This is a genomic window from Agrobacterium sp. GD03872 (genome assembly GCF_029840625.1).
In the GTDB taxonomy this organism is placed as follows: domain Bacteria; phylum Pseudomonadota; class Alphaproteobacteria; order Rhizobiales; family Rhizobiaceae; genus Agrobacterium; species Agrobacterium fabrum_A.
Genome location: NZ_JAOCCY010000025.1, coordinates 1 through 56,390, shown reverse-complemented (window position 1 = coordinate 56,390; position 56,390 = coordinate 1). Strand labels below are relative to the sequence as shown.

Below are 56,390 nucleotides of genomic sequence, written 5' to 3'. Positions count from 1 at the left end.
TGTGGTGCTGTTCACGCGCGATGTGCGCTGCGTCAACCTGACGCCCGCCGGTCGTCTGGCGCTGCAGCATGCCGAAAAGATCGTCAACCTCACCGGCGAGTTCCGGCAGATCGTCAGTAACCGGGAGGCGTTGCGGGGCACCGTGCGCATCGGTGCCGCCGATACGATCGTTTATGCCTGGCTGCCGCTGCTCATCCGCCGCATGAACGAACAATATCCCGGTGTCAGCCTGGATCTGACCATCGATACCAGCCTGAAACTCTCCCAGCGCATTCAGAACGGCGAGGTGGATGTCGGTTTCATCATGGGGCCGATCATGGCCGCGGATATCTACAACTCACCGCTCTGCACATTTGAGTCCTGCTGGGTCGGCGCAGTCGAACTGCCGTTGCCTGAAACGGGTGTCACACTGGAAGATATCGCGCATTTTCCGCTGCTTACCTTCTCGACCGGGTCACAGCCGCACCAGGCGTTACGCGCGCTCCTCGATTCCCACGGCCTGTCCGATAGCCGCATTTATAATTCCAATTCGCTGTCGATCATGACCCGCCTTGTGGCCACGGCGGTTGGCGTGGGCGCGTTGCCGCGCGTATTGGTGGACGGCATCATCAAGTCGGGCGAAGCGCGTATTCTCGACATCACGCCGCCGGTGCCGCCTCTTACCTTCCACACGGTTTACCAGGAGCGTGGCGACAACGCACTTGCCCGTGCCATCGCCGACATGGCGACCGAAATCGTCAGTGAAACCACCACGCAATGGATGACCGCCGCAGCTTAAATTTTATGCTGCATCGCAAGATGATTAATCCATAAGCTTATCTTATGGGTTTCGATAGAGTTTTTCCGTTTGTCATGAAAACAGTTCCCGTTCTTAATTCTCCTCGCAACATGAGAGGAGAGCAACGTGAAAGTCTCACTTGTTCAAATGAATACCCAGAATGACAAGGCAGAAAATCTGAAAGTTGCTGCCGATCTGATTGAGAAGGCAGTCAAGGCGGACAATCCTGACCTTGTTGTGCTTCCAGAATACTTCGCATTTCTTGGAGATAATCCTCAGGAGATGCATGAGAGCGGCGAGGAATTTCCCGGTGGCGAGATTTATACGCTGCTTTCGGGGCTCGCAAAGAAGCATGCGGTTACGCTGCATGCCGGCTCCATCGTCGAGAAGGAAGGCAACCGATTTTACAATTCGACGCTGGTTTTCGGTCCCGATGGCCAGCAGATTGCCCGGTACCGCAAAATTCACCTGTTCGACGTCGATACGCCGAACGGCATCAGCTATCGCGAATCCGATTCCGTTGCCCGTGGCGAAGAGGTCGTGACCTACAAGGTTGGCGACAGGACGGTGGGTTGCGGCATCTGCTACGATATCCGTTTCCCGGAACTGTTCCGCGCCCTGCGGGACAAGGGCGCGGATGTAATCGTTCTGCCTGCCGCCTTCACGCTGATGACAGGTAAGGACCATTGGGAAGTGCTGGCCCGCGCCCGCGCCGTCGAAACCCAGACCTATTTCCTCGCCGTCGGCCAGATCGGCGCCCATGCGGGCGGCAAGAAGGCCTGCTGGGGCCATTCCATGGTCATCGACCCTTGGGGCCACATCATCGCGCAATGCTCCGACACTGTCGGAACGGCGGGAGCCGCCCTCGATTTCGACTATTCGGCCAAGGTGCGAGCCAACGTGCCGGTGGCGAACCACCACGTTCTCTGATCGGAGAAAGACCTAATGTTTATCGTCAACCCCATGCCGGAACAGATCGACGCTGATATCATCGAGCTTCTTGAGAAGGTCGAAGTCGCAACGATCGGTCATGTGCTTCACTCCGGCTTTGTCGATCCTGAAATCCGCGCCGTTCTTCCGGGCAAGCGCGTGGCCGGCACCGCCGTCACGCTGCGTATCCCGAATGCGGATTCGACCATGCTCCACTACCTGACGCAACTCGTGCGTCCGGGCGATATCGTCCTCATCGACCGTTGCGGTGATACCCGCCATGCCTGCTGGGGCGGCGTCATCACCAACACCATGAAGATGGCGGGCGTCAAAGCCGGTGTCGTCGACGGTCCGGCGACCGATTTCTCGGAGTTCACCAAGGTCGACATGCCCATGTGGTGCCGCGGCCCGTCGCCGATCACCACCAAGATCCTTGGTCTGGAAGGCGCGATCAACGTTCCGATCAGCGTCGGCGGCCAGGTGATCAACCCGGGCGATGCGATCCTGTGCGACGAAAGCGGCGTCGTAGCCCTTCATCCGAGCCAGGCCCGCGCCATGGCGGAACGGGCCATCGGCATGCAGGAAGCCGAGATCGTGCTTCTGGAACGCCTGCGCAACGGCGAGAAGCTGCCGGATATTTCCGGCGCCAACAAATTCGTCCAGGCCAAGCTGAGCGCCTGACGCTGCATTCCGGATGGCGGGCCAGGCCCGCCACCCAATAACAATAGAGGAGAACAGGACAATGAAGAAAACGATACTTCTGAGTGGGATTCTCATGCTTGGCGCGGCCGCCCTGCCGGCGCACGCCCAGCAGACCGTGACGTTCCTTGGCTATAGCGGCCTTTTCCAGGAGCGTTACACCAAGGCCGTCATCGAGCCTTTCATGGCCGCCAACCCTGACATCAAGGTCGACTATTTCCCTCAGCAGGGTTCTGCCGCCATGCTCGGCTCGCTGCGCGCGCAGAAAGCTGCACCGCAGGCCGATATTGCGCTGATGGATGTTTCCGTCGCCAAGACCGGCACGGATGAAGGCCTGTTCGACAAGGTCGATGAAAGCGTGACCAAGAACGTTGCCGACCTCTATCCAAACGCCCGCTTCGAAGGTGTGGCCGGTGTCGGCGTGACTTTCGACAACCTCGTTCTCATCTACAACACCGATGCGATCAAGACCGCGCCGGATAGCTGGAACGCCCTCAAAGACAGCGCCCTCAAGGGCAAGATCGCCATGCTGAGCGCCCCTGACATCGTCGGCATCGGCACGACGATCATCATGGACCACATGAATGGCGGCACCGACTTCATCAAGAATATCGACGCCGGCATCAATGCCATGGCGGAAGTCGCACCGAACGTCCAGACCTGGGAACCGAAGCCGGAAGTCTATCCGAATGTCGTCAACGGCCAGGTGTCGCTGGGCGTGGGCTGGAATGCCCGCAGCCAGGTGAACGCCGATGGTTCCAAGGGCAAGATGAAGGTCGTTCTTCCGAAGGAAGGCACGATCCTGCAGATCAATACGCTTAACCTCGTCAAGGGCGGCCCGTCGTCCGAGGCGGCCCGAAAGTTCGTCGATTATGCGCTGAGCCCGGAAGCCCAGGCAGCCTTCACCGCCGCCATGTATTATGCGCCGACCAACACCAAGGCCACGGTCGCTGCCGATGTGAGTGACCGCACGGTCGTCAAGGCGATGGACAAGGTTATCCCGGTCGACTGGATCGGCCTCTCGAAGGTTCGTGACCAGATCACCCAGGACTGGCGCCGCAAGGTCATTCCGCTCAGCCGCTAAGGCTTTCGCGCCCGGTGCGAAAAATGGCAAGACTTCCGCATCGGCCTCGGTGGATGCGGAGACGGCATAAGCCCAGGTTCATTTCCTCTGCCGGCGTTGGGGCCGGTGGAGGGATGAGGTAAAGCGGACATGCGGTCCGGGTGGCCAGATTGCCTGCATTGCGGGAAGCGCCGTGCAACGGTGCAGCAAGTTTCCGCCCCGACTGCATAGATCAAGGGACAGGGCATGTCCGAGACCCCTGCGGGTTGGGCATGTTCTGGGGAAAGGCAAAAAGCCAGAATGGGAACTTCAGATATCATGCAGCCAGGATTTCTCTCTATTCGATCACTGACCAAGCGTTACGAGACCATGGTCGCCGTGGATAATCTCAATCTCGAGATACCCAAGGGCGAGCTGGTTGCCTTCCTCGGTCCATCCGGCTGCGGCAAGTCGACATCGCTGCGCATGATTGCCGGCCTCGCGCCCGTGACGTCAGGTTCGATCCTGATCGATGGCAAGGATGTGACCCAGCTTGCGCCCTACAAGCGCGACATTGGCCTCGTTTTTCAGAGCTATGCGCTTTTCCCGCATATGACGGTCCTCAAGAACGTCATGTTCGGTCTCGAAATGCGCAAGGTGCCGGCTGCGGAAGCGGAACGGCGTGCACGCGAAGCGATTGCCATGGTGCGTCTGGAAGGGCGGGAGGACCGCCGCCCCGCCCAGCTTTCCGGTGGCCAGCAGCAGCGCGTCGCGCTGGCGCGTGCGCTCGTTATCCAGCCCTCCATCCTCCTGTTCGACGAGCCTCTTTCCAATCTCGACGCCAAGCTTCGCGACGAGATGCGTTCCGAAATTCGCCGTATCCAGAAACAGCTCGGCATCACCTCCATCTTCGTCACGCATGATCAGGTCGAGGCGCTCAGCATGTGCGACAAGGTCGCCGTACTCAATGGCGGGCGACTGGAACAGCTCGGCACGCCCCATGATCTCTACGAGCGCCCGGCGACGGCTTTCGTCGCCTCTTTCGTCGGTCGCACCAACAGGCTGGTTGGAAACGCGGCCGGCGACCACATCACGGTCGGCGATGCGGTGTTGCGCGCGCCCGGTTCGCACAACGGTACCATCGACCTTATGGTACGGCCGCACCGCATGGCCATGACGGTTGCCGGCGACGCCGCACCCGATTTCGACGGAGCACCCGTCAATCGCATCGCCGGTGAGGTTCGCGATGTCTATTATGCAGGCGATATCCTTCACTACGAGATCGCCGCGGGCGGACAGACATTGTCGGTGGAGCGCGCGACTTCCGGCGGGGAAACACCTGTGGCGGCGGGCAGCGCGGTCAGCCTCGTGTGGCGGGTGGAGGACACGCTGGTCTTCGGAGCAGGCCAATGACAGCGGCGGTCATGATCACGGCTCCCGGCAGCCGCACATCCTCCATGGTGTTTCTCGCAACGCTTCTTCTCGGGCCGATCATCGCCGTCAATGGCCTCGCCTTCGTCATGCCCGTCTTCAACCTGCTCCTGCTTTCCTTCCGTGAAAGCCTTGGCGGCGGCGGTCTCGGCGAAGCCCACACGCTGGACAACTGGTCGTCCACGCTGACCGACGGTTTTTACATCGAACTGATCGGCCAGAGCATCCTGACCAGTCTCCTGATCACGATTCTCACACTCATCGCCTCCTATCCCATCGCGCTTTATCTTCACCGGGCGCAGGGCCGCTGGAAGACGCTGCTGCTGGTGCTGGTCATTTCGCCGCTTTTGACCTCGGCCGTGGTGCGCACCTATGGATGGATCGCGATCCTTGCCGATGACGGCCTCATCAACAACATCCTCTTCGCGCTCGGCGCTGAAAGCGGCGTGCGGCTGCTGTTCAACAAGGTCGGCGTCGTCATCGGGCTCACGGAAATCCTGATGCCCTATATGATCCTGGCGTTGCTCGCCGGTTTCGGCAGGCTCGATCCGCGTGTCGAGGAGGCGGCCGAAACACTCGGCGCATCGCCGTGGAAGGTATTCTGGCGGATCATCGTGCCGCTCACCATGCCCGGCGTCGCGCTCGGTTGCCTGCTTTCCTTCGTTCTCGCCGTCAGTTCGTTCATCACCCCCAAGCTGCTCGGCGGCGGGCGCGTCTTCCTTCTGGCGACGGAAATCTACGACCAGGCCATCGTGACGCTCAACTGGCCGCTTGCTGCGACGCTGTCGATGATCATCCTCGTGATCTTCGGTGCCGCGCTGGTGCTTTATTCCCGGCTTCTGCGGGCCATTCTTTAAAAGGAGATCGAAGATGGAAGAACGTCCCGCTCCGCTGGCGCTGAAAATCGTCGCCTTCATCATGTTCCTTTTCCTGCTGGCGCCCGTGGTGCTCGTCGTGCCGATCTCGTTTTCGGCCGACAGCTACATGACCTTTCCGCCCTCCGGCTGGAGCCTGCGCTGGTATGTCGATCTCATGCACAATTCCAAGATGATGGCGGCGCTCGGCACCAGCACCCTTCTCGCCGTCATCGTCACCGTGCTGTCCATGCTGATCGCGCTGCCCGCATCCTACGCGATCGTACGCATGCGGGTGATCGGTGCGGATGCGCTTCTCGCCTTCTTCACCGCGCCGCTGTTGCTGCCCACCATCGTCCTCGGCCTCGCGATCCTGATCGTCTTCGCCGGCGCTGGCCTGCTCGGCACCTTCACCGGTCTGGTGATTGCGCATCTCATCATCGTACTGCCCTATGCGCTGCGTGTCCTTACCACGTCGCTTTCGGGCCTGCCGCTGATCTTCGAGGAGGCGGCCTCCACGCTCGGGGCGTCGCCGTTCACGGTCTTCCGCCGCATCACCATGCCGATGATCGCGCCGGGTGTGGTGGCGACCGCGGCGTTATCCTTTCTTGTCTCGTTTGATGAAGCCGTGATTTCGCTGTTCCTCACCGGCCCGCGCATCACCACGCTTCCGGTCGCCATGTATCAGCATGTGGAAACCCAGGCGGACCCGCTCGTTGCGGCCATTTCCGTTCTTCTGATCGTGCTGACCCTTGGCGTCGTCCTCATCGTCGACCGCACGGCGGGCCTGACCAAGACTTTCGTGAAGTAAAGGCGGAGGGGCTGCTGCCGGTTCGCCGTCTCGAAATGGCTAGAGATTGAGACCCGGAAGAACGGCGCGGATGTGATCGCCCAGCGCCTTGGCTGCGGAAGATATCTGCGGATCGGCAAACTCGATCGCAATACCGATGGTCGGCAGGGGCGGCAGTCCGGTTTTGATGATATGCAGGTCCGCTGGAACAGCCGTCCTTGTCAACACGCTGATGGCGTGGCCGGAGCGGGCAATTGCGATGAGGCCGGCAAGGCTGTTGCTGGCAAAGGCGATGCGGTAGCGGCGATTGGCCGCTTCCATGGCGCTGCATGCGGCGCGATGATCGAGGGTCACCGGCGCGGAGAGAGCCAGCGGCAGCACGTCCTTGGTGATGAGATCCGGCTCCGGCCTGTCCGCCACCCAGACGAAGCTCTCGTGGCGAAGCACATCGCCGTGGTCCGGATCGGATTGCGAGACCAGCGCCATGTCGATCTGGCGACGTTGGAGGAGGGGGCGCAATTCCGTGGTCGGCGCGCAGACCATGCGCAGGTCAACTTTCGGATAGGTGCTGCAGAAGCCTCTCAGCAGTTCCGGCAGGAAGGCGATGGAGTAATCGTCAGGGCAGCCAAGGCTGACGGTTCCCTGCAGCGTCGCCTCGCCCATATCAGCAAGGATTTCATCATGCCGGGCAAGCAGGGCGCCGGCATGGGCGAGCAGCTTCTCGCCCGCTGCCGTTACCCGCACGCCCGAGCCGGTTCGCTGCAGCAGGGTGTGGCCGACTAATTCTTCCAGCCGCTGCATCTGGGTGCTGAGTGCGGATTGAGTGCGCCCGATCTGCGCGGCGGCGACGCTGATGGAGCCAGCGCGAGCGACAATGATAAAGTTCTTCAGCAGCGTAAGGTCGAGCATGGCGATATCAAAATTATCGATATCGGAGTAAAATACTATCAATTGGACTGAGGTGGCAATGGGTTGTTATGTTTCGGCAAGATAAACTCTTGGGGAATGCGCCATGGACAATCTCGCCAAAAATCTTGCTTCGCTCAATGACGAACCCGTCTTCTGGGCCGCTGCCAATAAACACCTGACCCGCTACGGGCCGGCCTTTGAGGAGATCATTGTCGAACGGGCCGAGGGAAGTTTCGTCTATGACGCGGATGGGCGCGCCATTCTCGATTTCACCTCCGGCCAGATGAGCGCTTTGCTCGGGCATACCCATCCGGATATCGTCGCCACCGTCAACCGGCAGATGGCGTCGGTCGCGCATCTCTTCTCCGGCATGTTGTCCCGCCCGGTCGTTGAACTGGCGGCGCGCCTGGCGGCTCTGGCCCCCGGTCTCGATCGGGTGCAATTGCTGACCACCGGGGCGGAATCCAACGAGGCGGCGATCCGCATGGCGAAGCTCGTCACCGGCGGGCACGAGATCGTCGCCTTCGCGCAGAGCTGGCACGGCATGACAGGCGCTGCGGCATCCGCGACCTATAGCGCCGGTCGCAGGGGTTATGGTCCGGCCACCGCCGGCTCGCTCGTTATTCCCGCACCGAATGCCTATCGTCCGCGCTTCAAGAACCCCGATGGATCGAATGACTGGCAGGCGGAACTCGACGATGCCTTCGAACTGATCGATCGCCAGTCGACCGGCAATCTGGCCGCCTTCATTGCCGAACCGATCCTGTCGAGCGGCGGTATCCTCGAATTGCCCCTCGGTTATCTCGCTGCCCTGAAGAAAAAGTGCGAGGAGCGCGGCATGTTGCTCATCCTCGATGAAGCCCAGACCGGTGTCGGCCGGACCGGGCATATGTTCGCCTTCCAGCGCGATGGCGTGACGCCGGATATCATGACGCTCTCGAAGACGCTCGGCGCCGGCCTGCCGCTCGCGGCGGTGATGACGAGCGCGGAGGTCGAGCAGAAGGCCTTCGAGAGGGGTTTCCTGTTCTACACGACCCATGTTTCCGACCCGCTGCCGGCGGCTGTCGGCGTGACGGTTCTCGATGTGGTGGCGCGTGACGGTCTGGTGGAACAGGCGATTGCCCGAGGAAACCGTTTGAAGGAGGGGCTGCTCTCGCTGCAGCAGCGGTTCGAATGCGTTGGCGACGTGCGCGGGCGCGGGCTTTTGCTCGGACTTGAAGTCGTCGCCGACCGGCATACGAAAGCCCCCGGTTTCGAACTCGGTGCGCGCATCATGCAGGAGGCGATGTTGCGTGGCCTCAGCATGAATATCGTCAAGCTGCCCGGCATGGGCGGCGTCTTCCGCATTGCGCCGGCGCTGACGGTATCGGATTCGGAAATCGACCTTGGGCTGGAGATACTGGCGGATTCGATCGAATCCGCACAGCTTGCCCGTTAAGTGTGGTCGGTATTTGCCGGGAAGGTCAGCTGCACTCTCGCGCCTTCGCCGGGTCTGGAGCTGATATGCGCTTCGCCGCCGCTCTGGCGGACGAAACCGTAGACCATGGCGAGGCCGAGACCGGCGCCGCCATGCTCTCCCCGCGTGGTGAAATAGGGCTCGAATGCCTTGTCCACAGCCTCCGGTGTCATGCCGACACCCTCATCGGTGACGGCGACCATCAGCGCATCCTTTTCGGCCGTGGCCGCAATGGAAATCAGGCCGCCATCGGGCATGGCGGCTGCGGCATTGAGGCAGAGATTGAGGATGGACTGCTCGAAAAGGGCCGGGTCCAGCGGTATCGAAGGGAGATCGTCATCGATATCGAGCGCGATCCGGCATTTGGGGCCGACGGCGATTTCCAGAATATCGGCCATGCCGCGCAACAGGCTGGCGACATTGATGACGCTTGGATGGATCGGCTGCTGGCTGCCGATGGTCAACATGCTGCTGGCCAGAGACCGGCCGCGATCCGCCGCCTTGCGGATGCGGGCGATATGCCGGTTCTGGCGATCGTTGAAGCCGGCTTCGCGTTCCAGGAGGCCAAGGCTGCCGGTGATGATGCCGATCATATTGCCCACCTCGTGGCTGACCTGATGGGTCATGCGCATGATGCCATCAAGCCTCTGGGCTTTTACCGCTTCCGCTTCCTGCCGGTCCAGCGCTGTCACATCGCGGGCAAGCAGCACGATGCCGCCATCGGGCTGGCGTGACATCGATATTTCGATCACCCGCTGATCGTCGGTGCGATGGCGTACGACGGCGCGGTCGGGCAATTCCCCCGGCTCTGCATCGAAGGGCAGCAGCGCCGGATCGATTTCCGGGATCGCTTCGACAAACCGTCGCAGCGGCAGTTTTCGCGACGAACCGGAGCGTCCGACAAGTTCGATGATGCGGCGGTTCATGGTGATCGGCCGCCCGGCCGGATCGAACAGTGCAATGCCCTCATTCATGTTGCGGAAGGTCGAGCGGATGGTTCGGGCCGCGGCTTCCGCCGTGCGCCGGAGGCGCGAGACGCGGTCGACACTCTCATGAAAGGCGCGGAAGGCGTCGAGCAGGCGGATCAGCTCCGTCTCGGAGCCGCTATAGGATGGCGGACCGACATCCTTCTCCCCCTTGGCAAGTGCATTCATGCCGTTGGAAAGCGAGGCGATCCCGCGTGAGACCCGCATCACCGAGCGGATCGAGAAGATCGCCACCACCAGAACCAGAAGGGACGCCACGGCGACGATGATAAGTAGCCGGCTAAGCGCGTCCGATGTGGAAATCAGATCCTCGTTGAGGCTGCGGGCAACCGCATCTCCCTGGGTTTCCGTGACATGGGAGAGATCGCGCGACACGGTGTGAAGCCGGGAGACCGAGGCGCGGATGGCAAACATTTCCAGGAGATAACGGCTCTGGGCTTCAAAGACCCGCTCATAGGGCTGCATCTCCGCCACCGGCAGCCGCTCGCCGGGGTAACCCTGCTGGCGGGCCGCGGTTTCGGCCACATAACGGCGGCGCAGTTCGCCAAGCTGGAAGAGGCTGTCGGATGCGGATGCGGCCTGCACGATGCCGTTCATGCGCCTGCGCAGTTCTGGATCGGCGATGCCGCGACCGGTGGCGATTTCGCCGAGCGCCGCCGCCGCTTCCGCCTTGTGGGCCTGCGCCGCGTCGGCATCCCTGGCGAGATCGAGCGTCTGCGTCCGGATGAGCTGCAGCAGTTCCACGATGCGTTCGCTCGAAAAGCCGCGTGCCGCCCGCTCGCCGCTGCCCGGCGCCGTCATCTGCAGCAGCAGGTCGACCTGCTGGACCACGGAGCGGCTTTCGCTGGAAACGCGATAGGGTGAGGCGGCGTTCATCAGGAACGGTGCGCTGGAGACGAGATCGGAAACCTGTCGCGAAACAAGCGAGGCCTTGGCAAGACTGGAAAAGGCCTGCAGGCCATAGGCCGCCATTTCATCGCGGGCGCGCTGCAGCCCGTAAATGGCGATGGCCGACAGGCTGAAGACGAGGATGCAGGTAAAGACGATCGCAAAGGGCAGCCGAAAGGCGATGGATGAGAGGAAGGAGCGGCTGATCACGGCGAGAGTTCACCCTCGCCGGTATGAAGCACGTAACCCTTGCCGCGCCGTGTCTTGATATGGCGCGGCAGATCGGGATTTATCTCGATCTTGCGCCGCAGCCGCAGCACCAGCACATCGACGTTCCTGTCGATATAACGGTCGCTTTCCGCGCCCAGCCGGTCGAGAATCTGCGAGCGGCTGACGGGTTGGTTGGGCGTTTCGGCGAGAATCTCCAGAAGTGCGAATTCGGCGCTGGTCAGCGTTCGGCTGCGGTCGGCAAGGCAGACGGCGCGGCGGGCATCGAGATCGATCGCCCAGTCGCCGAGGCGCAGCGCCGTGCGGCCATGGTCCTTTTCGTTGTCCTTCTCCTGTTTCAGCGAAGGGATGGTCCGGCGCAGAACGGCTTTGATCCGCGCCGTGAGTTCGATGGATTCGAAGGGTTTGACCACATAATCGTCGGCGGCCGTCTCCAGGCCGAGCACCCGGTCGGCGGCGCTGCCGGCCGCGGTGACCATGACGATGCCGATATCGATCTGGCTGCGCAGCCGCTGGGCGAAGGTGCGCCCGGATGTGCCGGGCAGGTTGTGATCGACAAGCACAAGCTGCATCCTGTCCCGCGCCAATATTTCCTCCGCCTCCTCGGCCGAGCGGGCGCAGGTGGGCAGCCAGCCCTCGGCCTCGACGAGGTCCGAGATAAGCTCGGCCATATCAGGATCGTCCTCGACGATCAGAATGTGAACCTTCTGATTAAGCACTGAATCTTCCTCCCGCCTTCATCATAGGCGCGGCTGCGGCGATCTTCAAAGGCTCGCTGGTTATCTCTCCTGTCATAATTGTAATATCTGTAATCTTGTTCGGCGGTGCGGTGAAAGATTGGTAACCATTCTTCGATTGCGATGCGGGCAGGATATGACATGCTGTTGGTGGAGACTGGAACGGGGAGGTTCCAGGCAGGGAGGCTTTAAGTGAAACGATTGACCGCACTTGCGGCGAGCATGGTCCTATGGCTGTGCGGCGCAGGGCATGGCATGGCCGAGCCGAAGTTGAACGTCCTGTGCGGCGTCGACGAGGCCTGGTGCGTGGCCATGCAGCGGGCGTTCGAGGCAAAGACGGGTCTTGAGATTTCGATGGTTCGCAAGAGCACCGGTGAAATCCTCGATCAGATCCGCGCAGAGCGGTCGCATCCCACCGTCGATGTCTGGTGGGGCGGTACTGGCGACACCCATCTGCAGGCGGGTTCGGAAGGGTTGCTGGATGAATACCGGCCCGCCCACCAGCAGGATTTGTTGCCCTGGGCGCAGAATTTCTCCGTGATGTCGGGATCACGGTCTGCGGGAATTTATGCCGGCGCGCTGGGTTTTGCCTATAATTCGGAGCTGCTCGCGAAGAACAACCTGCCCGCACCCACCTGCTGGAAGGACCTCGCGAAGGATGTCTATCGCGGCCATATCCTGACCGGAAACCCGAACTATTCCGGCACGGCCTTCACCATGCTGGCCACCCTCGTTCAGCTCTTCGGCGAGGAGGAGGCTTTCGGTTTCATGACGAAGCTCAATCAGAACGTCGTGGGCTACACCAAGGTGGGTGCAGCGCCCGTCAAGGCGGCGGCGCGGGGCGAGGTCCTGATCGGAATTTCCTTCATGCATGATGCGGTGACGCAGAAGACCGAAGGGTTTCCGCTTGTTATCGTCGCCCCCTGCGAGGGCACCGGTTACGAGATCGGGGCTGTCAGCATCGTCAAGGGCAACCGCAACGCTGCCCTTGCGCAAAGCTTCGTGGAATTTGCGCTGAGCCCGGAAGGGCAGGCGACCGGGGCTGCGGCGGGCCAGAACCAGGTGCCCTCCAATGCCCGGGCGACATTGCCGCTGACGGCGCCTGACATATCGATGATCAAGATGGTGGATTACGACTTCGCCACCTTTGGGCAGCCGGAAGAGCGAAGTCGGTTATTGAGCCGCTTCGACAGCGAGATCCACCCGAGCCAGACCCAGTAGGGCCAAAACCAGAATCCCGAAAAGACAGCGTGCGCGCCGCAAGGTGCGACGACCGGCCGCGCCATGTCTGCGCGCGGCCCAAGAATTCAGACGCAAGCTACAGGAGGATAACCATGCGACTGACGATACTTTCCACCCTGCTTTTTGCCGGCACGGCGCTCAGCGCCGTTTCCGCGCAGGCGGCAGGCGAACTCAACCTGATCTGCTCGGCCGATGTCGTCATCTGCGAGCAGATGAAGGGCGATTTCGAAAAGTCGCATGACATCAAGGTCAATATGGTGCGCCTGTCTTCGGGCGAGACCTATGCCAAGGTGCGTGCGGAAGCCCGCAACCCGAAGACCGATATCTGGTGGGCCGGCACCGGCGATCCGCACATGCAGGCGGCATCCGAAAACCTGACGCTCGAATACAAGTCGCCGATGCTGGACCAATTGCAGGACTGGGCCGTAAAGCAGGCTGAAAGCACCGGTTACAGGACTGTCGGCGTCTATGCCGGGGCGCTGGGCTGGGGCTACAACACCGAAATCTTCAAGTCCAAGGGTTACAAGGAGCCGAAGTGCTGGGCTGATCTGCTGGCGCCGGAACTGAAGGGCGAAATCCAGATCGCCAATCCGAATTCGTCCGGCACCGCCTATACGGCGCTGGCGTCGCTGGTGCAGATCATGGGCGAGGATCAGGCGATCGACTATCTGAAGAAGCTCAACGCCAATATCTCGCAATATACCAAGTCCGGCTCGGCGCCGGTCAAGGCGGCGGCGCGCGGCGAAACGGCGCTCGGCATCGTCTTCATGCATGATGCGGTAGCGCAGACGGCGGAAGGTTTCCCGGTCAAGTCCATCGCGCCCTGCGAAGGTACCGGCTATGAAATCGGCTCCATGTCGATCATCAAGGGCGCCCGCAACCTCGATAATGCGAAGACCTGGTACGACTGGGCGCTCACGCCGGAAGTGCAGTCGCGCATGAAGGACGCCAAGTCCTTCCAGCTTCCCTCCAACAAGACGGCGGAAGTGCCGAAGGAAGCGCCGAAGTTCGAGGACATCAAGCTCATCGACTACGACTTCAAGACCTATGGCGATCCGGCCAAGCGCAAGGCGCTGCTGGAACGCTGGGACCGCGAGGTCGGTGCGGTCGCAAACTGATCTGAACCGCTGATCTTAACTCCGGCGACAGGCATCCCGGCTTTTTAAGCCGGGGTGTCCGCCACTCTTTCATCGGCATGAAACAAGCGAGGTCGGCCATGACACGTGGCAATCGCAGGCTGGACATCGTCCTGGCGCTCGGGGCTTTTGCCCTCATTCTTCTCCCCTGGTATCGCATCGAAGGTGGCTTTTTCAGCCTCCGCTGGCTTTCCGGATTTTTCTCTTCCGCCAGCAGCGCGTCTGGTCTGCTGCAGATCCTGTCCTATGGAAAACCATGGCTGGTCGGCGTCGTTGTCTTTTTCCTCGCCGCGTGTCTTGTCCGGCCGATCCGTGATCCGATGCGGCGCGGCGGGCTGCTTGCCGTCATCGGCGCTGCCGGGCTCGTTTTCCTCGCCTTGCAGGGGCTGGCCATCGGCTTTACCGGCTGGAGCTGGACGGTGAGCGAAAACCTTTTCGGCATGCTTGCCGACGGTCAGCCGTCCATGGGGGCCGGCGCGGTCGTCATGTCGTTCGTCTTCGTGCTGCTTTTTGCCTTCGGGCTTGCCGAACGCGGCGTCATGAAAGGCGACGCCTTCGTCGTCGGCGCCATTTCCGTTCTGGTTTTCCTCGTCACGGTCTTTGTCTTCTATCCAATCGGCAGCATGCTGGTCGCCTCCGTTCAGGATTTCGACGGCTCCTTCAATGCCGATGGCTTTATCCGCAATATCAAGGATCCCGGCATATGGAGCCTTGGCTGCGTGATGGGCGAAGAGCGTTGCGGCGTTGCGTGGCGCACGCTGTTCCTCGCTTTGATGACGGCCTTCGGTTCGACCGTGCTCGGTCTCGGCTTTGCCCTGATCGCCACCCGCACGCGCTTTCCCTTCAAGAAGGGCCTGCGGCTTCTGACGGTTCTGCCGATCATCACACCGCCTTTCGTCATCGGTCTTGCCCTGACGCTGCTTTTCGGCCGCGCCGGTGTCGTCACTGAGTGGCTTTCCTATCTCTTCGGCATAGAACCGGGTCGCTGGCTTTATGGCATGACGGGCATCTGGATCGCGCAGGTTTTGTCCTTCACGCCCATCTCGTTTCTGGTGCTGATCGGCGTGGTCGAAGGTGTCAGCCCGTCGATGGAAGAAGCGTCGCAGACGCTGCGCGCCGACCGCTGGCGCACCTTCTGGCGGGTGTCGCTGCCGCTGATGAAACCCGGTCTCGCCAATGCCTTCCTGATCGGCTTTATCGAAAGCATGGCGGATTTCGGCAATCCGCTGGTGCTTGGCGGCACCCATGGCGTGCTGTCGACGGAAATCTTCTTCGCCGTCGTCGGTTCGCAGAACGATCCGTCGCGTGCTGCGGTTCTGGCGATCATCCTGCTGTGCTTTACGCTTTCTGCCTTCCTTGCCCAGCGCTTCTGGCTGGCAGGCAAGAATTTTGCGACGGTGACGGGCAAGGGTGACAGCGGCGCGCATATAGCGCTGCCGCGTGGCCTGTCCATCGGCGTTCACGCCGTCGTCGTGCCGTGGATGGTCTTCACCATCGTCGTTTATGGCATGATCCTTGTGGGCGGTTTCGTGAAGACATGGGGTCTCGACAATTCCCTGACCCTAGACCACTACGTCCGCGCCTTTTCCATCAGCTTCTCCAATGGCTCGATTGCCTGGACCGGCGTGGCCTGGAACTCGTTCTGGACGACCATGAAGATCGCGCTGGTCTCCGCGCCGCTGACCGCTGCCGTCGGTCTTTTGACCGCCTATATCATCGTGCGGCAGAAATTCGCCGGGCGGAACCTCTTCGAATTCGCGCTGATGATGAGCTTTGCCATTCCCGGCACGGTCATCGGCGTCAGCTACATCATGGCCTTCAACCTGCCGCCGGTGGAAATGACCGGCTCGGCGCTGATCCTGATCGCCTGCTTCGTCTTCCGCAACATGCCGGTCGGCGTGCGCGGCGGCATCGCGGCGATGAGCCAGCTGGACAAGAGCCTCGACGAGGCCTCGCTGACGCTCAGGGCCAATAGTTTCCGCACCATCCGCAAGGTTATCCTGCCGCTCCTGAGGCCCGCGATCACGGCCGCACTGGTCTATTCCTTCGTGCGCGCCATCACTTCCATCAGCGCCGTCATCTTCCTCGTCAGCGCCGAATACAACATGGCGACCTCCTATATCGTCGGCCTTGTCGAGAACGGTGAATATGGGGTGGCGATCGCCTATTCCTCCATGCTGATCGTGGTGATGATCACCGTCATCACAGGCTTCCAGCTCATTGTCGGCGAGCGTCGCCTGCGGCGCGAAAACCGCGTCGCCGGCCTGCCCTCCGCTTCCTCCGTTCCTCTCGCTCAGGAGAAAACCGCATGATTTCCGTAAAACCCGGCTCCGTCACCTTTCAGAATGTCTGCAAGACTTTCGGTGCTTTCACCGCCATTCCCGACCTGTCGCTCACCATCGAGCCCGGCACGCTGGTCACCCTGCTCGGTCCCTCCGGCTGCGGCAAGACGACGACGCTGCGCATGCTGGCGGGCCTTGAGCATCCGACCTCGGGCCGCATCCTGATCGGCGACAAGGATGTGACCATGCTGCCCGCCAATGAGCGCGATGTCTCGATGGTCTTCCAGTCCTATGCGCTTTTCCCGCATATGACGGCGCTGGACAATGTCGCCTACGGCCTGCAATCCTCCGGGCTGCGCAAGGCGGAAGCGCGGGAAAAGGCGGAAGAGGGGCTGAAGCTCGTCGGTCTTGCCGGCATGGGCCATCGCCTGCCCGCCGAACTTTCCGGCGGTCAGCAGCAGCGCGTCGCGGTCGCGCGTGCGCTGGTGCTTGAGCCGCAGGTGCTGTTGCTCGATGAGCCGCTTTCCAACCTCGATGCCCGCCTTCGTCGCCGGGTCCGCACCGAAATCCGCGAATTGCAGCAGAGGCTGGGTTTCACGGCGGTTTATGTGACGCATGATCAGGATGAGGCGCTGGCCGTTTCCGACCGGATCATCGTGATGAAGGATGGCGAGATCGCCCAGTCGGGTGCGCCACGCGATCTTTACGAAGCGCCGGCCTCCGCCTTCATCGCCGATTTCATGGGCGAGGCGAATGTTGTCGGTTGCGAGGTGGTTGGCATCGAAGGAGCCGATGCGGTGATCCGTGTCGGCGGCATCGATCATCGGGTCGCGGCCCGCAACGCCCGGCCGGGTCCCGCAAAGCTTGCGGTTCGTCCCGGTTCGATTTCCATCGGTCGGCCGGGCGGGCAGGGACTTACCGGCCGGGTGCTGCACAGCGCCTATCTCGGCGGCCACGTCGAATATGAGGTGGAGACCGATATCGGGACGCTTTTCATTGTCGACCATGCCGTGGAGACCAGTCTGCCGGCGGCGAGCGATGTGACGCTGGGGTTCAAGAGCCGGGGCATTGCCTTGATTCAGGCCTGAAACCGCTGCCGGCCCTGCATCCCTATCGCGGCGGAGGCAGATTTGTTCCGCCTCTGCCTGTCACGTCGTGGCGCTGACTGTCCGGTCCGATGGTGCGATCCGGCATGCAGTATCAGATGTCCTTTGCCAGACGCAGCGCATCGTAGATCGCTGCATGGGTGTTGCGCGCGGCGACCGCATCCCCGATCCGGAAGAGCTGGTAGGCGCTTTCCGGGTTGCGTTCCACACTCTGGGTCGCTCCGGCAAGCAGGGCGTCATAGGAGATTTCGCCGAGGTTCTTCGAGCCGGGTTTGAGTTCGAAATACAGCTCGTCCAGCGGCACTGTGCCGTGATTGACGACGATCTGGTCCACGGTCCTCGATTTCGCCACGCCGCCATAATCGCTGCCGACATGGGCGATGAGCTGATTGCCGTTTTTCTCCGCCGCCTCCAGCCGGTAGGTGACGGTGAAAGTGACGTCGAGTTTCTGTAGGGAGCGCATATAGGGGACGAGATTCATGGCCATGACTTCCGGGGCGAAAGCGCGGTCAGGCGTCATGATCTCTACTTTCGCCCCGGCCTTTGCGAGAAACTCGGCGGCCTGCAGGCCCGCATGATCGCCGGCATCGTCGAACACCAGCACATTCGTGCCGGCTTTGACGTCTCCGGAAATGATATCCCATGCCGAGACGACGAGATCGTTGCCCTCGGACAATATATCGGTATGCGGCAGACCGCCGGTGGCAATGATGACGACATCGGGCTTTTCCGAAAGAACCTTGTCCGCCTCCGCCCAGCTGTTGAAATGAAACGTGACGCCGAGCCTTTCGCACTGGCTCATGCGCCAGTCGACGATGCTGATCATTTCGCGGCGGCGTTCGCTCTGGGCGGTCAGGCGGACCTGGCCGCCCGGATCGTTGGCTGCCTCGAAGACGACCACCTCATGGCCGCGTTCGGCGCAGACGCGTGCGGCCTCTAGCCCGGCCGGACCGGCGCCGACGACGATCACCTTCCGGCGCTCGGCCGCTCTGGCAATTTCGTGCGGCATGGTTTCCTCGCGGCCGGTTGCCGCATTGTGAATGCAGAAGGCGAGACCGCCCTGATAGATACGGTCGAGACAATAATTGGCGCCGACGCAGGGGCGAATATCGTCCTCCCGCTTTTCCATGATCTTGCGCACGATATGCGGGTCGGTCATATGGGCGCGTGTCATGCCGACCATGTCGACCTTGCCGGAGGATATCGCGTATCGGGCGGTTGCGACATCCTGGATCCTCGCGGCGTGGAAGGTTGGAAAGCTGGTCGCAGCGCGGATTTCACCGGCGAAATCGAGATGCGGCGCATTGGCCATGCCCTGAATGGGAATGACGTCGGTCAGGCCGGGATCGGTGTCGATATGGCCCCTGATGACATTGAGGTAGTCGATCAGGCCGCTCTCCTTCAGCCGTCTGGAAATCTCGAGACCTTCCGCCTTTCCAGTTCCGCCTTCAAGACATTCATCGGCCGTATAGCGGACTCCGAGGATGAAATCGTCGCCGACGCGTTCGCGCATCGCCCTGAAGACGTCAAGACAGAAACGCATGCGGTTTTCCAGCGGGCCGCCATAGGGGCCGTCCAGTTCGTTGGTCAGCGGTGAAACGAACTGGTCGATGAGATGGCCATAGGCTTCCAGCTCCACCCCGTCCATGCCGCCCGCCTTCATGCGCTCCGCGGCGTCGGCGAAGTCCTTTATGATGCGTTCGATATCCCAGTCTTCGATCTTCTTCGGAAAGGCCCGATGCGCTGCTTCGCGATGATGGGATGGTGCAAGGATCGGCAGCCAATCGCCCTTGTCCCAACGGGTGCGGCGGCCGAGATGCGTGAGCTGGATCATGATCGCCGCGCCTTCATCATGCACGGCATCGGTCATCTCCCTGATCCAGGGAACGATTTCATCCTTGTAGGCGAGCAGATTGTTGAAGACGGGCGGGCTGTCCCTGGAGACGGCGGCGGAGCCGGCCGTCATCGTCATGGCGACGCCGCCTTTCGCCCGCTCCACCGTATAGGCACGATAACGTCCTTTCGGCATGCCGTCCTCCGGATAGGCGGGTTCATGCGAAGTGACGATGATGCGGTTTCGCAATGTGAGGTGTTTCAGCTGGTAGGGCTGAAGAAGGGGGTCAATCGTCATACAGCCTGCTCCGGGAAACATCGATAGGAAGAGGCTAAGTGAAAATGTACATATGTGTCAATTAAGAAAACACATGTGTATTGGCTTTCGACATGGGTGGACATTCGCCTTGTCGCGACCAGACCGATTTGATAGGAAATCATCATGGAAGCGACATTAAACGAGACAGGCTGGCGCGGCTCGCACGAGGGGTGGCTTGAGGCGGCCTATCAGGCCCTGCTGGAATCCGGTGTGGATTCCGTCAAAATCCTGCCTCTGGCAAAAAAGCTCAATCTGTCGCGCACGAGCTTCTACTGGTTCTTCAGGGATAGGGAGGAGCTGCTGGCCGCGCTCATCGCCCGCTGGCGGGAGAAAAACACCGGAAGCATCGTCAGGCAGTCGGAGGCCTATGCCGAAACCCTGGCCGAAGCCATGCTGAATGTTTTCGATTGCTGGCTCGATTCTGCGCTGTTCGACAGCAGATTTGAATTTGCGGTTCGAAGCTGGGCCCTGCAGTCCGACGAGATTCTCGCGGAAGTACGCAAAGCCGACGAAATGAGGATGGCGGCGCTTTCGCGCATGTTCGTGCGTTTCGGCCACGGTGAAAACACCGCAGATGTGCGTGCGCGGACCACCTATCTCGTGCAGATCGGTTATATCTCCATGCAGTCCGAGGAAGATGTGGCGGTGCGGATGCAAAGGATTCCGGACTATATCGCCATCTATACCGGCGAGATGCCGCAGCCGCGCGAACTTGACCGGTTTTACGCGAGACACGGATACCGGCCGGGTTCGGGGGCCTGACGCGGCCGGCCGCTATATTGCCTGATGACATCCCGTATCGTGAAAACAGGCGCTATGCCGGTCGGATTATATCCGGCAAGATGGTACAGGGTGAATTGGCTCCCGCCCTCCTGCAATGTAGCTGCAATATTCACCGACCAGTGGTGGGGATGGCAAGAATCCATCTTTGGGGAAAGTCATTGCGAATCTTGCTTCTTGAGGATGAACCCGAAATGGCGCGCGCGCTGCTTGAAGCCCTGCGCCGTCGGGATGTTCTCGCCGATCACGTCAGCACCATCAGCGACGCCGAAGCTCTAGCGCGCGATGGAACCTACGATGTCCTGGTGCTGGATCGCCGTCTTCCCGATGGCGAAGGGCTGAACCTGGTAGCCTCGCTTCGCCGGAGAAAACATTCCGTGCCGATCCTCGTTCTGACGGCGCTCGGAAGTGTTGACCATCGTGTTGACGGGCTCGATGCCGGGGCAGACGATTATCTCGCCAAACCCTTTGCAATCGAGGAGTTGCTCGCCCGCCTTCGTGCGCTGCACAGGCGCGGCCCCTCGGTTTCCGACAAATATGTGAGTTTTGGCAATCTGAGCATCGATCCGAAGAGCAGCGAAATCAGTGTTGCCGGTTCCATCATCGAGTTTCGCCGCCGCGAATATCTGGTGCTGGAGGCCCTGATGCGACGGCCGAACCGTATCGTGACGCGATCGAATCTGATCGAGGCGGTTTATACGCTGGATGACGAGATCGAGTCGAATGCGCTCGATGCCCATATTTCCCGGATCAGAAAGAAGCTGGCGCAGGCCGAGGCCACCGTGGAGATCAGGGCGGTGCGCAATATCGGCTATCTTATCCGGTTGGCTTCATGAAGGAAAAACGCAACCGATCGCTGCGATGGGGGCTGATGAAGCGCCTGTTCGCCTTGCAGGCGTTCCTGCTCGTCTTCTTTGTCATCCTGCTTGTCGGCTGGATCTGGATCATCGATCCGCGACTGGAGGGCGCCAATGAAGAGGCCGTCCGCATTGTTGCGGAAAGCGTGACAAGGGATGGGCAGGGCCGGGTGCAGGTATCGGCGACGCCTGAATTGGCGGAGCTTAAACAGCGCTATCCGAATCTCTGGTTTCTGGCGCGGGACGCTGACAAGATCGTATTGCAATATGGAGAGATCCCCGCACCCGCGCTGACGGCAGAGTTTCCCCGCAGTATTGAAATGGCGCGTCTGGAAGCTGCGGAAACAATCCGGGCGACCATGGAAAATCGCGATACGCCCGCCGGACGCCTGCAATTCATTGCCGGAACGGAGAAGGGTTTCCCGAATGACGGTCTCAGTATCTGGATCAATATGGATCTCGATCTCGAAAAGGATGCCGACGGCGCCATCCGCTGGCTGACCGTGCTGCCCGCTTTGGGCTTCGTCATCTTCATTGCCGTCGTGCCCATGTTGATGCTGACGGGCATCGCGACGCTGCTCGTCACCCCCCGCGCGGTCGGCCGTTCACTCAGCGGCCTCATGGAAACGGTCAGGCAGGCGAAATCGATCGACTTCGAGAACCGTTCCGCCCGCATCGATCGTTCCAGCGTGCCCAGCGAAATCATTCCTCTTGTGGATGCTTTCAACCTTGCGCTTTCCAAGCTGGATGAGGGGTATAATCGTCGTAACCGCTTTCTTGCCGATGCCGCGCATGAGTTGAGGACGCCGATCGCAATAGCGCGGACGAGAGCGGATCTTCTGCCCGATGACGCGCTGAGCCGTCAGCTGCGGGCGGATATCGACCGCCTCACGCGCGTTGCGCATCAGTTGCTGGAAATGCAGGCGGTCGGCGTGGTGCAATTGCCGGCCGAGCGGCGCGATCTCAACAAGCTTGTCGAACGCATCGCGTGTGACCTCGCCCCCATTGCCATGGATGCCGGTTACGAGTTCGACTTCGAACCGAGCGAAGGCGCGGCGATCTTCACGGTGCAGACGTCGATCATCGAGATGGCGGTGGTCAACCTCGTGCGCAACGCGATCGATCACGCCGGCGGCAAGGGGGCAATCACGATCCGCGTCGATCCGGCAGGAGTTATCGAGGTCTGCGATGAGGGGCCGGGCATACCCGCCTCGGAGCGCGAGCAGGTGTTCGAGCCGTTTCACCGCGTTAACGCCAATTCGCCGGGCGCAGGCCTTGGATTGAATCTGGTCCAGAAAGCGGCCGAGCTTCATCGCGGGCGGGTTCTGTTCCTCGATCTCAATCCCGGCTTCTGCGTGCGGCTGGAAATCCGGTCCCTGGTCTCGAACGCCACTGCGGCTGGACCCGCCTAGCCCGTGAAACTCTGCGCGACGGGCTGGTTCCGAGGGCGAAATTCCTTAATATCTGGTTAAAGAAATCAATCTAACTATATTAAATAAATAAATTATTTCTAATCAAAATAGCCGCATGCAATGCAGGCGTAATTCTCACGGCGAAAATGCCCGTATCTGCTGAGCTCATCCGCATGTCTGCTGACAGGGCGCAGGAGATGAACGGGAACCGGCTTCCGGTTCTTCAACGCAAACTGAAACCCTGGGGGCGTCAGGCCATGGCGCATCGGTTTCGTCTGGAGTCATTCATGCCGATCATCAAGAAATCGCTTGTCGCGGTAACTATAGTCATTGCGGTTGCCAGCAATGCCTATTCCGCCGATCTTACCAACTACAATACGCAGCAATCCTTCGATTACGGCAATCAGCCGGCCTTTTCCTGGGGCGGGGCCTATGTCGGCGTCCATGGCGGCGTCGCCTCCCCGAAATTCAACCCACTGGCCAGCGGCCGTGGTCTGACGGGGGGTGTTCAGGCCGGTTATAACTTCCAGTTCGGTTCCGGCGTCGTCGGTGCGGAACTCGAGGGGTCCTATCTCGGCAATGAGGCGCGGGTGCCGAACGGCCGTTTGCGGGAGCGTTTCCGGGCTGCGGCCAAGGTGAAGGCCGGTGTGGCGCTCGATCAGACGCTTCTTTACGGCACGGCCGGCCTGACCACGACGAGGTTCAAGGATGGCAACGGCGTGACAGGCCCCGATGGCTGGAAACAGGGTTATCTGGTCGGGGCAGGCGTCGAACAGAGCTTTGGCGGCGGCCTCTCGGCAAAGTTCGAATATAATTATGTGAGCACGGGAAATGTGGCCACGACCACATCCAGCGGCAGGTCGAAGACCGATGTCAGCGATCACGTCATCAAGGCCGGTCTGAACTATCGCTTCTGACAGGCCCCTCCCATGACAGAGCCCAGGGAGAATTTTCAAAAGAATACCGCCGCTTTCCGGATGGAAGCGGCGGCAAACCAGCATGGAAGACAAAACATGCGGCGCCGGGGTGAAAACCGGAAACGGTCATTCGCATTCGAGCGGAGGCTGCCGGAAGCTTGTCACGTACCATTCGCCGCCGGAATTGCGGGTGTAGAATGTATAATAGCAGTCGATGCGCTCGACATAGGCGGGGGTTTCGGACACTTCGTAACGCTCGCCGCGCCGTGTTGTCCGCACCTCGCCGCTCGATGAGCCGGCAACGACCTGCGTCTTTTTCTTCCGCCATTGAAAAGCCTGCTGGCCGGAACCCATGCTGTAGATATTGTCCGGCGGCCCGTAATCCAGCATCACGCTGGTAATGGGCGCGCCAATATAGCTTTTCATGACGGTCGAGGCACAGGCCGCCAGCAATATCGATGCGCCGGCGATAAGGGCGATTGCGGCCGGGACTGCGAATGAGGCTCTGTTGGACATGGAAATTCCTTTCAGCTGCGGGACACGCCGCAGGGATAGGAACCGCTTGTTGCAAGTACATTGCACGGGAAGATCGTCGGGCGCGCCCTGGATTTCCGGCTGCTTTCAGCCGGAGCCCATTGGCTGCGCCGGCTTTCGATGTCAGAGGCTGGAGATGTTGCGGCCGATATGGCGCAGGATGCTTTTGAAAAGTTTCACTTCAGCGGGATCGAGGCCTTCGATGGCGGTTCTTTCAAACATGGCGGCGATGGGCATGAGCTCATCGGCCAGTTCCTCGCCCTTCGGGGTGAGGGTGATGCGCACGATGCGCGCATTGTCGAGAGGCCGTTCGCGGCTGACGAGATTGCGGCGGACCATCTGGCCCACGAGCCGCGACAGGGTGGAAATTTCCACCGACACCATGTCCGACAGCTCGGTCAGCGTCTTGCTCTCCTGCTGCCTCAGCGCTGCCAGCACGCGGTACATCGGCAGGGTGACGTCGTAGGAGGCCAGCCTCACTGAAAAGCGCTCGCCAAGCCGAACGCCCACCCAGTTGAGCAGGTAGGGTACCGAATCGGTGAATTGATAGGACACGAGCAAATCCCCGTTTGAGAACCATCTGCGCAACTGCTGAGGTGCGCCTATCGGCTGTACCGGCACAATCCATCCGGTTCAATAGCTTCGGCCCCACAACCTGCGGCCCTGAACTCGGGTTAACGTTTCTTCCCTGAACGATTTGGCGTGATTGAAGAGTGTCGGTGATTTGGAGACCGGCATGTTTGAACCGGCACTTCGCGATCAACATGGTTCGAAGCCGCAACGACTGGCGCAGCATCAAACTCAGGCAAAACAAGGCGGGCAGAAACCCAAAATACATGGCACAAATCATCCGCGCATGACTGTCAAAGCGGATTCAGCGCCGTGCGAAGACGGGTGATGCCGGCGATATGTGGCTTGACAGGAACGGGACACATATGAGGTTGGAGAACGTCGGATACGCGCGGAGCTATCGCTTGAACGGCAGATGCCGATCCATTCCGGATGGCGCGTTCAGACGTGAAAGGCAGGAACATGTCCACGAATTATATGAGCGCCGCCTCTGTGCGGACGAAGAACCCCGCCGGCGTTATCGCGACATGCGGCCTGATGATCATGTTCGACGGTTACGATCTGGTCGTTTATGGCGCGGTCGCACCGGCGCTCCTGAAAGAAAGCGCATGGGCGCTCAACCCGGCCATGGTCGGGCGCGCCGCCGCCCTGACGCTGGTGGGCATGCTGCTGGGCGCGCTTTTTGCCGGCACCATGGCCGACCGCATAGGCCGTCGGAAGGTGGTTCTTCTCAGTCTCGCCGGCTTTTCGGCGATGATGATCGCCTCGGCCATGACGCCGAATTTTCTCGCCTTCGAAATCACGCGTTTCTTCGCCGGTCTCGGGCTCGGCGCGCTGTTGCCGACGGTGACCGCGCTGGTGCTGGAATTTTCGCCGCCGCAGCGCAGGGCGCAGGCCAATTCCCTGTCCTTCCTCGGTTATCTTATCGGCGGCATCATTTCCGGCGTCATGGGCATCCTGCTTCTGGAGGCCTATGGCTGGCGGCCCTTGATGCTGATCGGCGGTCTGCCGCTCATTCTTCTGCCGGTCTTCATGCGGTTTCTGCCGGAATCGCCGGAATGGCTGGCCAGCAAGGGCCGGCAGGCGGAAGCTGACGGCATTTGCGACAGCTACGGCCTGCAACGCATCGTGCCGCATGCGAAAATTCAAAAGGGCGGTGTCGGTGCGCTATTCTCGGAAGGCCGGCTGCTTTCGACGCTGAATGCCTGGGGCATTCACTTCTGCTCGCTGCTGCTGACCTTCGGCATGGTCAACTGGCTGCCCACCATCATGAACAGGATGGGTTATGACATCAGTTCGGCGCTTGGCTTTTCCGTCATGCTCAATGTCGGTGCTGCGATCGGCATCCTCATCGGCGGGCGGTTTGCGGACAAGGGCAACGTCAAGGTGGTTGTGGCGATCCTGTTCGCCATCGGTGCTGTCTCTATCTTCGCCCTGACTGTCAACAAGGGGCCGCTTCTTTATGCCTTCGTCGCGCTTGCGGGCGCAGGCACCATCGGAACCCAGATTCTCGCCAATGTTCTGGTCGGGCGGTTTTATCCGGTCCACATTCGCGGTACGGGTCTCGGTTTCTCGCTGGCGGTTGGGCGGCTGGGCGGCATTGCCGGGCCGATGATCGGCGGTGCGGTCCTGCAAAGGGGCCTGGCGCCTGAATGGAATTTCTACATTTTCGGCTCGGTCGCCCTTTTGGGACTGATGCTGACGGTGCTGACACTGCTTTACCGCACGTCTGGCGACGCGCGGACTTGACGAACGAGACGGCTGGCCGCGGAGGACTGAAATCCGCGGCCGAGCATTTCCAGTAAAGCCGCGGAGCGGTTTTCGTCCGGAAAATGCGAAAGACCTATAACGTCAAGCCTTGCGGGAAACCGGCGCGATTGCCGCCATTTGCTGCAACGTCCGTTCATTCGTGCGCTTTGCCCGCGCCAGCGCATCGGCGCGATCTTCCGGCAGCGTATAGGTCATATAGGACAGCGAGGTTTCGAGGTCGTTGTTATTATGCCCGAGAATGGCGGCGAAATAGCTGTTCTTGGTCACATGCGGCGGCGCGAAATTGTGAAAGGCCACCTCGGCATAGAGGTGCCGGAGGCCATAGGGCTTCGGAAGCTCTTCCTTCGGCCAGAGATCCTCGAACAGGTTAAAAACCGTGTCCCTGAGCAGCAGGCGGGTTTCCGACGAAAAATCGTCGATCGACATGCCATGCCACAATTTTCCCTGTCCGCTTTCGCGCAGGCGCCTATAGGCGGCCAGAATGGTTTCCGAGCGGGCAAGCACCGGGATTTCATAGGTAATCCCGAATTTCGTTCCTTCGCCCTGTTTCGTCTTGGCCTGGCCGTTGAAGAGGATGCTCCACTTGGAAACACCCTTGCCATAGGGGGCAGGCGAAAATTCCGCCTGGGTGAAGACCTCGTAGGGGCGGCGGCCGGTCATACCGATCAGGCCGATGCCGATCATCAGGGGGTCGGCCGACAGAAGCTTATCGGCGCAGATCTTCAGAACCTGCCGGTAATTCTCGAAGGTGATCAGCGCGCCATGTTTCCTGGCGATCTTCTCCATCTTCACCCGGCGTGCATCGTCATACATGGCGGCATCGCCAGTGGCGATCTTCAGCATCGGGTGCTCGTCGCCGAAGGCTTCGCGGATGGCGTTACGATATTTGGTGATGTAGGAGATGATCGTGGTCTGGGCTCTGCCCTTCATGGTGCCGATCTCGGCGTTCCACAGGGCCTGCATCTCTTCTTTCGTTCCCATGCCGTTCATCGCCGAAATGAAATCGGCGATGCGCAGAAGCACCGTCGGCTTGCGGCCGGCGGTGTTGAACTCCGCCCGCTCGATTTTCTCGACGATGGAGGTCGCCACACCGGTTTTCGTATAGTCGCCGCGCGAAATATAGGTGTTCAGCCGCTCGCGCAGCTTCTTCATGTTGCAGATGGCAAGCGGCGTGCTCTTCACGCCGAACTCGGCCTTCAGCGCATTGCGATATTTCATGATGTAGAGTTCGAGCGTCTTTTCGGTGCGGCCATTGTCGAAATGGTAGCGGACCTCGGCATCCCACAGATCGCGGATTTTTCTGTTTCGCGCGGCGTCGTCGTTTTTCATCGCCTCTTTGACCTGGCCGACGAATTGATCGATGCGTTCCACGAGGACCGGTGTTTTTGTTTTTCGTTTTGCGGCGAGCATGCGGCGGCTCCCTGAACCGGTCCGGAAATATAAAATCCATGGTTGGCGATCAACGACAGGACGGTTGCGGAAATGTGATGAACATTCGCCGCAGGCCGATTTCTTTTGAATAATAGTTTGATCGATTCCGCAAGCTTCGCCGCCAGCGGGAGCTACAGCCGCAGGCAATAATATCTTGCCTGCGTTGCCGATTGTGTCGGGTTATTTCGCCAGTCGGGTTTTAAGCGAGGTGACGATGCGTTTGGCCAGCGCCTCGTAATCTTCGTCGAAATGGTGTCCGCCTTCGATGCCGATGGTTTCGACGCCCTTTGCCTTGAGGCCGGGGCAGGGGTCTTCGTCCTCTTCTTCCGTGCCATAAACACATTGCACGAGCTTGGGGTCGATCTTGGCGATGTCATCCACCGTCTTGCCGCCTTTGCCTTCACCGGCCACGCCAAGCCATCCCTGCACGGAGATTTCGAAGTCCACTTCGTTGGAAAGGCCCAGCAGCGAAAGCTGCGCGACCGAAGATTTCACCCGATCAGGCAGGAGATTGTAGGTGGCGGGAATGATGTCTGCGCCGAAGGAATAACCGATCAGCACCACATTGCGAACTTTCCATTCCTTGCGATAGGTGTCGATGATGCGGGTGAGATCGCTCGCCACTTCCTTCGGCTCTTTTTCTTTCCAGAAATATCGCAGGGCGTCGACACCGATAACAGGCACACCCTGTTTCTGGAGGGCGCTGCCAACCTCTTCGTCCAGATCGCGCCATCCGCCGTCGCCGGAATAGATCACCGCCATCGTGTCCATTACAGGTTTTGCTTCGAGAACCGTAATCGGAAGTCCGAGCGGGTTGTCGCTGTCTCCTGCGGCATCGACCTTGTCGGAAAGCGTCTGTGTCAGCACCTCATCGGCCTTGTCGGTCACATCGGTGACATCGATATCGGGGTGCAGCTTCAGCAGCGCGTTGACGTGGTCGCGGCCCTTCTGGTCCGCGTCAGGGGTGTAGATGACGCTGACCGGCGCCGGCAAGGCGCCGTCGGTCAGGCCATAGACGGTTTCACCATCCACCTTGTCCTTGGTTGCCGGGGTGCAGAGAATCTTCTGCAGCGGCAGGCCCGCCTTCGGATCGACCGCGACGGCTTCGCGGAGGGTGGAAACGGGACTCTGTGCGATCATGGCAAGGGCAAGCGTGCCGCCCTTGCCAATGCCGGTCACGATCGGCAGGCGATAGCTGCCGGTGCCGGCCGTGCGCTGGATCTGCTGCGACAGCGACTCGATGTCCGAGATCATGTAGATGCACTCGTCGTCATCCGCCTCCAGCGCCTTCAGATATTCCTTGAAGTCGATACCGACGACGGCGACGCCTTTTTCGACCAGCGCCCTGGCGCGGGTTTCGTCGGCATCCGTCCAGCCATTGGCATCAGAAATCAGGAAAATGCTGGCCTGGATATCTCCATCCGGCACCATGATGTGGTCTGCCGGGATCATGCCGGTTTCGTAAGACGGCCTGTCCTGCGCAAAAACGGCGCCAGAAACAAGCAAGGGCGCGGCGAACAGGGCGGAGGCGGCGAGAACCGCTTTCAGCATGCTGGATTTTCTCATTTTCCGATCACTCCTCTGACGCCGCCGCTGATGAGAACCGTCGCATCCATCAGCGCCAGAGCGGCGTCTGCGCCGTTCTGCACGGCAAGGTAACGCGGTTCCCATTTCGGGTGGAACTTCGCCTTGAAGGCGCGAAGTCCCTTGAAGTTGTAGAACCGTTCGCCGTGTTCGAACAGCGTGCTGCCGATGCGGTCCCAGACGGGGGCGGCGTCGCGTTTCGACATGCCGGACATGGGGGCCATGCCGAGGTTGAAGCTCTCATAACCCGCCTCGCGCAGATATTGCATGATGCTGACGAAGAGAAAATCCATCGAACCGCGCGGCGCATCCGGCGAAAAGCGCATGAGGTCGACGGTGGCTTCCTTTTTCGTGTCCGTCACCATCAGATTGGCGAAGGCGGTGATCTTTCCATCCTTGCGCAGCACGGCGACGGGTTGCGACAGGATGTAGTCAGGCTCGAAAGCGCCAAGCGAGAAGCGCTTTTCCCGGGTATTGTGGTGGGCGAGCCAGCCGTCGGAGACCTGTTTCAGCTCATCCATAATAGCCGGCACCTGCGCCTGCTCGACCACCTCGAAGGTCAGGCCGTCGCGCGCGCCGCGGCTCAGCGACTGGCGAAGAGTGGCGAGCTTGCCGCCCTTCAGCTCGAATGCGGTGAGATCGACCAACGCCAGTTCGCCGAGCTTGAAGGCGCGCAGGCCCGCATCGGCGCAATGGGAAAGCAGGAAAGGCGAAATCTGGTAGAAGGCGGCGCGCGCGCCGGCGGCGCGGGCGGCTTCCACGAATTGCCAGACCAGGTCAGGAAAATCATCCTCGTCGCCGACCGGATCGGCGAAGGCGATCCATGAGCGGCCCTGAATGCCGTACATGATGAAGGCATTGCCGCTTTCGGAGAACATCACGTGCTTGTCGCCCATGCGCACCAGATTGGCGTCGGCCGCATCCTGCGTCATGACGACGGCGGTCGCGCTCGTGACGTCGTCGGCCTTGATGGCGTCCGGCCTGAAGGCCACCGGCCGCATCAGGCTGAAGATGGCGATGGTGGAGGAGGCGAGCACGAGGCCGAGAAGGGCGCGCAATCCGCGCGGCGCTTCCTCGGAGAATTCGAACTGCCACCATAATGTCTGGCTGTAATCCGTATCGCGATAGACGAAGAGCAGGATGGTTGCCGCGCCGGCAATGATGACGGCCATGGCGGCGAGCCAGCTTGGGCCCAGCGCCTGTTTCACCAGCGAGGCATGGCGGTTGAAGCTGCGCATATTGACGGCAAGCGCCGCGATGAAGACGCCGAGGATGGCGGCTTCAAACACGGCGATGGCCTTGAGGAGCGAGAGAACCAGCGCCAGCGAGGCGGCGACCAGCGCAATCCACCAGGCGCCGTCCAGCCGCTGCCCGAGGCCGCGCGAGGCGACGACAAGCACGAGGCCGAGAATGCTCGTCAGAAAATGCGCCGCTTCGACGATCGGAAGCGGCACGAAATTGGAGAGGAAATCCAGATTGCTGTCCGGTGTCGGCGTCACACTCGAGAAGATCAGCATGGTGCCGAGGATCATCGCGAAGGTCGATAGCAGCGGCGGCGCGAGCCGCACGGCAAGCTGGCTGATATCGGAAACAACAGGCTTTGCCGCGAATTGCTTCATCTCCGAGACGAGCATGACCAGAATGGCCACCACCAGCGGCAGCACGTGATAGATCACGCGGTAGAGAACCAGGCTTCCGAGCAGCTGGTCGACGCTGATGGCGTTGCCGAGCCCCGCGACCATCACGGTTTCGAAAACGCCGAGACCGGCCGGCACATGGCTGAGGACGCCGAGGCCGACGGCGGTGGCATAGATGGCGAAAAATGTCGGCCAGCCGAGATGCGTGTCGGGCAGCAGGACATAAAGCACCGAAGCGGAGGCGGCTATATCGAAGGCGGAGACGAGAAACTGGCGCGACGATGTCCGGCTGTCCGGGAGGCGCAGGCGCCATGCGCCTAGCCGGATCGCGTGCCCGTTGCGCCCGATATAGGCCGCCACCACGAGGACCGCGATAATGGCAAGCGCTGCACCCCTGAGGAAAAGGGCATCGACGCCGATGATGGCGGCGATGCGCGGTGCGACGATGAAGGTGGAGATGGCGCTGACCGAAAGCAGGCCAAGCCCGAAGGACAGGGTGACGAAGGCGATGACGCGGGCGATTTCGCCGGGTGACAGGCCCAGCCGGGAATAGGCGCGAAAGCGGATGGCGCCGCCGCTCAGGGGGCCGAAACCGGCAGTGTTGCCAATGGCATAGGCCGCAAAGGCGGTTGCCGCCATGGGCGGAAAGGGCAGCTTGCGGCCGATATATTCGATGGCATTGGCGTCGTAAAATATCAGCGCCAGAAAGCTGAGCGCGGTGAAAACGATGGCGAGCAGCACCGCCGAGGCCGAGGTCTGCGTCAGCGCATCGATGACGTCGTCATAACGGACTTCGGAGGTCAGGTGATAGATGGCGAAGGTCATCATCACGAAGACCAGCGTGATGGCGATGGCGGTCAAATAGGGGCGGTTTCGGGCAAAAAAGCTTTCAACCGCGGATTCCGTAACATCGGTTTGTGTAATTTCGCTCTTGTCTGCCATTTATTTTGCCCAGCGCCGGTTCCCGTTGGCGAACCACAGGATTGTGTCGCTAATTCGTTTCGGTTGCGGAAATTTGCTTAGCAGAAAAGCATGAAGTGTCGATGTGAAGTTTGTGTCCGGTCATGTGCGAATTTCACCAAGTCTAGAGCGGGAAATGCAACTATGGAATGCATGATTTGCGCGATTGTTCCCAAAGGCGCCAAATTGACCGTGGCGGTTGCTTGGTGGCGTCGTTTGATGCGAATACAGGCTCCCTTGGATTGAAGGAGATGCCAATGAACATGCCCGTAAGAATAGTTATTTCGCTCGTCGTCGCCCTCGCGGCGGGCGGCGGATACATGGCGGTGGATAAGATGCGCGGCGCCGAATGGGTCGTTTCGCCGCAACAGATCGCGGAGGCCAAGGCGAAAGGGCAGATGGGTTATGAATCCCGCCCGGGCACCGTGACCGTATTGCCGATCCGCAGCGAGACGGCGGACGTGCTGCCGATGAAATGGGCGCTGATCGGTGTCGTCGCCGGGTTTCTGGCCTTCCGGGCGACCGGCAGGAAAAAAGCGGCAAAGGCTTAAGGTTCTGCCGCTTACATCTCCGGCGCTTTGCGCCGGAGATAAATTGCAATATGCCTTACGCGCCCCAGGTTTTTTCGAGCACGCGGATCCAGTTGCCGTGGCAGATTTTGGCCAGCGCCTCGTCGTCATAACCACCCTTGCGCAGGGCTTCGACCAGCAATTGCAGATCGGCTGCATCCTTCATGGCGGCGGGAATGGTGGTGCCGTCGAAATCCGAACCGAGCGCGACGTGATCGATGCCGATGCGGTTGACGATGTAGTCCACGTGGCGCACCAGTTCGTTCAGGTCCGTATTCGGGTTCTTCACGCCGTCCTGGCGCAGGAACAGCACGCCGAAATTGATGCCAGCGAGGCCGCCGGTGTCGCGGATGGCGTCCAGCTGCCGGTCCGTCAGGTTGCGGCTGTGATTGCACAGCGCATAGGCGTTGGAATGCGACGCCACCAGCGGTGCGTCTGATATTTTCGCGATATCCCAGAAACCCTGCTCGTTCATGTGCGACAGGTCGACCATGATCTTCAGCTCGTTGCAGGTCTTTATGAGCCGCTTGCCGGCATCCGTGAGACCGGGGCCGATATCCGGCGTCGAGGGGAAACGGAAAGGAACGCCGTAAGCAAAGATGTTCGGGCGGCTCCAGACCGGCCCGAGCGTGCGCAGGCCCGCTTCGTAGAGAACGTGGAGAGCATCCAGATCGGCGCCGATCGCCTCCGCACCTTCGATATGGAAGACGGAAGCGAAGGCGCCCTCTGCCATGGCGTTGCGGATATCGGCGGCCGTGCGGCAGACCTTCAGAGCGCCGTTCGACTGCTTCTCGGCCCGGAACAAAAGGCCGGCCATGGCAAGCGTCGCCTTGAGCGCATCCGCTTCGGCAGGTGTCGGGTAGTCGCCGTTGGCGTCCTTGTCCATGCTGGGCGAAGGCACGTAGGCGGCGCAGAGGCCGCCGGCCAGCCCGCCTTTCTTCGCGCGCGGCAGATCGATATGGCCGGCCGTATCGCCTTCGATGAGAAGTGTTTCGGGCGAAGCATTGCCCGACCGCCATAACCGCAGAAGCACGTCATTGTGGCCGTCGAAGACGGGTACGGTTTTTTGGTCGGTCATGGTCATTCACCTTCGGAAATGGGATTGCGCGGACGCGCGTGCGGACGAGTTTTCTGAATTGGTAGAGGAAAGGTCAAGCCGGGAGCAAATGCAATCCGTGCATAGGCTCTGCCAAATTTGGAATTGGTCGGGCCTCGTTTGCTCGTGGTAATCGCGGGAAAACATAAAAAAAATGACTGGATTGGGGCAAACCCACACCGTTTTCCGAAAAATAAGGTCCGAAAGGGGATTCTCGATGATTTCAAGACGCAACCTGCTGATTGCCGGCGCTGCCGTTCCGTTCCTGTCCTATGCGCGCATTCCGGCCTTTGCCGCGACACCCAAGGATATTCTGGTGGTCGCCCAGCAGCTGGACAATATGACGAGCCTTGATCCGCATGAAGGTTTCGAAGCCGTCGGCGGTGAAATCATGTCCAACATGTATCAGAAGCTGGTGCGCGCCAACCGCGAGGATTCCACCAAGGTCGATCCGGTCATCGCGAAATCCTGGGAAGCCGATGCCGACAGCAAGGTCTTCACCTTCACGATCGGTGACGAAGCAACCTTCTCCAGCGGTGCGAAAGTGACCGCGGAAGACGTCGCCTTCTCGCTGCAGCGCGCCATCAAGATGAACAAGAGCCCGGCCTTCATCATCAGCCAGTTCGGCTTCACGCCTGACAATGCCGAGACGACCATCGTTGCCGCCGACGACAAGACGGTGAAGCTGACGACGGCAAAGCCGACCGCCATCTCCTTCCTGCTTTATTGCCTCTCCGCCAATATCGGCGCGATCGTCGAAAAGAAGGCGGTTCTCGCCAATGCTTCGGGCGAAGACCTCGGCAATGGCTGGCTGCAGAAGAACAGCGCCGGTTCCGGCGATTTCGTCCTGCAGGCCTGGAAGCCGAGCGAAAGCGTTGCGCTAACCGTCAATCCGAATGGTCCTTACAAGGGTAACATCAAGCGCATCATCCTGCGCCATGTCACCGATCCGTATTCGCAGCTTCTGATGCTGCAGAAGGGCGATATCGACATTGCCCGCGACCTGACGTCGGAACAGCTGCGCACCGTCAAGGACGATGCCAATATCGAGCTGGAGCGCAAGTCCATCGCCTCGCTGGTGCTGATCTCGCTCAACCAGGGCAATGAAAATCTCGCCAAGCCGCAGGTCTGGCAGGCCATCAAGTGGGCGCTGGACTACAAGGGCATGCAGGAAAACATCGTGCCGCTGACGCACGAAATCCACCAGAGCTTCGAGCCGAAGGGCTTCCCCGGCGCCGTCAACGACATTCCGTACCAGCGTGACGTGGAAAAGGCCAAGGCCTTGATGGCGGAAGCCGGTCTTGCCGACGGTTTCGAGATCAGCATGGATCACTATTCCGCCCAGCCTTATCCGGATCTGGCGCAGGCCATTCAGGCGAACCTTGCCGATATCGGCATCAAGGTGCGTCTGCAGTCGGCGGAAAACCGTCAGGTTCTGACCAAGATGCGCGCCCGCGAGCATCAGATGGCGCTTTCCGCATGGGGCACGGATTATTTCGATCCGCATTCCAACGCCGATGTCTTCAACATCAACAAGGACAATGGCGACGACGCCAAGTCGAAGCCCTTCCTGTGGCGTTCGCGCTTCAAGAACGACGACTTCACCGCCAAGGCGGAAGCTGCGCGCGACGAGAAGGACCCGGCAAAGCGCGTGGAGCTTTATGAGGCCCTGCAGCGCGAGCACATGGAAAACAGCCCCTTCGTGTTCATGTTCCAGACCACGAAGACGGCGGCCTTCCGCAAGGGTGTTTCCGGTTTCGAACTCGGCGTTCTCTCCGAGGGCAATTCCTACCACGATGCGAAGAAAGCGTGACATTGAACAAGCGCGTTAAAAGCATATCGTCGATACTGGGCAGCGTCATCCTGACGCTGTTCGGTTTGATGGTCATCACCTTCATGATCGGGCGCGTCATGCCCGTCGATCCCGTCATCGCGGCGGTCGGCGACAACGCGCCCGAGGACGTCATCGTGCGGGTGCGGGCCGAAATGGGCCTCGACCAGCCGCTGGTCGTGCAGTTCTTCCACTATGTCACGCAGGTCCTGCATGGCGATTTCGGCAATTCGATCCTGACCCGCAATCCGGTCTGGGTCGATATCAAGCGCGTCTTTCCCGCCACCTTCGAACTTGCCACGGCAGCCCTCATTCTGGCCGCGCTGATCGGTATTCCGCTGGGTGTCTGGGCCGCCGTGAAGCAGGGCAAGCTGACCGATCAGGTGATCCGCGTCGTCTGCCTTGCCGGTCACTCCGTGCCTGTTTTCATGCTGGCGCTGATTTCGCTGCTCGTCTTTTACGCCACGCTTGGCGTCGCACCCGGCCCGGGTCGTCAGGACATCATCTATGACGGCATGATCACGCAGGTTACCGGCCTGATGACGGTCGACACGCTGCTTGCCGGCGACTGGGATGCGTTTTATGACGCCATCGCCCATATGGTGCAGCCCGTCTGCATCCTTGCCTATTTCAGCATGGCCTATATTACCCGCATGACGCGCGCCTTCATGATCGACGCGCTGAAGGGCGAATATGTCATCACCGCCCGCGCCAAGGGGCTTTCGGCCATGACCGTCATCTGGGGGCACGCCTTCCCGACGGTCGCCGTGCAGCTCGTCACAGTTCTCGCGCTCACCTATGCCGGCCTTCTCGAAGGTGCGGTGGTGACGGAAACCGTGTTCAGCTGGCCGGGCCTTGGCCAATACCTCACCGTCTCGCTCATGAACGCGGACATGAACCCCGTCGTCGGAGCAACCCTGTTGATCGGCTTCATCTATGTCGCCCTCAACCTGCTCGCAGACGTGCTTTACAGAGTTATGGATCCTCGCGTTCGATGATGTTAGCTAATTTCAGAAACTGGGCGCTGGATGAGACGCCACATTCGCGAACACAGGCTGCCTGGGGCAACCGGTATCGCATCTGGCTGAACCTCAAGTCCAACCCGCTGGCGGTGATCGGGCTTACGATCATCGTTCTCTTCATCGCGCTGTCGCTGCTGGCGCCGCTGCTTGCCCCTTACGATCCGGCGACGCAGAACCTCGGCAACCGTCTGGCGTTTCCGAGCGCCGAACACTGGTTCGGCACGGATGAGCTCGGTCGCGATATTCTCTCGCGCATCCTTTATGGCGGCCGCGTCACGCTCGGCATGGTCATTGCCGTCGTCGTTCTCGTGGCACCCATCGGGCTCGCCATCGGCTGCATCGCCGGTTATTTCGGCGGTATTGTCGATACGGTGCTGATGCGGGTGACGGATGTGTTCCTGGCCTTCCCGCGCCTCATCCTCGCGCTCGCCTTCGTCGCGGCGCTGAAGCCCGGCGTCGAAAGCGCCATTCTCGCCATCGCGCTCACCGCATGGCCGCCCTATGCGCGTCTGGCCCGCGCCGAAACCATGACGGTGCGTGGCAGCGATTTCGTCGCGGCCTATAGGCTGACCGGCGCTTCCGCCTGGCGCATCATCGCCCGGCATATCGCACCGCTCTGCGTGCCGAGCCTTATCGTGCGCATCACGCTCGACATGAGCTCGATCATCATCACCGCCGCAAGCCTCGGCTTCCTCGGCATGGGCGCGCAGCCGCCTTCGCCGGAATGGGGCGCGATGATCGCCACCGCCAAGCGCTTCATCTTCGAACAATGGTGGGTCGCCACCATTCCCGGCATCGCCATCTTCCTCGTTTCGCTCGCCTTCAACTTCCTCGGCGATGGCCTGCGCGACGTTCTCGACCCGAAGGGACATTGAGCCATGCTGGTCGAAATCGAAAATCTGAAGATCGCATTCCAGACCCGCACCAGCCGTTTCGAGGCGGTGCGCGGTGTTTCCATGAAGCTCGGCACCGAAAAGCTCGGCATTGTCGGCGAATCCGGTTCGGGCAAGAGCCTCACGGCGCGCGCACTGATGAAGCTTCTGCCCTCCAATGCCGATATCCGCGCCGACAAGCTCGCCTTCGACGGCATCGACGTGCTGTCTGCCAGCGAAAGGCAGATGCGCCAGATCCGCGGAAAGCGGGCGGGCTTCATCCTGCAGGACCCGAAATATTCGCTGAACCCGGTGAAGACCATGGGTGCGCAGATCGCGGAAGCCTGGCGGGCCCATAAGGGCGGCAGCAAGCGTGCCGCCATGGAAGCGGCGATCGGCCTGCTTGATCAGGTGAAGATCCGCAATCCGCGCCAGGTTGCCTCATCCTATGCGCATGAGGTTTCCGGCGGCATGGGCCAGCGCGTGATGATCGCCATGATGCTCGCGCCCGATCCCGAACTTCTGATCGCTGACGAACCGACCAGCGCGCTTGATGCGACGGTGCAGGCGGAAATCCTGCGGCTGATCGAGGAGCTGGTGTCGGAACGCGGCATGGGCCTCATCCTCATCAGCCACGACCTGCCGCTCGTTTCGCATTTCTGCGACCGCGTCGCCGTGATGTATTCTGGCCGGGTGATGGAGGAACTGAAGGCGTCCGAACTCCTGAAAGCCGAACATCCCTACACAAAGGGACTTCTGAACTGCATTCCCTCGCTGACGCATCCGCGCGAGCGCCTTCCCGTTCTCAACCGTGATGCAGGGTGGTCCAGCCAATGATCGACGTCGATAATCTCCGTATCAAGTTCGGCGACCGCGAAGTGGTGAAGGGCGTGTCCTTTTCGGTGGAAAAGGGCGGCAGCTTCGGCATCGTCGGCGAAAGCGGCTCGGGCAAGTCCACCATCCTGCGGGCCATGGCGGGCCTCAACGAAAGCTGGGAAGGCCGTATCGCCTTTGCCGGCAAGGACGCACCGCTGAAGCGCACGCCGGAGTTCTTCCGGCAGGTGCAGATGGTGTTTCAGGATCCCTACGGTTCACTGCATCCGCGCCAGACCATCGACCGTATTCTCAGCGAATTGCCGCTGGTGCACGGCATGGACAATATCGAAAAACGCATCCAGCAGGCTTTGTCCGATGTGGCGCTGCCGCAGGCCGTGCGTTTCCGGTTCCCGCACCAGCTTTCCGGCGGCCAGCGCCAGCGCGTGGCGATTGCCCGCGCGTTGATCGCGGACCCGCAGGTGCTGCTGCTCGATGAGCCGACTTCGGCGCTCGATGTGTCGGTGCAGGCGGAAATCCTGAACCTGTTGCAGGACCTGCGCGCGGCACGCAACCTCACCTATATTCTCGTCAGCCACAATCTGGCTGTTATCGCGCATCTGTGCCCGCAGGTTGGCGTGATGCTGAACGGGGAAATGGTGGAGCAGCTGAGTGCCGGCGATCTGCGCGATGGACGGACCAAACACCCGCATACGGAAGAGCTGCGCAGCCTGAGCATCCGGCTGGAAGAACCGGCCTGAGGTTGGTTTGGGATGATGGAGAGACGGCACAAGCTTTCCTCCGTCATCCTCGCCCCTGAGGCGAGGATCCATGCACCTGGGAGAGGTGGATCCTCGGGTCAAGCCCGAGGATGACGTCGAATATGCCGTGTCGCTTCTTATGTCCGTCCGGCTTTTAATGAAGACACAAGAGACCGAACCATGCCACAGCAATTCGACTGGAACGCCGCTTCAACCCTTTCAGAGAGCTTCGTCTCGCAATGGGCGAGCAACGAGCCGGGCGGGGCGGTCATCGGTTTCGATCTCAACGGCATTCGTTTTGCCCATGCAGGCGGTGTCGAGAGCCTTTCGACATTCGCACCTTTCACGCCGCAGAGCGTGGTGCGTTACGCCTCCGTCACCAAACACGCTTTCTGCGCCATGGTGCTTGCCCATTCCGATCTGATCGGGCTTGACGATCCACTCGGCAAACATCTGCCGGAGCTGCAATCGCCGCTCCGCGAGGTGACGGTGGGGCAGGCGCTGGATATGAGCGGCGGGCTGCCGGATACACGGGAATGCCTCTCACTGCTTGGCCTTTCCGTATACACCGAGACGAAGGCCGGACCGCTTCTCGAATACCTGTCACGGCTGACGCGGCTGAATTTCGATGCCGGCAGCGAGGTTTCCTATTCCAATACCGGTTACCGTCTGGTGGAAGCGGCGCTGGAACGCCGGGGTTTCTGTTTCGACGATTTCGTGCAGACGCAGATTGCCGGGCCGTTCGGCGTGTTTCTCAAGGCGCCGGATGTCTGGAACGATCCTGTCGATGGGCTGGTGCCTGGCTACTGGAAGGCCGAAGACAACTGGCAGCTTTCGGCCGCCGGTCTGCATATTTCCGCTTCCGGCAGTCTTGCCGGCAGTGCCGAAGCACTTACCCGTTGGTTGCAGGGTCTGATGCGCGGCGAGGGCAGCTTCGCGGGTGTTCTTGACGCGCTTTCCGCCGAGCGGCCGCTCGCGGATGGGCGGATGAGCGAATATGGCTTGGGCTTACGCTGGTCGCATCTCGGTGACAGGCACTTCGTCGGTCACGGCGGTTCGCATCCGGGCTACAAGACCTATTTCCTGCTCGATCCGGAAAATGGCACGGGCTTCGTCGTGGTGTCCAACCGCGAGGATACCAACGGTTTCAAGATCGCGCTGGAAAGCATGGCGGCTTTGACCGGCCTGCCTTTGCCCAAACCCGCCACCAACCTTCCTGATGGTCTTTACGTGACCGAAAGCGGACCGTGGTGGCTGGAGATCAAGGGCAGCACATCCACTTTCATCGATGGCGACGATACGCTTTATGAAGATGCCGATGGCTGGGTTTCTTCCCGCTCCGCATCCTCGCCCATGCGCCTCAGATGTGAAGGCGATGCGATCGTCGGTGAGGCCGGCCATGCCGCCCGCCGTTTCCTGCCGGTTGGCGATCATGCCGTGCCGGATGATCTTTCGGGAACGTGGCGCTCCGATGAGGGCGCCGATTTCACGATCAGCGGCTCGTCACTGACGATGGGCATCGGCCCGACGCGTCGCAGCATGCCTCTGAAGGCGCTCGGCAATGGCCGCTTTCTCTTCACGCTGATTGATGGGCCATGGACGAAGCGCGTCTGCCTCAACCGGCTGGGTGACGACCGGATCGAGCTGGTCTCCAGCCGGGCGCGGATGATCGAATATTCCAGAAGCCGCTAACGGTCTGAACCGATCCCGTTGCGTCCCGCAAACGCGACGTCATCCTCGGGTCAAGCCCGCGGATGACGCAAGCGGCCGCTCGTCAGTTTCCCAAACGGCCCGAAGCTTTCTAAAGGGTTTCAATCAGCCCTTATTGCTCCTAATAAAGACCCCATGTTCCGGTTGAAGGCTGGGACGACATCTTTGTGGGAGAACAGGCCCTTGGAAGTCAAATGGCTCGAGGATTTCCTGGCGCTGGCCGGAACGCTCAATTTCTCGAAGGCGGCGGATGAGCGGCATGTGACGCAATCCGCCTTCAGCCGGCGCATCAAGCAGCTTGAAGCCTGGGTGGGGGCGACGCTGGTCGACCGCGCCTCTTATCCGTCGCGGCTGACCGAGGCGGGGGTGAAGTTCGTGCCGGTGGCGCAGGAGACGCTGAAGCAGCTTTACCATGCGCGGCGCACCCTGCTGCAGGAAGAAGGGGCCGATGCGAAGACGGTCCGGCTGACGGCGCTGCATACATTGTCTTTCACCTTCTTTCCCGACTGGCTGAAACGGGTGAACGAGACGGCCGGGCCGCTATTCTCGGTTCTGCGGCCCGATTCCGGCAGCATGGAGGAAAACCTCAATTCGCTGGTTGACGGGCAGAGCGATTTCCTTCTGACCTATGCCCATCCCGAAGTGCCGATGCTGCTCGATGCGCAGACCTTCGAGTTCCGCGTGCTGGGTGCCGAAAACATCATTCCCGTTTCCGCACCGGCGAAAAATGGCTCACCGCTGCATGCGCTCACGGAAAATGCGCGAAAACCCTTCGCCTATCTCGATTACGAAAAGGCCTCGTTCTTCGGGCCGTTGCTGCGCGATCTGCTGAGCGCGCGCCTGCCGCAATTCGAACGGGTGCATGAGGGCAGCATGTCGGTGGGGCTGAAAGCCATGGCGATGGCCGGCTGGGGTGTTGCCTGGGTGCCGGAAAGCCTGATGCGGCACGAGTTGGACAGCGGCGCGCTGGTGCGCGCCGCCGATGACAGTTTCGATATTGCCGTCGATATCCGGCTTTATCGTTCCAAGGAGAACCGCCGGCCCGTTGTCGAGCGTATATGGGCGGTTCTCGAAGGCTAAAGCATTTCCAGGAAAAGTGGCCCCGGTTTTCCGTCCGGAAATGCGACAAACAAAAAGCTTTCGATCAGATCGCGGTGCGGCGGGCGTTTTCCAGATAGAGCGCGCGCAGACGGCTGACGAGCGGGCCAGGCTTGCCGTTACCCACCGGCTTGCCGTCGATCTTCGTCACCGAAACCACGAAGTTGGAGGCGCTGGTCAGGCAGGCTTCATTTGCATTCAGCGCTTCTTCCAGCGTAAACGGCCGCTCTTCCAGCGTGAAGCCGGCTTCTTTGGCCAGTTGCAGGGCGGCGAGGCGGGTGCAGCCGGGCAGGGTCTTGTTGCTGTTGCCGCGGGTAATGATCTTCTTGTCGCCGGTGATGATATAGGCGGTTGAGGACGCGCCTTCGGTGACGAAACCATCCTCGATCATCCACGCCTCGTCGCAGCCTTCGGCCTTGGCGATGCGCTTTGCCATGACCTGCGGCAAAAGGCAGACGGTCTTGATATCGCGGCGTTCCCAGCGCTGGTCCGGAACCGATTTGACGGCGATGCCGACCTCTTCGACCGGAGTGCCGATCAGCTTCTTGGCCTGGGTAAACATGACCAGCGTCGGCTTCAGATCGGCGGAGAACAGGAAGTTGCGGTCTTCGGCCCCACGCGTCAGCTGCAGATAGATCATGCCTTCGACGAGGTTGTTGTCGGCAATCAGGCGGCGTTCGGCCTCGACGATTTCCTTGGTCGTGACCGGCAGGGCCACGTCGATTTCGCGGGCGCTGCGCTCCAGACGGGCCATATGCAGGTCGCTGTCAATCAGCTTGCCCTCGAGAACCGAGGTAACTTCATAAATGCCGTCGCCGAACAGGAAGCCGCGGTCGAAGATGGAGAGGCGGGCGTCCGCTTCGGGCAGGAATTCGCCGTTGACGTAAACGATGCGGCCGGATGGGCTAGTCATGAAAACTCCGTCTGGAAAAGTCAGGCTGAAAGAAGGGTTTTAAGGGCGTCGATGGAAATGGCTTCGACCGTGGAGGCCTTGCCGGTGCCGGCATTGAAGCCGGTTGTCGTGGTTGCCGCGCAGAGCGAATTGAGGATCGCCTCCTCCGTCGCCTCAATCGCTGCTTCGAAGAGCGGCGAAATCGCATCGTTGGAAAGCTCAGGATATTCCGCCACCGCCTTGCGGCGCGCCGGCGTGCGGCGCAGCCGCTCATCGGTGGAAAAGGCCAGCGCATAGTCACCGGAGCCATTGCTGAGTGCGGCACCCGTGCGGGCCAGCCCGCCGAAGCTTCTGGCCGCGAGACGCTTCAGATTGCGGGAGGAGAGCGGCGCGTCGGTTGCGACAATGATGACGATAGAGCCGTCCTTGTCCTTATGGTCAGGGCTGACATAGGGCTTGCCGCAGACCAGCAGATGGCCGCCGTAATTGGATTGCACGAGAATGCCGAGCGTATAGGTCTTTCCGGCGATGGTGACGATGCGGGATGCGGTGCCGATGCCACCTTTCATGCCGAAAGCGACCGTACCGGTTCCGGCACCCACGCCACCCTCGACCACCGGGCCTGTGGCCGCGTTTTGCAGCGCGGTCGAAATTTCCTCTACAGTAGGGCGTCCGCCGCGGATGTCGTTGAGGCGGGAGTCGTTGGTCTCTCCGACGACCGCATTGATGGACACCACTTTTTCATTACCCGGCTGCGCCAATGCGTGGCGGTTGATCGCCTCGATTGCCCGGCCGGTCGCCAGCGTATTGGTGAGGATAACAGGTGTTTCGAGTTCGCCGAGTTCCTCGATCTGAGTGGAGCCGGCAAATTTGCCGAAGCCGTTATAGACGGCGAAGGCGGCGGGCACCTTATCCTGAAACAGATTGCCGCCATGCGGCAAGATCGCGGTTGCGCCGGTGCGGATCGTGTCGCCTTCGATGACGGTCGAATGGCCGATGGTCACGTCTTCGACATCGGTGATGGCGTTGAGCGGGCCGGTCTCGAAATGGCCGGGCCGGAAACCGATATCGCGCAGTCTCGGGCGGGTCGTCTGATGCATCGGGCGATCACTTTTGCGGAATGCAGGCTCAAGGTGGAACAGGCGCGGCTTGCGAAAAGCTTTGCTCTGACTTGACGTTAGACTACTTTGCCGGGAAACGGCATCGCAAAAATGGAATAGTTTTATGCGGGCAATGGATGCGCTCAGGAGGCGCGTTGCGCGGCTTCGTCTTCACGCTGCAGCCATTGCCGCATCGCGTCTTCCGTCTCTTCGCGCGTCGGTGCGCCGATGCGGCCGCCGAAGACGGTGCATTTCAGCGCGGCGGCAACGGAGGACAGGCGGATTGCGGCGCGGCTTTGCATGGCTTCAGCCATCGCCAGCGCAAAGGTGCCGTGGAAGATATCGCCCGCCGCCAGCGTGTCCACCGCCTCGACCTGCATCGTTGACTGGAAATGCACGGTCGGATTGCCGGCCTCGGTCCACCAGCAGCCCTGCGGACCGGCGGTGACGGCGATGAATGTCTGCGGATACCGGGCATGCAGCACCGGCAGCATGTCTTTCACCGTTTCAAGCCCGGTCAGCCGGGCGGCGGCGGGTTCGGAAAAGACGATATGGGTTGCGGCGGGTGCGAGCTTCTCCAGCGTTTCCACCGGCGCAACATCGCCATCCAGAATGGCGGGTTTGCCAAGCGCGCGCGCCACAGTGAGCACATCGAGTGCCAGCTCCGGCCAGCGCACATCCACCAGAACGGCATCGAACGGGGCAATATCTGCCGGCGTGCAGGAGCGTTTTTTCTCATGCAGGCGATGATCGTAAAAAGGCACGATCAGCCGTTCTCCCCGGTCATCGATGATGATCGTCGACAGGGCCGAGCGCGCCCCGGCGGCGATGGTCATGCCCGCAACATCGATGCCGCTTTCGGCGAGATCGCGCAGGATGCGGGCGCCGGTTTCGTCGTCGCCCACCGCACCCCACAGGCTGGCGCGGCCGCCCATGCGATGCACGGCATAGGCGGCGCTCGAAGCCATGCCTTCGGCAATCTGCAGCATCTCATAGGGCAGGACCTTGCCTTCGCCCTTCGGCATGTCATGCACACGGAACAGGGTGTCGAGCACGGCAGCACCCACGCAGAGCACATGCTTGCCGCCCGCTTCCTTTACCATTCTCTTCGCTCCTGCCGTGTTCAGATACGCTTGCCGCTGTCCTTGTCGAACAGATGCACCGTTGCCGGATCGATGGCAATATGGATCGTATCGCCGAAGCGGACATTGAGGCGCTCGCGGAACAGGCAGGCGATCTCGTCACCCTTGCAGTTCAGCTTGGCGTAGATTTCCGAGCCGGTGCCTTCGACCAGTTCGACCCGGCCTTCGATGCCGGTCTCGGCGGCGCGGATATGTTCCGGCCGCACGCCGTAGACGAGGTCGCGGCCGCCCAGTTTGCCGATATCGGCATTGACGGGCAGCGGCAGGCTGAGGCCCTTTGCGGTGCGGAAGACGCCTTCCTCGACACGGCCGCGAATGAAATTCATGGCCGGCGAGCCGATGAAGCCGGCGACGAAGAGATTGGCGGGATTGTCGTAAAGCTCGAGCGGCGCGCCGATCTGCTCGATCACGCCATCATGCAGCACCACGATCTTGTCGGCCATGGTCATGGCTTCCACCTGATCGTGGGTGACATAGATGGTGGTGGTGCCGATGCGCTGGTGCATGGCCTTGATCTCGCCTCGCATCTGCACGCGCAGCTTGGCGTCGAGGTTGGAGAGCGGCTCGTCGAACAGGAAGACCTGCGGATCGCGCACCAGCGCGCGGCCCATGGCGACACGCTGGCGCTGGCCGCCGGAAAGCTGGCGCGGATAACGGTCGAGCAGCTTTTCCAGTCCCAGAATGGCGGCGGCCCTGTCGACCTTGGCCCTGGTTTCGTCCGCGCTCACCTTCTTCAGCTTCAGCGCGAAGCCCATATTGTCCTTCACCGTCATGTGCGGATAAAGCGCGTAGTTCTGGAACACCATGGCGATATCGCGGTCGCGGGCGGGCAGGTGGCTTACCTCGCGCGCGCCGATGTGGATTTCGCCATCGCTCAGCTCTTCCAGCCCCGCGATCATGCGCAGCAGGGTGGATTTGCCGCAGCCGGAAGGGCCGACGAGCACGACGAATTCGCCATCCTTGATATCGATATCGATGCCGTGGATGATGTTGACCGCGCCGAAGCGCTTCTGGACGTTCAGGATATTGACCGGTGCCATTGTAAAGGTTCCCGTTATAATTTGTTGGTTCAGCCGCCCTTGACGGCGCCGGCGGTCAGGCCCGCCACGATCTGTTTCTGCGCGAACATTGTGAGCAGCAGCACCGGCAGCGTGACGATCAGCGCGGCTGCGGCAAGCGGTCCCCAGCTCACCTGTTCAAAGGAGAGCATGTTGTAGACCGCGACCGGCAGGGTGCGGGTTTCACGGCTGGCCAAGACGATGCCGAAGACGAAGTTGTTCCACGAGAAGATGACGGCGAGGATGAAGGAGACGACGATGCCGGGCTTGGCAATCGGCAGCGCCACCAGCCGGAACACCTGCCAGGAGGAGGCGCCGTCAATGCTTGCCGCCTCTTCCAGCTCCTTCGGTGTGGTTTCGAAATAACCGATCATGATCCAGACGACGATCGGAACCGTCACCACGAGATGGATGATGATCTGTGGCCAGAGTGTGCCCAAGAGGTTCAGCCATTGGAACAGCAGGAACAGCGGAATGAGGAATGAGAGGCCGGGCGTCATACGGGCGATCATGATGACGACGGCGGATTTTTCCGCCTTCAGCCGGGCGATGCCGTAACCGGCGGGCACGCCGATGACGAGCGCCAGAATGGTGGCCGCGCCGGTGACGAGCACCGAATTCCAGAAATAGAGGAAGAAATTATTCTCCTCGAACACCTTCACATAATTCGACCAGGCGAAACGTTCGGGAATGAGGATCGGCGGATAGGCGCCGTTGTCGATTTCATATTTCAGCGACAGCGAGATCATCCACATGAAGAACAGGATGACCGGCGAGATCATCACCAGTGCCACGAAGAAAAGGCCGATGCGATCGAGTGTCTTACGTTTCAGGATTTTTCCAGACATCAGCGATCCTCCATCTCGTTCCATTGCGAGCGCTGGCGCACCATCAGAAGCACGAAGGAGAGCGCCACGATGATGATGAAGAAGACGACGGCCATGGCCGAGCCGTAACCGATGTCGTAGTAGGCAAAGGCCGTGTTGTAGAGATAGATGTTGATGGTTTCCGACGCCGTTCCCGGGCCCCCTTGCGTCATCGCATAGATGATGTCGAAGCTTTTGACGGCGTCGATGGAGCGGATGATGACGGCGATCATCAGGAACGGCGCAATCATCGGCATGGTCAGATAACGGAACTTCTGCCAGGCATTGGCGCCGTCGATTTCGGCGCTCTCATAGGGCTCGCGCGGCACGGCAGCGAGACCACCAAGCACGATCAGCATGACGAGCGGGGTCCATTGCCAGGTCTCCACCAGCACCAGCGAGGGGATGACGGTTGACTGGTTGTAAATCCATTCCAGCGGGCCGATGCCGATGAAGGAGAGCAGATAGTTCAGGACGCCGAGCTGCGGGTGGAACATCATGGTCCAGACGAGCGCGATGGCGACCGGGGTCGCCATCATCGGCATGACGAAAACGCCGCGCAGGAAACCGCGCAGCGGAAACTGCGCATCGAAAACCAGCGCCGCCAATGTTCCGAGGAACAGCGGAGCGACGACCGACAGCACGGTATAGATGAGCGTGTGCCAGAGCGATTCCCAGAACCGTCCGTCACTGGCGAGCCGGATATAGTTCTCGAAACCGATAAAGCTCTGCTCCTGTCCGAGCGTCCAGCGGTGCACGCTCATCCACAGGGTAAAGACCCATGGAAAAACGATGACAGCCAGAATGACGATAAGTGCCGGTATGACGAAGGGCCAGTAGTTGGGAGCAAGCCTTGCCGGCCTGCTCCCTTCTCTACGACTGACGCCTGTCTTGGTGTTTTCGATGCTCACGGAGGCCATTATCCCTCGCTACGTGCCAGAACGGGTGCGAACTGTTCCGTCGCCTTTTTCAGTTCGGCTGCCGGGTCCGCGCCGCCGATCATGTTGGTGAGGCCGACGCCGTAGATGTCGCGGAACTCCGTCACCGGAATGATGACGGGAAGCGCAAGCTGGGAGACCTTGCCGGAACCGACAACGGCATCCAGCCAGGCGGCCGGCATCTTCACGCCTTCGCGGACCTTCTGGTCTTCGAGGATGGACTGGCGGAATGGAACGCCGGCACCGGCCTGCAACAGACGCGCGCCCATTTCATGCGAGATCGCCCATTGGCAGAAGAGATAAGCGGCTTCCTTCTTGCTGCTGGCTTCGACAACACCAAGACCATCGCCGAAGGTGCCGGCGGCCTGGGTTGCAGGGCCCTTCGGCATGACGCCGTAACCGACCTTGCCGACGACGCGGGATTTTTCCGGGTTCTCGATTGGCGGCGCAAAGCCGACGCCATCGAACCACATGCCGATCTTGCCCTGCAGGAAGGCCGATTGTGCTTCCGCCCAGTTGAAGCCGGAAACGCCGGGAGGGGCGGCCTTGGTCATCAGGCGCTGATAGAGCTTCGCCGCCTCCACGGCTTCCTTGGATTCGGTATCGATCTTTCCGTCCGCACCGATGGGCTTGGCGCCGTAACCCAGCATCAGCGAGGTCCAGACCGGGGTATTGGCGTTCTTCAGGCCACGGGCGACGAAACCATAGGTGTTGGTGGCGGGATCGGTGATCTTTTCTGCCGCCGTTACCAGTTCCTCGAAGGTTTCAGGGTATTTCAGGCCCTTGGCTTCAAAGAGTTCCTTGTTCCAGTAAACGATCCAGTAATCCACCGAGAAGGGCAGCGAGCGCAGCACGCCGTCGCTATCCTTGGCAAACAACATGCCGGCTTCAGCGAAATCCTTTTCGACGAGCGACGGATCGGTGAGCGACGGGTCCTTGAGGAAGCCGCTGATATCGGCCAGCCACTTGCCCTTTTCGAACTGGCGCTTCTGGACGTGATAGCTCAGATGCACGACGTCGAAGCTCGGCTTGCCGGAGGAAAGCTCGATGACGACTTTCTGGCGCTGCTGCTGTTCCGGGGTTGCTTCGGCATTGACCTTGATGCCGGTCAGCTCTTCGAATTCGCCGAGATATTTGATCAGTGTTTCGCTGCGCGGGCTTTTGACAAGGTTGACTTCGAGCGTCGTTCCGGCGTGTTTTTTCCAGTTCACCGCCGCCGATGCCGGGCGAATGCCGAGCATCGCGCTGCCGCCAATCGCGGCCGTGCCTGCCAGAAAGGCGCGACGCGTGGGGTTGAGCAATGAATGCGTCATGTCACTTCTCCTCCAGATTAGCCGGAAATTCTCCTCACCCCGGCTTGTTGCTTATTTTCCTGCAATCCCGACGCAGGACCGTTTTCGACCCTGCCGGCGTTGCCTTACACCGCCAGCGCCCTGTCCCTTGCGTTGCGGATATGGGCGGTCAACCGTTCCACGGCCTCTTCCACGGATCGCCTCTCGATGGCTTCGAGAATGGCGAGATGTTCCTTCATCACCGACTTCACATGGCCGGCAATACGAAAGCGCTCCTGATTGATGAGGCGCATCTTGATGGAATTGACCCGATAGGCGTTCGAGATGATCGAATTGCCAAGCGCATCGATGAAGGCATCGTGCATGCCCCAGTCCACCTGCTGCGCGTGCTGGTCCAGTTCCGGCGATTCCTCGCCCTTTTCTGCCGCTTCGGCGATATCGCGATGCTGCTTTAAAAGCTTGGCGATGGTCTCGTCCGAGGCCGAACGGGTAAAGAGCGCCACGGCCTCCTTTTCGAGGAATATACGGAACTGGAACGCCTCGCGGATGAGGTTGAGATCGATATGGGCGACCTGCAATCCCCGCTGCGGCACGGTCTTGATCAAGCCTTCCGCCTCCAGCCGTGGAATGGCCTCCCGGATTGCCCCCAGCGGCAGACCCGTCAATTCCACGAGGCGGCGTTGCGAGATGAATTGCCCCGGGCGAACGTCGCGCGAGAGAAGGTGATGCGTAAAGCTTTCATACGCCCGTTCCCGCAATGTCTGTTCGCCGGTATCGTCCATGCTCAGCCTTTCAAGGTTGGTTCAGGCGGCCTGCCTGCGAAACAGCGCGTCGAATGCGCCTTCGATCTGCCGCCGGTCCTCCGGTGAAACGGCGACGAGCGGGGCGCGCACGTCAGACCAGATGGTTTCCCCTGTTGTGTGTGATACCAGCACCTTGACGGCGGGCGTAACCGGGAATTTCAGAAGTTCCACAACAAGATCGACGACACGCTCATCGTCCTTGCCGTCAACGGCCATGGCGCGCACTTCCTTAGTCAGGAAATTGGCGACGCCCGATATCGCGCCCTGACCGCCGAGGCGTACGCCTCTCGCCAGATCGCGCTCATCGCCGATCAGGATGGCGAGATCGCCGTGCTCCTTCAACAGGCGTTCGGTATGGCTCCAGTTGCCGGAGGAGTCCTTCACGCCGGTGACGATGCCGGGGAATGCCTTTTTCAGTCTTCCCACCAGCTCGACCGACAGTGTCACCATGGTCACGGAGGGGATGTTGTAGACGAGGATGTCACGCGCATCCTTGCCGATCTTTGCGAAAACCGACGAGAACCAGGCAAACAGGCCGTCGTCGCTGACATTCTTGAAATAGGAGGGCGGGGCGAGCAGAATATTGCGGACGCCGGCTTTCAGGGCTTCCGCCGACTGGTCTGCCGCATCCTCGATGGAATCCACGAGAACGCCGGTGACAAGGCGGGACGGCGCAATACCGGCCCCGATGAAGCGGGAGAGGATGACCTGCCGTTCGCGGCTGCCAACGGAACATCCTTCGCCCGTGGTGCCGAAGAGTGTCACGCTGTCGCAGCCATTTTCAAGGCAGCGACGGGCATGGGCGATCATGGCATCGATATCGACCGCGCCGTCCTTTTTGAAGGGGGTGGTCAGGGCTGCCGAAAGGCCGAATTTCTGGGTCAATTAAGATGCTCCTCCAAGGTGACCGCGAATTGATAGCGCGCTGACATGTTAGCTGTAAAGAGGTAATTGATGGGCGACTTGTTGGTAGGTCGGCGGCGGATGTTTACCTTGATGCTCAGCGGCAGGGCGGTTCTGCGGAGGTGGCATGGACTGGCCGCGCCGTATGAAGGCGGATACTGTTTTATCGTGGTGCCAAGGGCCTGTCCCGCTTTGCAGGGCGCGCGAATACATGCGAAAATAAAATTTGACTGTTGGAGTAAAGATTTTTATCAGGCACTCTGAATATAGGGATAAAGGGACCATCATCATGACCATTGCGGAACCGGCAGCGCCTGTAGCAGAGATCGAGCAAAGCCGCGTCAAGCGCCTGAAGGCTGCGACGCGGGGTGCGCATAGTGATCTCGATGCCTTCATCATGGCATCGAAGCCCTTCGAGAGCCGGGAGAATTTCGGCAAGTTCGTGGAAACGCAATATCTCTTCCATCGTGACCTCGATGCCTTTTTCTCCAATGCAACGCTTGACGGCCTGCTGCCAGACCTGAAGGGCCGCCGCCGCCTCTCCATGATCGAGCAGGATCTTGCCGATCTCGATCTTGCCATTCCCGAAGCGGTGGAGCCACGCTTTACCGGTAAAACCCCGTTCGATCTGCCCGAGGCCATGGGCTGGCTTTATGTGGTGGAAGGCTCCAATCTCGGTGCTGCTTTCCTGCTGAAGGATGCGGCCAAGCTTGGGCTGAACGAAGAATTCGGCGCGCGCCATCTGGCCGGTGCGCCGGAAGGACGCGGCCTGCACTGGCGCACCTTCACCGCCGCGCTCGATGAAATTTCGCTGACCGTCGAAGAGGAAGAGCGCGTCGTCGCTGGCGCCGAAGCGGCCTTCCGGGCGGTTCATGCCTATGCGCAGCAGCGGTTGGGTTGAATTTTTGGCATAGCTTAATGGCGGGAAACGCCCTTGCGCGGAACACGCCGTCGACGGCGCTCCGCACGCGACGTCATCCTCGGGCTTGACCCGAGGATCCATTGGTTACAGTGGGTTATGGATCCTCGGGCCGAGCCCGAGGATGACGAAGAGTGTGAAGCAGTTCTTGCCGCACTTTCAGGCCCATTTGCGACAGCCTCGTTCCTGCACCTCTCGCATTCCATTTGTGCCGAATAAACAGGCAAATATTTTTACCAAATGATAAAATTTTTATCTTTTGGTCAGGGCTCGGCGCACCCCGAAATTTTATCCATTTGATAAAATTATTTTATTTGGTCTGGCACAGAACCTGCTACTCTTTTGTCAAGTCAGGAGACACCTGACGCTAAAAAGGGAACAGCAAAATGGAAGTTGGTGTTTTTATCCCGATCGGGAACAATGGGTGGCTTCTTTCCGAAAACGCGCCGCAATACAAACCGAGCTTCGACCTGAATAAGGCCATCACCTTGAAGGCGGAGCAATATGGTTTCGACTTCGCGCTGTCGATGATCAAGCTGCGCGGTTTTGGCGGCAAGACCGAGTTCTGGGACTATAATCTGGAATCCTTCACGCTGATGGCGGGCCTTGCCGCCGTCACCTCCAAGATCAAGCTGTTCGGCACGGCCGCAACGCTGGTCATGCCGCCCGCCATCGTTGCCCGCATGGCGACGACCATCGATTCCATTTCCGGCGGCCGTTTCGGCATCAACCTGATTACCGGCTGGCAGCGTCCTGAATATAGCCAGATGGGGCTCTGGCCGGGCGACGATTATTTCGGCGACCGCTACGAATATCTCGGCGAATATACCTCCATCTTGAAAGAACTGCTGACGGAGGGCCAGTCGGACTACAAGGGCAAGTTCTTCCAGATGGACGATTGCCGCATGAAGCCGGTGCCGCAGGGCGACGTCAAACTCATCTGCGCCGGTTCCTCCAACTCCGGCATGGCGTTTTCGGCCAAGTTCGCCGATTACAGCTTCTGCTTCGGTGTCGGCGTCAATACGCCGAAAGCTTTCGCCCCCACCAATGAGCGGCTGCTGGCGGCAACGGAAAAGACCGGCCGCGAGGTTAAATCCGTCGTGTTGACGATGGTGCTTGCCGAGGAAAAATCCGAGGATGCCTGGGCGAAATGGGAGCACTACAAGGCCGGTGCGGATGAGGATGCGATCAAGTGGCTCGGCCTGCAAAGCGCTGTCGACACCAAATCCGGCTCCGACACCAATGTGCGGCACATGTCCAATCCCGTCTCGGCGGTCAATATCAACATGGGAACGCTGATCGGCTCCTATGAGGAGGTGGCGGCCATGCTGGACGAGATGAGCGAAGTGCCGGGAACGGGCGGCGTGATGCTGACTTTCGACGACTTCCTCGAGGGCGTGGAAAAATTCGGCAAATATGTGCAGCCGCTGATGAAGAGCCGCGCGCATGTTCAGGCTGCACTGGAGGCTGCGGAATGAGTGAAGCCGTTGTGGCGGGTTACAAGGGGCCGGAAAGCCGTTCGGAAAGCGTGACGCTTCCCGCCCGGCCGGAGCCGATCACCCTCAAGCCCAGCGAGACCGCCGTTGTCGTGGTCGACATGCAGAACGCCTATTCGACCGAGGGCGGTTATGTCGATCTCGCCGGTTTCGACATTTCCGGGGCCAAGGGCACCATTGCCAACATCAAGAAGACGCTGGATGCCGCGCGCGCGGCGGGTGTTCAGGTCATTTATTTCCAGAATGGCTGGGACAAGGACTATGTCGAGGCGGGCGGCCCGGGTTCGCCCAACTGGCATAAGTCCAACGCCCTGAAGACGATGCGAAAGAGGCCGGAGCTGCAGGGCCAGCTGCTGGCCAAGGGCACGTGGGACTATGCCATCGTCGACGAGCTGCAGCCGCAGCCCGGCGATATTCTGGTGCCGAAGACGCGTTACAGCGGTTTCTTCAATACCAATATGGACAGCGTACTGCGCGCCCGCGGCATCCGCAATCTGGTCTTCGTCGGCATCGCCACCAATGTCTGCGTGGAAAGCTCGCTGCGCGACGCCTTCCATCTCGAATATTTCGGGGTGATGCTGGAGGATGCCACGCATCATCTCGGGCCGGACTTTATCCAGCAGGCGACGGTCTACAATGTCGAGAAATTTTTCGGCTGGGTCGCCACCGTCAATGATTTCTGCGGCGTCATCTCGCAGGCCGCACCCGCCAGCGCTTGATATTCAATCACTAAAGAGGAGAACGAAATGCCGAAGAAGATCGTCGTGCCCGCCGGCACCAGCAAACCCATCGCTCCCTTTTCGCCGGGAACCCTTGCCGACGGCGTGGTTTATGTTTCCGGCACGCTGCCTTTCGACAAGGACAATAATGTCGTGCATGTGGGCGATGCCAGCGCGCAGACCCGCCATGTTCTGGAGACCATCAAGTCCGTCATCGAAACCGCCGGCGGCACGATGGAGGACGTGACGATGAACCATATCTTCATCACCGACTGGGCGAATTATCAGGCCGTCAACACGGTCTATGCCGAATATTTCCCCGGCGACAAGCCGGCGCGTTATTGCATCCAGTGCGGCCTCGTGAAGCCCGACGCGCTGGTGGAAATCGCTACCGTCGCCCATATCGGCAAGTAGGGCGAAACGGCAGATGATGCATTTCGAGGTTCATGGCCGGACTGATCCTGAGGCGCCCACAATCCTGCTGTCATCGGGACTGGGCGGATCGGGCGCCTATTGGGCGCCGCAGATCGAAGCCCTTTCCGATCATTTCCGGATCGTCACCTACGACCATCGCGGAACCGGCAGGACAGGCGGCGAGGCATCGGCGGAGGGCGGCATATCGGCGATGGCGGATGATGTGCTGGAAATCGTCTCGGCGCTGAACCTCGAGAAATTCCACTTCATGGGCCATGCGCTTGGCGGCCTGATCGGGCTCGATATCGCGCTCAGCCGGCCCGGCCTTATCGACAGGCTCGTTCTGATCAATGCATGGAGCAAGGCCGATCCGCATTCCGGGCGCTGCTTCGACGTGCGGATCGAGCTTCTGGAGAAATCCGGTGTTGAGGCTTTCGTCAAAGCCCAGCCGCTGTTTCTTTATCCGGCCGCCTGGATGTCGGAACATCAGGAGCGGCTGGCGCGGGACGATGCCCATGGCGTCGCGCATTTTCAGGGTGAGGTGAATGTGCTTCGGCGCATCGCGGCACTGAGGGCCTTCGATGTGGACGCCCGATTGGGCGAAGTCGGTGGCCCGGTGCTGGTGGTGGCGACGAAGGACGATCTGCTGGTGCCATACACCCGCTCCCTGCGTCTTGCGGCGGGCCTGCCTCGGGGAGAGCTTTGCCTTTTCGATTTCGGGGCGCATGCGGTCAATATCACCGAGCCCGAGCTTTTCAACCCACGGCTTCTGCAGTTCCTGCTGCCGGCCACGCAAACATTCTGACAGGATTTTAGAGAAACATGACGAAAGCACTGGACAACGAGGCACTGGCAACACTTTTCACCGAGGCGCGCACCCATAATGGCTGGACGGACAAGCCGGTCAGCGACGAGACGCTGAAGGCGCTCTACGATCTGACAAAGATGGGGCCGACCTCGGCCAATTGCTCGCCGGGGCGTTTCGTGTTCGTGCGCAGCCCGGAAGCCAAGGAAAAGCTGCGGCCGGCGCTGTCTTCCGGCAATCTCGAAAAAACCATGGCAGCCCCTGTCACCGTCATCGCCGCCATCGACAGCGAATTTTACGAGAAGCTGCCGGAGCTGTTTCCCCATGCGGATGCGCGCTCATGGTTCACCTCCAGCCCTGCTGTGGCCGAGGAGACGGCCTTTCGCAACGGCACCCTGCAAGCGGGTTATCTGATCCTCGCCGCCCGCGCCCTGGGGCTGGACACCGGAGCGATGTCCGGTTTCGACAAGGGCAAGGTGGATGCGGCGTTTTTTGCCGGTACGACTTGGAAGTCCAACTTCCTGATCAATCTCGGTTACGGCGATCCGTCGAAGCTCTTCGGCCGCCTGCCGCGTCTTGCCTTTGAAGACGCCTGCGTGCTGGCTTGATGGCCTGTTAAGGAAGGATGGGTTAGATGCAGAGGATGTCTCTTGAAAAGGAAGCGGAAATGGAGACGAAGACTGCACAGCAGCGCAGCCTCGATTATAGAAACGCCATGGCGCGGCTCGGTGCGGCGGTCAACATCGTCACCACCAACGGCGCGGCCGGCAGGGCAGGTTTTTCCGCGACGGCGGTCTGCAGCGTATCCGATAATCCGCCCACGCTTCTCGTCTGCCTCAACCGCAATTCTTCCGCTTACAGGGTGGTGAAGGCCAATGGCGTCGTCTGCATCAACACGCTTGCCGGACATCACGAGGTGCTGAGCACGCTTTTCGGCGGCAAGACGCCGGCGGAGGAACGTTTCGCCGCCGGAAGCTGGGGCGTGCTCGAAACCGGCGCTCCGGTTCTGGAAGATGCGCTCGTTTCCTTCGATTGCCGCATCCGCGAGGCGCATGATGGCGGCACGCATGATATTCTGATCTGCGATGTTGTGGATATGAAGATCAATGAAGGTGATGAGGCGCTGATGTATTTCAACCGGCGTTACCGGGTGCTTTGAGGCGGCCGTTTTGG

52 protein-coding genes (1 of these 52 running past the window's edge) are annotated in these 56,390 nt (G+C 60.6%); 33 read left to right on the top strand and 19 right to left on the bottom strand.

Annotated features, from left to right (window positions below; genetic code table 11):
• From N5D22_RS26085 to N5D22_RS26055, 7 genes are all read left to right on the top strand, one after another.
• On the top strand, positions 1 to 778 hold the 3' portion of the coding sequence (locus N5D22_RS26085; protein WP_003504286.1) for a LysR family transcriptional regulator. The gene continues 131 nt to the left of window position 1, outside the view; only the last 778 of its 909 coding nucleotides appear in the window; its start codon lies off the left edge, out of view; its stop codon occupies positions 776 to 778.
• Between the two features lie 147 nt (positions 779 to 925).
• A complete protein-coding gene (locus N5D22_RS26080; RefSeq protein ID WP_279657985.1) occupies positions 926 to 1,708 on the top strand; it encodes a carbon-nitrogen hydrolase family protein in 783 nt (260 codons plus the stop codon).
• A 15-nt stretch (positions 1,709 to 1,723) separates the two neighbouring features.
• The gene (locus N5D22_RS26075; protein WP_279657893.1) at positions 1,724 to 2,389 is read left to right on the top strand and encodes an RraA family protein; all 666 of its coding nucleotides are present in this window, start codon (positions 1,724 to 1,726) and stop codon (positions 2,387 to 2,389) included.
• A 61-nt stretch (positions 2,390 to 2,450) separates the two neighbouring features.
• Positions 2,451 to 3,491 (top strand): ABC transporter substrate-binding protein, encoded by a 1,041-nt coding sequence (locus N5D22_RS26070; protein ID WP_279657894.1) that lies wholly within the window; start codon positions 2,451 to 2,453, stop codon positions 3,489 to 3,491.
• Positions 3,492 to 3,788: 297 nt separating this feature from the next.
• Positions 3,789 to 4,862, top strand: a complete 1,074-nt coding sequence (locus N5D22_RS26065; RefSeq protein WP_279657895.1) for an ABC transporter ATP-binding protein — start codon at positions 3,789 to 3,791, stop codon at positions 4,860 to 4,862.
• Positions 4,859 to 5,737, top strand: coding sequence for an ABC transporter permease (locus N5D22_RS26060; RefSeq protein ID WP_020010153.1), 879 nt, complete (start codon positions 4,859 to 4,861; stop codon positions 5,735 to 5,737). The genes N5D22_RS26065 and N5D22_RS26060 overlap by 4 nt, the downstream gene beginning before the upstream one ends.
• 13 nt (positions 5,738 to 5,750) lie before the next feature.
• Positions 5,751 to 6,545, top strand: a complete 795-nt coding sequence (locus N5D22_RS26055) for an ABC transporter permease (protein WP_279657896.1) — start codon at positions 5,751 to 5,753, stop codon at positions 6,543 to 6,545.
• 39 nt (positions 6,546 to 6,584) lie between these two features.
• Here N5D22_RS26055 and N5D22_RS26050 read toward each other — a convergent pair whose 3' ends face one another.
• Positions 6,585 to 7,433 carry a LysR family transcriptional regulator gene (locus N5D22_RS26050; RefSeq protein ID WP_279657897.1) on the bottom strand — a complete coding sequence of 283 codons (849 nt, stop codon included), beginning with the start codon at positions 7,431 to 7,433 and terminating at the stop codon, positions 6,585 to 6,587.
• A gap of 103 nt (positions 7,434 to 7,536) precedes the next feature.
• Here N5D22_RS26050 and N5D22_RS26045 point away from each other — a divergent pair, with 103 nt between their 5' ends.
• The gene (locus tag N5D22_RS26045; RefSeq protein WP_279657898.1) at positions 7,537 to 8,871 is read left to right on the top strand and encodes an aspartate aminotransferase family protein; all 1,335 of its coding nucleotides are present in this window, start codon (positions 7,537 to 7,539) and stop codon (positions 8,869 to 8,871) included.
• Here the strand turns inward: N5D22_RS26045 and N5D22_RS26040 are convergent.
• A complete protein-coding gene (locus tag N5D22_RS26040; RefSeq protein ID WP_279657899.1) occupies positions 8,868 to 10,973 on the bottom strand; it encodes an ATP-binding protein in 2,106 nt (701 codons plus the stop codon). The two genes, N5D22_RS26045 and N5D22_RS26040, sit on opposite strands and share 4 nt — an antisense overlap.
• A complete protein-coding gene (locus N5D22_RS26035) occupies positions 10,970 to 11,710 on the bottom strand; it encodes a response regulator transcription factor (RefSeq protein ID WP_279657900.1) in 741 nt (246 codons plus the stop codon). Before N5D22_RS26035 ends, N5D22_RS26040 begins: the two co-directional genes overlap by 4 nt.
• Positions 11,711 to 11,950: 240 nt before the next feature.
• Between N5D22_RS26035 and N5D22_RS26030 the strand changes: the two genes are divergently transcribed.
• The 4 genes from N5D22_RS26030 (at position 11,951) to N5D22_RS26015 (ending at position 17,476) form a co-directional block, all read left to right on the top strand.
• Entirely contained in the window at positions 11,951 to 12,949 is a 999-nt protein-coding gene (locus N5D22_RS26030; RefSeq protein ID WP_279657987.1) for an ABC transporter substrate-binding protein, read from the top strand.
• Positions 12,950 to 13,062: 113 nt separating this feature from the next.
• Entirely contained in the window at positions 13,063 to 14,088 is a 1,026-nt protein-coding gene (locus N5D22_RS26025; RefSeq protein WP_003492136.1) for an ABC transporter substrate-binding protein, read from the top strand.
• Positions 14,089 to 14,186: 98 nt separating this feature from the next.
• Positions 14,187 to 16,418: an iron ABC transporter permease gene (locus N5D22_RS26020; protein ID WP_279657901.1), complete on the top strand. Its 2,232-nt coding sequence runs from the start codon at positions 14,187 to 14,189 to the stop codon at positions 16,416 to 16,418.
• Positions 16,415 to 17,476: an ABC transporter ATP-binding protein gene (locus N5D22_RS26015; protein ID WP_279657902.1), complete on the top strand. Its 1,062-nt coding sequence runs from the start codon at positions 16,415 to 16,417 to the stop codon at positions 17,474 to 17,476. The genes N5D22_RS26020 and N5D22_RS26015 overlap by 4 nt, the downstream gene beginning before the upstream one ends.
• A gap of 112 nt (positions 17,477 to 17,588) precedes the next feature.
• Here N5D22_RS26015 and N5D22_RS26010 read toward each other — a convergent pair whose 3' ends face one another.
• A complete protein-coding gene (locus N5D22_RS26010; protein WP_279657903.1) occupies positions 17,589 to 19,625 on the bottom strand; it encodes an NADH:flavin oxidoreductase in 2,037 nt (678 codons plus the stop codon).
• Between the two features lie 144 nt (positions 19,626 to 19,769).
• On the opposite strand from N5D22_RS26010, the gene N5D22_RS26005 reads away from it, so the two are divergent.
• The 4 genes from N5D22_RS26005 to N5D22_RS25990 all read left to right on the top strand — a co-directional run bounded on the left by N5D22_RS26005 (position 19,770) and on the right by N5D22_RS25990 (position 23,612).
• Entirely contained in the window at positions 19,770 to 20,408 is a 639-nt protein-coding gene (locus N5D22_RS26005; RefSeq protein ID WP_279657904.1) for a TetR/AcrR family transcriptional regulator, read from the top strand.
• A 179-nt stretch (positions 20,409 to 20,587) separates the two neighbouring features.
• Positions 20,588 to 21,262, top strand: coding sequence for a response regulator transcription factor (locus N5D22_RS26000; RefSeq protein ID WP_279657905.1), 675 nt, complete (start codon positions 20,588 to 20,590; stop codon positions 21,260 to 21,262).
• Positions 21,259 to 22,695, top strand: coding sequence for a HAMP domain-containing sensor histidine kinase (locus tag N5D22_RS25995; protein WP_279657906.1), 1,437 nt, complete (start codon positions 21,259 to 21,261; stop codon positions 22,693 to 22,695). Before N5D22_RS26000 ends, N5D22_RS25995 begins: the two co-directional genes overlap by 4 nt.
• 287 nt (positions 22,696 to 22,982) lie before the next feature.
• On the top strand, positions 22,983 to 23,612 hold the full coding sequence (locus N5D22_RS25990) for a porin family protein (RefSeq protein WP_279657907.1): 630 nt from the start codon (positions 22,983 to 22,985) through the stop codon (positions 23,610 to 23,612).
• Between the two features lie 126 nt (positions 23,613 to 23,738).
• On the opposite strand, the gene N5D22_RS25985 is transcribed toward N5D22_RS25990, so the two are convergent.
• Together N5D22_RS25985 and N5D22_RS25980 are read right to left on the bottom strand one after the other, a co-directional pair.
• Complete coding sequence (locus N5D22_RS25985) at positions 23,739 to 24,128, bottom strand: hypothetical protein (RefSeq protein WP_279657908.1); 390 nt, start codon at positions 24,126 to 24,128, stop codon at positions 23,739 to 23,741.
• A 141-nt stretch (positions 24,129 to 24,269) separates the two neighbouring features.
• Positions 24,270 to 24,701 (bottom strand): MarR family transcriptional regulator, encoded by a 432-nt coding sequence (locus tag N5D22_RS25980; RefSeq protein ID WP_279657909.1) that lies wholly within the window; start codon positions 24,699 to 24,701, stop codon positions 24,270 to 24,272.
• A 181-nt stretch (positions 24,702 to 24,882) separates the two neighbouring features.
• Between N5D22_RS25980 and N5D22_RS25975 the strand changes: the two genes are divergently transcribed.
• Together N5D22_RS25975 and N5D22_RS25970 are read left to right on the top strand one after the other, a co-directional pair.
• Positions 24,883 to 25,044, top strand: coding sequence for a hypothetical protein (locus N5D22_RS25975; RefSeq protein ID WP_279657910.1), 162 nt, complete (start codon positions 24,883 to 24,885; stop codon positions 25,042 to 25,044).
• A gap of 134 nt (positions 25,045 to 25,178) precedes the next feature.
• Positions 25,179 to 26,465 (top strand): aromatic acid/H+ symport family MFS transporter, encoded by a 1,287-nt coding sequence (locus N5D22_RS25970; protein ID WP_279657911.1) that lies wholly within the window; start codon positions 25,179 to 25,181, stop codon positions 26,463 to 26,465.
• A 102-nt stretch (positions 26,466 to 26,567) separates the two neighbouring features.
• On the opposite strand, the gene N5D22_RS25965 is transcribed toward N5D22_RS25970, so the two are convergent.
• From N5D22_RS25965 to mprF, 3 genes are all read right to left on the bottom strand, one after another.
• Positions 26,568 to 27,896 carry a telomere resolvase gene (locus N5D22_RS25965; protein ID WP_279657912.1) on the bottom strand — a complete coding sequence of 443 codons (1,329 nt, stop codon included), beginning with the start codon at positions 27,894 to 27,896 and terminating at the stop codon, positions 26,568 to 26,570.
• Between the two features lie 201 nt (positions 27,897 to 28,097).
• On the bottom strand, positions 28,098 to 29,483 hold the full coding sequence (locus tag N5D22_RS25960; protein WP_279657913.1) for a virulence factor family protein: 1,386 nt from the start codon (positions 29,481 to 29,483) through the stop codon (positions 28,098 to 28,100).
• Positions 29,480 to 32,080, bottom strand: a complete 2,601-nt coding sequence (gene mprF / locus N5D22_RS25955; protein WP_279657914.1) for a bifunctional lysylphosphatidylglycerol flippase/synthetase MprF — start codon at positions 32,078 to 32,080, stop codon at positions 29,480 to 29,482. Before mprF ends, N5D22_RS25960 begins: the two co-directional genes overlap by 4 nt.
• 275 nt (positions 32,081 to 32,355) lie before the next feature.
• On the opposite strand from mprF, the gene N5D22_RS25950 reads away from it, so the two are divergent.
• A complete protein-coding gene (locus N5D22_RS25950; RefSeq protein WP_279657915.1) occupies positions 32,356 to 32,649 on the top strand; it encodes a hypothetical protein in 294 nt (97 codons plus the stop codon).
• Positions 32,650 to 32,704: 55 nt separating this feature from the next.
• On the opposite strand, the gene N5D22_RS25945 is transcribed toward N5D22_RS25950, so the two are convergent.
• Positions 32,705 to 33,745 (bottom strand): dipeptidase, encoded by a 1,041-nt coding sequence (locus tag N5D22_RS25945; protein WP_279657917.1) that lies wholly within the window; start codon positions 33,743 to 33,745, stop codon positions 32,705 to 32,707.
• 235 nt (positions 33,746 to 33,980) lie between these two features.
• Between N5D22_RS25945 and N5D22_RS25940 the strand changes: the two genes are divergently transcribed.
• The 7 genes from N5D22_RS25940 to N5D22_RS25910 all read left to right on the top strand — a co-directional run bounded on the left by N5D22_RS25940 (position 33,981) and on the right by N5D22_RS25910 (position 41,852).
• A complete protein-coding gene (locus tag N5D22_RS25940; protein WP_279657918.1) occupies positions 33,981 to 35,576 on the top strand; it encodes an ABC transporter substrate-binding protein in 1,596 nt (531 codons plus the stop codon).
• Between the two features lie 2 nt (positions 35,577 to 35,578).
• On the top strand, positions 35,579 to 36,592 hold the full coding sequence (locus N5D22_RS25935; protein ID WP_279657989.1) for an ABC transporter permease: 1,014 nt from the start codon (positions 35,579 to 35,581) through the stop codon (positions 36,590 to 36,592).
• A complete protein-coding gene (gene nikC, locus N5D22_RS25930) occupies positions 36,589 to 37,491 on the top strand; it encodes a nickel transporter permease (protein ID WP_004433196.1) in 903 nt (300 codons plus the stop codon). The genes N5D22_RS25935 and nikC overlap by 4 nt, the downstream gene beginning before the upstream one ends.
• 3 nt (positions 37,492 to 37,494) lie before the next feature.
• Complete coding sequence (locus N5D22_RS25925) at positions 37,495 to 38,325, top strand: ABC transporter ATP-binding protein (RefSeq protein ID WP_279657919.1); 831 nt, start codon at positions 37,495 to 37,497, stop codon at positions 38,323 to 38,325.
• Positions 38,322 to 39,062 carry an ABC transporter ATP-binding protein gene (locus N5D22_RS25920; RefSeq protein ID WP_035224433.1) on the top strand — a complete coding sequence of 247 codons (741 nt, stop codon included), beginning with the start codon at positions 38,322 to 38,324 and terminating at the stop codon, positions 39,060 to 39,062. Before N5D22_RS25925 ends, N5D22_RS25920 begins: the two co-directional genes overlap by 4 nt.
• Before the next feature lie 180 nt (positions 39,063 to 39,242).
• On the top strand, positions 39,243 to 40,754 hold the full coding sequence (locus N5D22_RS25915) for a serine hydrolase (protein ID WP_279657920.1): 1,512 nt from the start codon (positions 39,243 to 39,245) through the stop codon (positions 40,752 to 40,754).
• A gap of 201 nt (positions 40,755 to 40,955) precedes the next feature.
• Positions 40,956 to 41,852 carry a LysR substrate-binding domain-containing protein gene (locus N5D22_RS25910; RefSeq protein ID WP_279657921.1) on the top strand — a complete coding sequence of 299 codons (897 nt, stop codon included), beginning with the start codon at positions 40,956 to 40,958 and terminating at the stop codon, positions 41,850 to 41,852.
• 64 nt (positions 41,853 to 41,916) lie between these two features.
• Here the strand turns inward: N5D22_RS25910 and N5D22_RS25905 are convergent, their stop codons facing one another.
• From N5D22_RS25905 to N5D22_RS25865, 9 genes are all read right to left on the bottom strand, one after another.
• Positions 41,917 to 42,783, bottom strand: a complete 867-nt coding sequence (locus N5D22_RS25905; RefSeq protein ID WP_279657922.1) for a D-amino-acid transaminase — start codon at positions 42,781 to 42,783, stop codon at positions 41,917 to 41,919.
• Between the two features lie 20 nt (positions 42,784 to 42,803).
• Positions 42,804 to 43,862 (bottom strand): P1 family peptidase, encoded by a 1,059-nt coding sequence (locus tag N5D22_RS25900; RefSeq protein WP_279657924.1) that lies wholly within the window; start codon positions 43,860 to 43,862, stop codon positions 42,804 to 42,806.
• Positions 43,863 to 44,005: 143 nt separating this feature from the next.
• Positions 44,006 to 44,965: a sugar kinase gene (locus N5D22_RS25895; RefSeq protein ID WP_279657925.1), complete on the bottom strand. Its 960-nt coding sequence runs from the start codon at positions 44,963 to 44,965 to the stop codon at positions 44,006 to 44,008.
• 20 nt (positions 44,966 to 44,985) lie between these two features.
• Complete coding sequence (gene ugpC, locus N5D22_RS25890; protein WP_279657926.1) at positions 44,986 to 46,044, bottom strand: sn-glycerol-3-phosphate ABC transporter ATP-binding protein UgpC; 1,059 nt, start codon at positions 46,042 to 46,044, stop codon at positions 44,986 to 44,988.
• A gap of 29 nt (positions 46,045 to 46,073) precedes the next feature.
• Complete coding sequence (locus N5D22_RS25885; protein WP_026363927.1) at positions 46,074 to 46,895, bottom strand: carbohydrate ABC transporter permease; 822 nt, start codon at positions 46,893 to 46,895, stop codon at positions 46,074 to 46,076.
• A 14-nt stretch (positions 46,896 to 46,909) separates the two neighbouring features.
• Positions 46,910 to 47,848 carry a sugar ABC transporter permease gene (locus tag N5D22_RS25880; protein WP_279657927.1) on the bottom strand — a complete coding sequence of 313 codons (939 nt, stop codon included), beginning with the start codon at positions 47,846 to 47,848 and terminating at the stop codon, positions 46,910 to 46,912.
• Positions 47,848 to 49,179 (bottom strand): sugar ABC transporter substrate-binding protein, encoded by a 1,332-nt coding sequence (locus N5D22_RS25875; protein WP_279657928.1) that lies wholly within the window; start codon positions 49,177 to 49,179, stop codon positions 47,848 to 47,850. The genes N5D22_RS25880 and N5D22_RS25875 overlap by 1 nt, the downstream gene beginning before the upstream one ends.
• A gap of 104 nt (positions 49,180 to 49,283) precedes the next feature.
• Positions 49,284 to 49,940, bottom strand: coding sequence for a GntR family transcriptional regulator (locus tag N5D22_RS25870; RefSeq protein ID WP_279657929.1), 657 nt, complete (start codon positions 49,938 to 49,940; stop codon positions 49,284 to 49,286).
• 21 nt (positions 49,941 to 49,961) lie between these two features.
• Positions 49,962 to 50,846, bottom strand: a complete 885-nt coding sequence (locus N5D22_RS25865; RefSeq protein WP_279657930.1) for a dihydrodipicolinate synthase family protein — start codon at positions 50,844 to 50,846, stop codon at positions 49,962 to 49,964.
• Positions 50,847 to 51,153: 307 nt separating this feature from the next.
• On the opposite strand from N5D22_RS25865, the gene N5D22_RS25860 reads away from it, so the two are divergent.
• The 7 genes from N5D22_RS25860 (at position 51,154) to rutF (ending at position 56,376) form a co-directional block, all read left to right on the top strand.
• The gene (locus N5D22_RS25860) at positions 51,154 to 51,765 is read left to right on the top strand and encodes a biliverdin-producing heme oxygenase (RefSeq protein ID WP_279657931.1); all 612 of its coding nucleotides are present in this window, start codon (positions 51,154 to 51,156) and stop codon (positions 51,763 to 51,765) included.
• 404 nt (positions 51,766 to 52,169) lie between these two features.
• A complete protein-coding gene (gene rutA, locus N5D22_RS25855) occupies positions 52,170 to 53,261 on the top strand; it encodes a pyrimidine utilization protein A (protein ID WP_003492073.1) in 1,092 nt (363 codons plus the stop codon).
• The gene (rutB, locus tag N5D22_RS25850; protein ID WP_279657932.1) at positions 53,258 to 53,998 is read left to right on the top strand and encodes a pyrimidine utilization protein B; all 741 of its coding nucleotides are present in this window, start codon (positions 53,258 to 53,260) and stop codon (positions 53,996 to 53,998) included. Before rutA ends, rutB begins: the two co-directional genes overlap by 4 nt.
• A gap of 27 nt (positions 53,999 to 54,025) precedes the next feature.
• The gene (gene rutC / locus N5D22_RS25845; RefSeq protein ID WP_003492069.1) at positions 54,026 to 54,412 is read left to right on the top strand and encodes a pyrimidine utilization protein C; all 387 of its coding nucleotides are present in this window, start codon (positions 54,026 to 54,028) and stop codon (positions 54,410 to 54,412) included.
• A 13-nt stretch (positions 54,413 to 54,425) separates the two neighbouring features.
• The gene (gene rutD / locus N5D22_RS25840) at positions 54,426 to 55,217 is read left to right on the top strand and encodes a pyrimidine utilization protein D (protein WP_279657933.1); all 792 of its coding nucleotides are present in this window, start codon (positions 54,426 to 54,428) and stop codon (positions 55,215 to 55,217) included.
• A gap of 17 nt (positions 55,218 to 55,234) precedes the next feature.
• Entirely contained in the window at positions 55,235 to 55,825 is a 591-nt protein-coding gene (locus N5D22_RS25835) for a malonic semialdehyde reductase (protein ID WP_279657934.1), read from the top strand.
• 26 nt (positions 55,826 to 55,851) lie between these two features.
• Positions 55,852 to 56,376 carry an NADH-dependent FMN reductase RutF gene (gene rutF / locus N5D22_RS25830; protein ID WP_279657935.1) on the top strand — a complete coding sequence of 175 codons (525 nt, stop codon included), beginning with the start codon at positions 55,852 to 55,854 and terminating at the stop codon, positions 56,374 to 56,376.
• The last annotated feature ends 14 nt before the right edge of the window (positions 56,377 to 56,390 follow it).

What these genes read in the sequence shown, in the direction of transcription:
- N5D22_RS25975 (WP_279657910.1), top strand. Translation starts at nt 24,883, where the DNA reads ATGTTTGAACCGGCACTTCGCGATCAACATGGTTCGAAGCCGCAACGA.
- N5D22_RS25960 (WP_279657913.1), bottom strand. Translation starts at nt 29,483, where the DNA reads ATGAGAAAATCCAGCATGCTGAAAGCGGTTCTCGCCGCCTCCGCCCTG.
- N5D22_RS25970 (WP_279657911.1), top strand. Translation starts at nt 25,179, where the DNA reads ATGTCCACGAATTATATGAGCGCCGCCTCTGTGCGGACGAAGAACCCC.
- N5D22_RS25880 (WP_279657927.1), bottom strand. Translation starts at nt 47,848, where the DNA reads ATGGCCTCCGTGAGCATCGAAAACACCAAGACAGGCGTCAGTCGTAGA.
- mprF (WP_279657914.1), bottom strand. Translation starts at nt 32,080, where the DNA reads ATGGCAGACAAGAGCGAAATTACACAAACCGATGTTACGGAATCCGCG.
- N5D22_RS25925 (WP_279657919.1), top strand. Translation starts at nt 37,495, where the DNA reads ATGCTGGTCGAAATCGAAAATCTGAAGATCGCATTCCAGACCCGCACC.
- rutF (WP_279657935.1), top strand. Translation starts at nt 55,852, where the DNA reads ATGCAGAGGATGTCTCTTGAAAAGGAAGCGGAAATGGAGACGAAGACT.
- N5D22_RS26070 (WP_279657894.1), top strand. Translation starts at nt 2,451, where the DNA reads ATGAAGAAAACGATACTTCTGAGTGGGATTCTCATGCTTGGCGCGGCC.
- N5D22_RS25860 (WP_279657931.1), top strand. Translation starts at nt 51,154, where the DNA reads ATGACCATTGCGGAACCGGCAGCGCCTGTAGCAGAGATCGAGCAAAGC.
- rutD (WP_279657933.1), top strand. Translation starts at nt 54,426, where the DNA reads ATGATGCATTTCGAGGTTCATGGCCGGACTGATCCTGAGGCGCCCACA.
- N5D22_RS25870 (WP_279657929.1), bottom strand. Translation starts at nt 49,940, where the DNA reads ATGGACGATACCGGCGAACAGACATTGCGGGAACGGGCGTATGAAAGC.
- N5D22_RS26055 (WP_279657896.1), top strand. Translation starts at nt 5,751, where the DNA reads ATGGAAGAACGTCCCGCTCCGCTGGCGCTGAAAATCGTCGCCTTCATC.
- N5D22_RS26050 (WP_279657897.1), bottom strand. Translation starts at nt 7,433, where the DNA reads ATGCTCGACCTTACGCTGCTGAAGAACTTTATCATTGTCGCTCGCGCT.
- N5D22_RS25875 (WP_279657928.1), bottom strand. Translation starts at nt 49,179, where the DNA reads ATGACGCATTCATTGCTCAACCCCACGCGTCGCGCCTTTCTGGCAGGC.
- N5D22_RS26060 (WP_020010153.1), top strand. Translation starts at nt 4,859, where the DNA reads ATGACAGCGGCGGTCATGATCACGGCTCCCGGCAGCCGCACATCCTCC.
- rutB (WP_279657932.1), top strand. Translation starts at nt 53,258, where the DNA reads ATGAGTGAAGCCGTTGTGGCGGGTTACAAGGGGCCGGAAAGCCGTTCG.
- N5D22_RS25835 (WP_279657934.1), top strand. Translation starts at nt 55,235, where the DNA reads ATGACGAAAGCACTGGACAACGAGGCACTGGCAACACTTTTCACCGAG.
- rutA (WP_003492073.1), top strand. Translation starts at nt 52,170, where the DNA reads ATGGAAGTTGGTGTTTTTATCCCGATCGGGAACAATGGGTGGCTTCTT.
- N5D22_RS25990 (WP_279657907.1), top strand. Translation starts at nt 22,983, where the DNA reads ATGCCGATCATCAAGAAATCGCTTGTCGCGGTAACTATAGTCATTGCG.
- N5D22_RS25940 (WP_279657918.1), top strand. Translation starts at nt 33,981, where the DNA reads ATGATTTCAAGACGCAACCTGCTGATTGCCGGCGCTGCCGTTCCGTTC.
- ugpC (WP_279657926.1), bottom strand. Translation starts at nt 46,044, where the DNA reads ATGGCACCGGTCAATATCCTGAACGTCCAGAAGCGCTTCGGCGCGGTC.
- N5D22_RS25895 (WP_279657925.1), bottom strand. Translation starts at nt 44,965, where the DNA reads ATGGTAAAGGAAGCGGGCGGCAAGCATGTGCTCTGCGTGGGTGCTGCC.
- N5D22_RS25945 (WP_279657917.1), bottom strand. Translation starts at nt 33,745, where the DNA reads ATGACCGACCAAAAAACCGTACCCGTCTTCGACGGCCACAATGACGTG.
- rutC (WP_003492069.1), top strand. Translation starts at nt 54,026, where the DNA reads ATGCCGAAGAAGATCGTCGTGCCCGCCGGCACCAGCAAACCCATCGCT.
- N5D22_RS26020 (WP_279657901.1), top strand. Translation starts at nt 14,187, where the DNA reads ATGACACGTGGCAATCGCAGGCTGGACATCGTCCTGGCGCTCGGGGCT.
- N5D22_RS25985 (WP_279657908.1), bottom strand. Translation starts at nt 24,128, where the DNA reads ATGTCCAACAGAGCCTCATTCGCAGTCCCGGCCGCAATCGCCCTTATC.
- N5D22_RS26065 (WP_279657895.1), top strand. Translation starts at nt 3,789, where the DNA reads ATGCAGCCAGGATTTCTCTCTATTCGATCACTGACCAAGCGTTACGAG.
- N5D22_RS26045 (WP_279657898.1), top strand. Translation starts at nt 7,537, where the DNA reads ATGGACAATCTCGCCAAAAATCTTGCTTCGCTCAATGACGAACCCGTC.
- N5D22_RS25915 (WP_279657920.1), top strand. Translation starts at nt 39,243, where the DNA reads ATGCCACAGCAATTCGACTGGAACGCCGCTTCAACCCTTTCAGAGAGC.
- N5D22_RS26025 (WP_003492136.1), top strand. Translation starts at nt 13,063, where the DNA reads ATGCGACTGACGATACTTTCCACCCTGCTTTTTGCCGGCACGGCGCTC.
- N5D22_RS26075 (WP_279657893.1), top strand. Translation starts at nt 1,724, where the DNA reads ATGTTTATCGTCAACCCCATGCCGGAACAGATCGACGCTGATATCATC.
- N5D22_RS25995 (WP_279657906.1), top strand. Translation starts at nt 21,259, where the DNA reads ATGAAGGAAAAACGCAACCGATCGCTGCGATGGGGGCTGATGAAGCGC.
- N5D22_RS25950 (WP_279657915.1), top strand. Translation starts at nt 32,356, where the DNA reads ATGAACATGCCCGTAAGAATAGTTATTTCGCTCGTCGTCGCCCTCGCG.
- N5D22_RS26010 (WP_279657903.1), bottom strand. Translation starts at nt 19,625, where the DNA reads ATGACGATTGACCCCCTTCTTCAGCCCTACCAGCTGAAACACCTCACA.
- N5D22_RS26005 (WP_279657904.1), top strand. Translation starts at nt 19,770, where the DNA reads ATGGAAGCGACATTAAACGAGACAGGCTGGCGCGGCTCGCACGAGGGG.
- N5D22_RS26080 (WP_279657985.1), top strand. Translation starts at nt 926, where the DNA reads ATGAATACCCAGAATGACAAGGCAGAAAATCTGAAAGTTGCTGCCGAT.
- N5D22_RS26015 (WP_279657902.1), top strand. Translation starts at nt 16,415, where the DNA reads ATGATTTCCGTAAAACCCGGCTCCGTCACCTTTCAGAATGTCTGCAAG.
- nikC (WP_004433196.1), top strand. Translation starts at nt 36,589, where the DNA reads ATGATGTTAGCTAATTTCAGAAACTGGGCGCTGGATGAGACGCCACAT.
- N5D22_RS26030 (WP_279657987.1), top strand. Translation starts at nt 11,951, where the DNA reads ATGGTCCTATGGCTGTGCGGCGCAGGGCATGGCATGGCCGAGCCGAAG.
- N5D22_RS25900 (WP_279657924.1), bottom strand. Translation starts at nt 43,862, where the DNA reads ATGCATCAGACGACCCGCCCGAGACTGCGCGATATCGGTTTCCGGCCC.
- N5D22_RS25920 (WP_035224433.1), top strand. Translation starts at nt 38,322, where the DNA reads ATGATCGACGTCGATAATCTCCGTATCAAGTTCGGCGACCGCGAAGTG.
- N5D22_RS25905 (WP_279657922.1), bottom strand. Translation starts at nt 42,783, where the DNA reads ATGACTAGCCCATCCGGCCGCATCGTTTACGTCAACGGCGAATTCCTG.
- N5D22_RS25965 (WP_279657912.1), bottom strand. Translation starts at nt 27,896, where the DNA reads ATGCTCGCCGCAAAACGAAAAACAAAAACACCGGTCCTCGTGGAACGC.